Genomic DNA, 40683 nt, shown 5'->3' with positions numbered 1-40683 from the left:
TGAGCGCTCGCACGATGTCTTGGGCCACGGATGGCTTCTCGGCAATGACCAGGGTTTTCATCTCTACAATCGGCTTTCACGCGCGCTTGCGCGCACACACATGGGTACGCACACACACGCGCGCACCTGCATGAAACAACCTTACCAAAAATTCCGGCCGTGAAGAAAACCGCAGGTTTCGCCAAAAGCCCCCGCCAGACGCAGCCGCGCCCTTCTTCCGTGGCCCGGAATGCCGTCGCCAGCAGCCGCCGCATCCAGACGCGCCGCTCGGGCGTGCACGGCAAGGGCGTGTACGCGGTGGTGGACCTGGCCGAAGGCGAGTCACTGATTGAATATGTGGGCGAGGTCATCAGCTGGGACGAGGCGCTGCGCCGCCACCCGCACGACCCGAACGACCCGCACCACACCTTCTATTTCCACATCGACGAAGGCCATGTGATCGACGCCAAGTTCGGTGGCAACTCGTCGCGCTGGATCAACCACAGCTGCGCGCCCAACTGCGAGGCCGAGGTGGACGAGGGCCGCGTGTTCATCCGCGCCAAGCGCAACATCACCGCCGGCGAAGAGCTGTTCTACGACTACGGCCTGGTGATCGACGAGCCCTACACCCCCAAACTCAAGGCCGAGTACCCCTGCTGGTGCGGCGCGCCCAAGTGCCGCGGCACGCTGCTGGCGCCGAAGCGGGCAGGCCGCGCTTCGAAACTCGGCTAGACATGGCATCCCCCCGCAGCGCCTTTGGCGCTACCCCCAGGGGGCAACGCGTGCGGCCTGGCAAAGCCAGTTCCGCCGCGTTCTGGGCTGAAGGCACTTCACCACATGTCTGATCTGTTGGCCCACGTCGAGTCTGTCTGGCAATCGGTGGTGACCGATCTGCCGGGTTTCACCATCGAGGTGTTGCCGAGCATCGACTCCACGAGCAGCGAGCTCATGCGCCGCGCGCGTGCCGGGCTTCTGGAGCCGGTGCTGCTGGCCGCCGACGAGCAGACCGCCGGGCGCGGGCGCCTGGGCAAGGGCTGGCACAGCAAGGCCAGCCAGTCGCTGACGTTTTCACTGGCCCTGCCGCTGGCGCCGGCCGACTGGTCGGGGCTTTCGCTGGCCGTGGGCGTGAGTCTGGCGGAAAGCCTGCACCCCGAGGTGCGCCTGAAATGGCCCAACGACCTGTGGCTGCACGAACGCAAGCTCGGCGGGATTCTTGTGGAGACCGCGGGCACCGGCGACAGCTCGAGCGCCCAGCGCACGGTGGTCGTGGGCGTCGGCATCAACATCGCGCGACCCGAGGCCGCGGCGGTGAACGCGCTGACCGGCGCACAGCCCGCGCTGCCGCCCGTGGCGCCCGCGGGTCTGGCCGAGGTGCTGGTGGGCATCACGGCGGGCGAGGTGCTGGCGCGGGTCGCGCCGGCCCTGGTGCGCGATGTGCAGCGTTTCGAGCGCGAGGGTTTTGCGCCGTTTGCCGAGCGCTTTGCCGCGCGCGATGCGCTCCAGGGCCGGTCCGTTCGCCTGTCCGACGGCGTCGAGGGCACGGCCCATGGCGTGACGCCTCAAGGTGCCCTGAGGGTGATGACACCGCAGGGCCTGCGCGAAGTCACCAGCGCCGAAGTGAGTGTGCGGCCATGCTGAGAACGGTGGCGGTTCTGCTGGTGTTCGCCAATCTGGTCTATTTCGCCTGGGCGCAGGGCCATCTTGCGGCGCTGGGACTGGTGCCTCAGGAACAGCGTGAACCCGAGCGCCTGCAGGGACAGGTTCAACCAGACATGCTGCGCCTGCTCAACGGGCCGCGCGCGGCACCCTCGCCGGACCCGGCGCGGACGGCAGTGTCCAGCCCGGACGAGGCAGGCGCCGGCGCCGAGGCATCCGCCACACCAGCGGAACCTGCCGCGACGCCCACCACCGAAGCCCCAACACCGGCCGTGCCGGTCCAGGCGCAGGCCCCCGTGCCCCGGGAGCCTGAGACCACGGCCTGCTGGCAGGCCGGCGGCTTCACCGAGGCCCAGACCGAAGCGCTGCGCAACGCCCTGGGCCAGCTCGACCTGCCCCGCAGCTGGCAGTTCAGCGAAGCCCGCAGTGGCGGGCGCTGGATCGTCTACATGGGCCGCTACGACAACCAGGAGCAGGTGGAACGCAAGAAGACCGAGCTGCGTGGGCTGAAGGTCTCCTTCCGCGAGTTGTCCACGGCCGGTCTGGGCCCCGGCTTGGCGCTGGGTACCTACTCCAGCGAAGCCGCGGCCGAGAAGGCCCTGGCCGACATCGTCCGGACCGGGGTGCGCACGGCCCGGGTGGCGCAGGAACGCGCCGAATCGAGCAGCTTCACGCTGCGCCTGCCCCGCATCACCCCCACGCAGCGCAACGCCTTGGCCGGGCTGGGCACCCTGCTCGCAGGCAAGCCGCTCAAACGCTGCAACTGAGCCGCTGCGCCTCGAACCAGTCCAGGGCGTCGTTCCACAACGGAAGGGCTCGGGGGCGGAAGTAGCCCATGTGACCGATGGCCCCCAGGCCGGCGCGGCGCGGGTCGATGCTCACGGCGCGCACCGCGGTGTTGCGGTAGCCGGCCATGAAGGCATCGCGCGAGGCCGGCGGCGCCCAGGCGTCGTCGAGCGCGTTGACCGCCACGATGGGAAAGCGCACGTCGCCGAAACGCTCGGTGACGGCCTGCATGCGCGGGTCATCGAAGAAATAGCGCGGGTAGTTGCACCACCGGCGCCACTGGCGGTACACGTCCAGCGGCAGGTCCTCGCCCATGCCCAGCCGGCTCCAGGGCAGGTAGCCGGCCGCGCGCGTCCACACCGGCCCGAGCACGCGCCACATGAAGAGCACGCGCAGGCGCTCCAGCGGCGGCATCCAGCCGTGCCAGCCGGCGCCGGTGGCGAAGGTGTAGGCGCCGTCCACCGCGCCGGGGTCGGGCAGCAGCCCCAGCGCATGGCCGCCGTAGGAGTGGCCGACCAGGTACAGCGGCATGCCGTCCTGGCGCATGGCCTCGACACCGGCGGCCAGATCGAGCCGGCCCCAGTCAAGGTAGTCCATGCGGAAACCCTTGAGCGTGGCCGGGGCCGACTGGCCGATGCCTCGGTAGTCCAGGGTGAGCACGTCGAAGCCGCGTTGCGCCGCGTGCTCGGCGAAGCGCCGGTAGAAGCCCTGGGGCACGCCGGTGGCACCGCCCACCACCAGGTGCGCGCGCGGCGGCGTGGCGCTTCTGAAACGGTGGGCCACCAGCGGGTAGCCATCGGCCGCGCCCAGGCTCAGGCGTTCGCCGGCGACGGGTGCCGCCGGGGTATCCGGATCGACAGAGGGGTGCATGGGATCAGACTCCTTCAGGATGGGCGACCGCGCCGGGCGGGCGCGCCGACAGCAGGGCCAGCAGGCTCGTCGTGGCCTGCTGGATCGGTTCGCTGCTCTGCGCCACGCGGGCCTGCAGCAGGCCGCCTTCGTAGGCGGCCACGATGAGGGCGGCCAGGCCCTGCGCCTGGACGCGTGGCTCGCCCGCCAGCTCCAGCGCCTGAGCGATGCGCTCGCGCACCCGGGTGAACGCCCGGGCCAGCGCTTCGCGCAGCGCGGCGTCCTGGGCGGTGCTCTCCAGCGCCACCGTGGCCAGCGGGCAGCCGGACTCGAAACCGCTGTCCTGCAGCCGGGCGGTGGCGCCGGCAAGCCAGCGGCGCAGGGCGTCGAGCGGGTCGGGTGTGGCGGCCAGCAGGGCGTCGAGCCCGCGCAGCATGCGGTCCACCACCGTGTCGATCGCCGCGATCGCGAGCTCGGTCTTGCCGCCGGGGAAGTGGTGGTAGAGCACCCCCTTGGGCGCCCCGGCCTGCTGCAGCAACTCGGTCAGACCGACGCCATGCAGGCCACGGCGGCGCAGCGCGTCGGTCATGGCGGCGATGAGGCGTTCGCGGGTGCCTGGGGTGGAAACTTCGGACATGGGATGAATCTATAGACCGGTCGGTCTAGTGTCAAGCACCCGGCTGTCACCTGGGTTCACGGGCCCCGATGAACACGCACTGCCCAACAAAAAAGCGCCCGAAGGCGCTTCTTTGTGGAGCGGATGGGTTGATCAACCCGCCACGACGCGCGCCATCTCCAGGCACTTGTTGGAGTAGCCCCACTCGTTGTCGTACCAGGCCACCACCTTGACGAAGGTGCTGTCCAGCGCGATGCCGGCGTCGGCGTCGAACACGCTGGTGCAGGTCTCGCCACGGAAGTCGGTGGCCACGACCTTGTCGGTGGTGTAACCCAGCACGCCCTTCAGCGCGCCTTCGCTCTGGGCCTTCATCTCGGCGCAGATCTCGGCGTAGCTGGCTTCCTTGCTCAGTTCCACCGTCAGGTCGACCACCGACACGTCGGAGGTCGGCACGCGGAAGCTCATGCCCGTGAGCTTCTTGTTCAGCTCGGGGATCACCACGCCCACGGCCTTGGCGGCGCCGGTGCTGCTGGGGATGATGTTTTCCAGGATGCCACGGCCACCGCGCCAGTCTTTGTTCGACGGGCCGTCCACGGTCTTCTGCGTGGCGGTGGCGGCGTGCACGGTCGTCATCAGGCCGCGCTTGATGCCCCACTTGTCGTTCAGCACCTTGGCCACGGGAGCCAGGCAGTTGGTGGTGCAGCTGGCGTTGGAGATGATGGCCTGGCCGGCGTAGGTCTTGTGGTTCACGCCGTAGACGAACATGGGCGTGTCGTCTTTGGAGGGCGCAGACAGGATGACCTTCTTGGCGCCGGCGTCCAGGTGTTTCTGGGCCGTGACCTTGTCGAGGAACAGGCCGGTGGATTCGATCACCACGTCGGCGCCGACGTCGGCCCACTTCAGATTCGCGGGGTCGCGCTCTTGCGTCAGGCGGATGGTCTTGCCGTTGACGACGATGTTGCCGCCCTCGACCTTGACCGTGCCCTTGAAGCGGCCGTGCACGCTGTCGTACTGGAGCATGTAGGCCAGGTAGTCGGGTTCGAGCAGGTCGTTGATGGCGACGACTTCGATGTCCGAGAAGTTCTGGATGGCACTGCGCAACACGTTGCGCCCGATGCGGCCAAAGCCGTTGATACCGATCTTGATGGTCATGTCCGTCTACTCCTTCAGTTGGAAAAGTTGCAAGTCAGGGAAAACAGTTCAGCGCGAGAGGTGGCCACCCCAGGGGCACCGCCGGGCCGGCTTTGCCGGACGGCCAGTGCGCCTTGCAGGCCGCAGCCTCGCCATAGTCGAGGCTTCTTCGGGCCGTCCAAGCCTGCGCAGGCAGGCTCGGAGCCGCTGCCCTCAGCCCCCTTGAGGGGGTAGCGCGAAGCGCTGCGGGGGTGGGTCACTTCGTCAACACGGTGCGCACCGTGTCGGCCACGTTCTGGGCAGTGAAACCGAAGTGCTCGAACAGCACCGGCGCCGGGGCCGACTCGCCGTAGGTGTCCAGACCCACGACCGCGGCAACGCCGTATTTCCACCAGCCGTCGGTGGAGCCCATTTCCACCGCGATGCGCGGCAGGCCCGCCGGCAGCACCGAGGCCTTGTAGGCGGCGTCCTGGCGATCAAACGTGGTGGTGCTGGGCATGGAGACCACGCGCACCGCGATGTTGTAGGCGCGGGCCAGCAGGTCCTGCGCCTTGAGCGCCAGTTGCACTTCGGAACCGGTGGCGATGATCACCGCCTGGGCCTTTTTCTTCAGGCCCACTTCGCTGGGTTCGGCCAGCACATAGGCGCCGCGGCTGATGTCGCCGAGCTCGTGCTTGGGCGCGTAAGGCAGGTTCTGGCGGCTCAGCAGCAGCGCGGTCGGCTTGTTGCTGTTCTGCAGGGCCACGGCCCAGGCCACGGCGGTTTCGGCCGTGTCGCCCGGACGCCAGACGTCCAGGTTGGGGATTAGGCGCAGGCTGGCGGCGTGTTCGACCGACTGGTGGGTCGGACCGTCTTCGCCCAGGCCGATGGAGTCGTGCGTGAACACGTGGATCACGCGCTGCTTCATCAGCGCGGCCATGCGGATGGCGTTGCGGCTGTAGTCGCTGAAGGTGAGGAAGGTGCCGCCATAGGGAATGAAACCACCGTGCAGGGCGACGCCGTTCATGATCGCGGCCATGCCGAATTCGCGCACGCCGTAGTTGATGTGGCGGCCGCCCTGGCCTTGTTCGTTCTTGACCACATTGCCGGCCAGATCGAAACGCAGGTTGGGGGTGGACTTGGTGTTGGTCAGGTTGGAGCCCGTCAGATCGGCACTGCCGCCCAGCAGCTCGGGCAGGGCCGCGGTGAAGGCTTCCAGCGCGATCTGGCTGGCCTTGCGGCTGGCCACGGTCTCGGCCTTGGTGTGGGCCGCGAGCACCGCGTCCACGGCGACCTGGTGGAACTGCTTGGGCAGCTCGCCTTTCATGCGACGCACGAACTCTTTGGCCAGCGCGGGGAAGGCGGCCTTGTAGGCGGCGAACTGGTCGTTCCAGGCGGCTTCCGCGGCCTTGCCGGCGGCCTTGGCGTCCCAGGCGGCGTACACGTCTTTCGGGATCACGAACGGGGCGTGGTTCCAGCCCAGGGCTTCGCGGGTGAGCTTGATTTCTTCGGCGCCCAGCGGCTCGCCGTGGGCCTTGGCGGTGTTGGCGCGGTTCGGGCTGCCCTTGCCGATGCTGGTCTTGCAGCAGATCAGGGTGGGCTTGTCGGCGCTGTTCTTGGCGGCGGCGATGGCGGCGCTCACGGCGTCGGCGTCGTGGCCGTCGACGGCGCGGATCACGTTCCAGCCGCAGGCTTCAAAACGCTTGGGGGTGTCGTCGATGAACCAGGGCGCGACCTGGCCGTCGATGGAGATGCCGTTGTCGTCGTACAGGGCGACCAGCTTGTTGAGCTTCCAGGCGCCGGCCAGGGCCACGGCCTCGTGGCTGATGCCTTCCATCAGGCAGCCGTCGCCCAGGAACACGTAGGTGTGGTGGTCGACGATGGCATGGCCTTCGCGGTTGAATTCGCTGGCCAGCAGCTTCTCGGCCAGCGCCATGCCCACCGCGTTGGTGAGGCCCTGGCCCAGCGGGCCGGTGGTGGTTTCCACGCCGGGCGTGTGGCCGACTTCGGGGTGGCCGGCGGTCTTGCTGCCGAGCTGGCGGAAGTTCTTGAGTTCGCCGATCGGCAGCTTGTAGCCCGTGAGGTGCAGCAGCGCGTAGATCAGCATGGAGCCGTGGCCGTTGGACAGCACGAAGCGGTCGCGGTTGGCCCACTGCGGGTTCGTCGGGTTGTGGCGCAGGTGCCGGCCCCACAGGGCGACCGCCATGTCGGCCATGCCCATGGGCGCGCCGGGGTGGCCGGAGTTGGCGGCCTGCACCGCGTCCATGGCGAGCGCGCGGATCGCGTTGGCCTGGGTCTGGGGCGTGACGGAAGGTGCGGTGGGGGTGCTGACGGCGTCGGACATGGGGAGGATGTGGAGTGGGGGGCGGGGGGTGGGTCGCGGAGGCGAAGCCCCTGATTTTATCGGCCCCGCGCAACACAGGGCCCCAGCCCGCTGCGCCGCGGGCGGCCACGGTCCCATAATCTTGTCGACAGAGCCTACCGAACGCACCGACCATGAGCCTCTCCCACCGTGCCCCCACGCCCGCCATGATCCTGGCCGCCGGCCGGGGCATGCGCATGCGCCCGCTCACCGACACCACCCCCAAGCCCTTGCTGGTGGTTCAGGGCCGCCCGCTGATGCTGTGGTCGATGGACGCCCTGGCGCGCGGGGGCTTTCACCACATGGTGGTCAACACCGCCTGGCTGGGCGAACAGATCGAGGCGCACTTCACCACCTGGCCGCATCGGCCCGAAGGCGCCACATTGACGTTCTCTCACGAGGGGCAGGACTTCGGCTACGCGCTGGAGACCGCAGGCGGCATCTCGCGCGCCCTGCCGCTGCTGGGCGAGGTGTTCTGGGTGCTGGCCGGCGACGTGTACGCGCCTGCGTTTGAGTTCACCCAGGCCAGCGTGGACCGCTTTGTTGCCAGCGGCCAGCTGGCCCACCTCTGGCTGGTGCCCAACCCCTCGCACAACCCCGAGGGCGACTTCGGCCTGAGCGAGGACGGGCTGGCGCTGAACGAGGCCCCGGTGAAGTTCACTTACAGCACCATCGGTCTCTACCACCGCGCCCTGTTCGAGCCGCCCTGGTGCGAAACCATCCCCGGCAACCCGCAGGGCACGGCCGCGCCGCTGGCGCCGCTGTTGCGCGCGGCGATGGACGCGGGGCGCGTGAGCGCGGAGCTGTACACCGGCCCCTGGACCGATGTGGGCACGCCCGAGCGGCTGCAGGAACTGGGCTGAAGAAGCGGAGCCCCCGCGCCGCCTGCGGTGTCATCCCCCCAAAGGAGGGCGATGCGAGTGACCCGGCGAAGCCGGTTCCACCGCATCCTGGGTTGGACTGTGCCCCGGACAGTGGTGCTGCGGGGTCGTTGCAAAACACGGAGAATGGTCCCATGGACGCACACACCACCCACACCCTCTACGCCCAACGCCGCGCCCGCCTGGCCGCGCTGCTTGGCCCCGGCGGCATCGCCATCGTGCCGACCGCGCCCGAGCAGCAGCGCAACCGCGACAGCGACTTCCTGTTCCGGCACGACAGCTACTTCTATTACCTGACCGGTTTCACCGAGCCCAACGCCTGGCTGGTGGTCACCGCCGAGGGCGAGAGCACGCTGTTCTGCAACCCGAAGGACGCCGAGCGCGAGGTCTGGGACGGCATCCGACTCGGGCCGGCCGCGGCGCCCGAGGTGCTGGGTGTGCAGGCCGCGCTGTCGGTGACCGAACTGGACCAGCGTCTGCCCAAGCTGCTGGAAAACCGCAGCGTGGTCTGGTACCCGTTTGCCACGCACCAGGGGCTGGACAGCCGCATCAACGGCTGGCTGCAGCCGGTGCGCGCCCGCGTGCGCTATGGCGCGCTCTGCCCCGAGCAGCAGCGCGACCTGTGCGGCCCGCTGGACGAGATGCGCCTGATCAAGGACGCCCACGAGCAGGACACCATGCGCCGCGCCGCGCAGATCAGCGCGCGCGCCCACATCCGCGCCATGCAGCGCTGCGCGGCCATGCTACGCGCCGGGCAGGACGTGCGCGAGTACCACCTGGACGCCGAACTGCTGCACGAATTCCGCCAGCAGGGCTCGCAGTACCCGGCCTACGGCAGCATCGTCGCGGCCGGGGCCAACGCCTGCGTGCTGCACTACCGTGCCGACGCCGCACCCATCCGCAGCGGCGAGCTGGTGCTGATCGACGCCGGTTGTGAACTCGACGGCTATGCGAGTGACATCACCCGCACCTTCCCCGCCAACGGCACGTTCACCGGCCCGCAGCGCACGCTCTACGACCTGGTGCTCGCCTCGCAGGACGCGGCCGTGGCCGCCACCAAAGCGGGGGCGCGCTTCACCGACCCGCACGAGGCCACGGTGGCCGTGCTCGCGCAGGGCCTGCTCGACGTCGGCCTGCTCGACAAGAACAAGGTCGGCAGCGCACAGGACGTGATCGCCCACCGCAGCTACTTCCCGTTCTACATGCACCGCACCGGCCACTGGCTGGGCATGGACGTGCACGACTGCGGCAGCTACGTGGAGCCGAGCGAGGTGGGCACGGTGAACGAACGCAAGGACCCGCTGAGCGGCGAAACCATCAAGGACCGCCCGAGCCGCATCCTGCGCCCGGGCATGGTGCTCACCATCGAGCCCGGCCTGTACGTGCGCCCGGGCGAGGGCGTGCCCGAAGCGTTCTGGAACATCGGCATCCGCATCGAAGACGACGCCGTCGTCACCGAGACCGGCTGCGAACTCATCAGCCGCGGCGTGCCGGTGAACGCCGACGAGATCGAAGCGCTGATGCGCGGCTGAAGCCTTGCGGGTCCTGAGCGTCAACACCGGCCGCGCGCAGCCCCTGCGCGTGGGCCCACGCAGCTTTCTCTCGGCCATCGGCAAAGCGCCGGTGAACGGCCCGGTGGCGGTCGGGCCACTCGGCCTGCACGGCGACGAGCAGGCCGACCCCACGGTGCACGGCGGGCTGGACAAGGCGGTCTACGCCTACCCGGTCGAGCACCTGCCGTTCTGGCAGGGCCAACGGCGCGAAGCGGGCGTGACCCTGTTCGACGACCCCCTGCCGCCCGGCTTCATGGGCGAGAACTTGAGCATCCAGGGCCTGCTGGAACACGAGGTGTGGATCGGCGACGAGCTGCGCTTTCCCGGCTGCGCGCTGCGCGTCACCGCACCGCGCGAGCCCTGCTACAAGTTCAACGCCGTCATGGAGCTGCCGGCGGCGGGCCGGCTGATGATGGCGCAGCTGTGCTCGGGCTTCTACCTCGCGGTGGTTCGGCCCGGGGCCATCGAGGCCGGCCAGCCGTTCACCCTCGTGCCCGGCACGCGCGGCCTGCGGGTGAGCGAGGCCTTCGCCGCCAAGCGGTTCAAGCACCAGCGCTGACGCGCGGTCCCTGCGGTCAGAATGGCGGGATGAACAGCCCCGTCCAGCCCCTTCGCGTGCTCTGCCTCACCATGAACCCGGCGGTCGATCTCGCGACCGAGACCGAGCGCGTCGTGCCCACGCACAAGCTGCGCTGCGGCGACACGCTGCACGACGCGGGCGGTGGCGGCATCAACGTGGCGCGCGTGCTCACCCGCCTGGGCGGCCAGTGCACGGCGCTCTGTCCCACCGGCGGCTCCTCGGGCCAGTGGCTGGAGCGGCGCATGCGCGACGAGGGCCTGAGCGGCGTGTTCCTGCCCATCGCCGACGAGACGCGCGTGAGCTTCACCGTGCACGAGCACAGCACCGGCGCCGAATACCGTTTCGTCATGCCCGGCCCGCACCTGACGGACCGCGAATGGCAGGCCTGCCTGGACCACCTGGCGCGGCTGCCCGGTTTCCCCGAGCTGCTGGTCGCCAGCGGCAGCCTGCCGCCGGGCGTGCCCACCGACTTCTACGCGCGGCTCGCCCGCCTGTGCCGCGCCAAGGGTGCGCGCATGGTGCTCGACACCTCCGGCCCGGCGCTCACCGCCGCCCTGGCCGAAGGCGTCTACCTGTTCAAACCCAACCTCAAGGAACTGACCGAACTGGCGGGCCGTCCGCTGGACACGCCCGCGCAATGGCAGGCCGCCGCGCGCCAGCTGGTGCTGGACGGCCAGGCCGAGGTGGTGGCGCTCACGCTGGGCCACCTGGGGGCGCTGCTGGTCACGCGCGAGGCGATGTGGAGCGCGCCGCCGCTGGACATCCCGGTGGCCAGCGCGGTGGGCGCGGGCGACAGCTTCGTGGGCGGCCTGGTCTGGGGGCTGCAGCAGGGCCTGCCGCTGGAACAGGCCTTCACCTGGGGCATCGCCGCCGGCTCCGCCGCGCTGCTCTCGGCCGGCACCGGGCTCAGCAACCGGGACGACATCCGGCGCCTGCAGCCGCTGGTGCAGATCACGCCGGTGGCGTGACGTCGGGCGCCGCGGCGCAGCCGCTCAAGACCCGCTCCATCGCCGAGCGGCTGGGCGTCTCCACGAACAGGCAGGGCTTGCCATGGCGCTTGCAGTGTTCCTTCACGCGCCAGTAGGCGTTGTGGCTGATGCAGCCCACCTGGCAGATCACCAGGTCGGCCGATTGCAGCATCGGCCCGAGCTGCCCGGCCTTGTCTTCCTCGCCGCCGTCGTGGTGCAGGAAGCGCGCGCCCTTGTCTTCGATCAGCTCGCGGTAGACCGGGATCACGCGGGTGCGCCCGCCCACGCACAGCACCGAGCGGTCGTGGATGACCCAGCCCGCGTCTGACGGCACCGGCGGTGGTGCGCCGCTGGCCAGCGCCGGTGTCGCGGCCGTGGGCGCCGACCACTCCGGCGTGGCGGGGCTGGCATCGTTCATGCGGCTCAGGGCGCGGCGCAGTTGCTGGTTGTGTTCGATCAGTTGCCGGTTGTCGTCGGCCAGGCGCTGGCGCAGCGGCAGGTCGGGCGTCTGCCGCTGCAGGGCTTCGCACTGCGCCTGGGTCTGTGCCTGGGCGGTGTGCGCCCGGATCAGTTCGCCCCGCAGGCGCACCCGCTCCGCGTCGTGCTGCGCCTTGAGCTGCGCGAGCTCCAGCGCGGCGGCCTGCAGGCGCTGCTGGGCCAGCGCCAGTTCGTCACCCAGTGTCTGGTTGTCCTGCACCAGCGCGTGCAGGCGGCTCAGGTCCACCCGCGCGGCCATGCCCACCTGGTGCTGCAGCATGTGCACCTGCCCCAGCACGGCAAATTCCAGCTCGGGGGTGCAGCGCGCGTGCGTCAGCACCGCCCAGAACACGCCCGCCCAGTCCATGCCCATGCAACTCTGGTCCCACCACTGCGCCAGGGCTTCGGTGGTTTTCAGCTTCAGCGACTTCAGCACGAACAGCCCATGGCGGTCGTCGAGCTCGCGCTGCACCAGCTCGGCCAGCGGGGTGCGCCGGCGGCACTCGCTCACCACCGCGATGTGGGTTTCGTATTCGCTGAGCCCCGCCACGTCCAGGCCCGCCTTGCGCGCCAGCTTCTGCAACTCGGGCAGGCGCAGGCAGACGCCGGTGACCGGGCAGGGCGCGTGGCCGCCGAGCTCCCAGAGCTTGCGGCGCGCGGAGCCCTGTCGCGCGGGCGCGGCGGCACCGGCGGGGGCGGGCGACGGGCCACCGTCTCGCAGGGCATAGCGGCTCACGAGCGCGCCCGCGTCCGCAGGGGCTTCAAAGGGCTTCTTGTGCACACACATGGCCGGCCTCAGTGAACGGCACGCGCCGTGGCGTTCATCACCAGACAGCCCGCGCGCAGCGCGCCCTCGATCACCGGGTCGGGGCCGTGCGCGGCCCAGTGCTGCACCAGCGCCGCGTGGGTGTCGTGGCTGTACCGGACGGCGGCCTTGCGCCAGGCGCTGGCGCCCGGTGGACCGAGCATCAGACGGACCAGCGCGGTGTGGGCGTCGGCGAGCGTGGCCGCCGCCAGGGCCAGCTGGCCCTGGTCCGCCTGCAGGCCCGAGAGGCACAGCGTGCTGCTCACCAGCGCGCACAGGCACGCGTCTTCGTTGTCGGCGCACCCGGTGTCCACCCGATCGAACGCCAGCCCCAGCGCCTCGCGGTACCAGCCCGTCGCGCGCGACACCTGGCCCAGGCACTGCGCCCGGGTCGCCTGGTGCATGGCCCGGGTCCACCCGGGCAAGGCCGCGAGCGGCACAAACGGCCCACCCAGACCGGTATCGACGCATGGCTGTGGCATGAGGACGCTCCCTGCAAGTGAAACACTGGCCGATTGCCAGTATTTAAATGATAACCATTCTCGTTTGTAGTGCAAGCGGGTTTTCGCGGCCAGACGCCCGCCTGGCTTGATCAAGGTCAACGCATACCCCTCAGAAAGCGTCCGGACCATGTCTTTCAGGGCATCCGGCCGCGGCGGATCAGCGAATCCAGGAAAGGTTCTCAATCTCATTGAGAATTGTTATCATTACGTTACAGCCAGCCACCGACAGGGCTTGCGCGCGCCCGCCCAACCGTGGCGCGCCGCACGCCATCCCCCGTCCAGAGCCAGCCAACCCCTTCCTTCGCTGCGAAGACACGTTGCTGCCTCTGGACCATGCCCCCGCACACCCACAGCCCGAACGTCGCCCTGGCAGCGCTGGCCCCACCCGCGTTCACGCCCGGTCTCCACCGGACAACCCCCATGACCCACCCCGTTCGCCACCACCCCGTCGCCTTCGCCGCCGCGCTGCTCGCCAGCGGCCTCTTCCACGCCCTCCCGGCCCAGGCCCAGTCGGCGCCCGCCGAGACCGCAGCGCCGGCCAACGCCAACACCGAGGCGCCCGAGCTGGCCACCGTCGTCATCAAGACCAAGCGTGCCCATCGCGTGTCCAAGGGAGCCACCAACCTCCCCATGGAGGTCAAGGACACGCCGCAGTCCATCAGCACGATCGAGCAGGAGGACATGAACGACTTCGGCACCACCGGCAGCAACGACGCCCTGAAGATGGGCACCGGTATCAACGTTGAGGTGTACGAAACCAACCGGGTCGCGCTGAACGCCCGGGGCTTCGAGATCCAGTCCACGCAAATCGACGGCCTGGGCATGACCAACGACTGGGGCGTGGTCACGGGGCAGCAGGACACCTTTCTCTTCGACAAGATCGAGCTGATCCGGGGTGCCAACGGCCTGCTCACCGGCGTCGGCAACGCCTCGGGCACCGTCAACTACGTGCGCAAGCGGCCCACCAACAAGGACGGCGGCCAGCTCCAGCTCAGCACCGGCTCCCACGGTCTCAAGCGCGGAGCGCTCGACCACAACAAGGTGCTGACGCAGGACGGGAAATGGGCAGGCCGGGTGGTCGTGGTGCAGGAAGACAAAGACTCGTACCTGCGCGCGCTCGCCGACCAACGCACCAGCCTCTACGGCGTGATCGATGGTCAGATCGGCGACCACGGCATGCTGACCGTCGGCCTGACCCATCTGAAAAACAAGCAGAAGTCGCCGATGTGGGGTTCGCTGACGCTCAACCGCGTGGACGGCAGCCAGGCGGAATTCGATGTGTCGTCGTCCACCTCGCAAGACTGGACCTACTGGAACACCGAATCCACCAGCGCGTTTGTCGAATACACCCACAGCCTGGGTGCCGCATGGGAAGCCAAGCTCACCTACAACAAGCGCCGGGGTGAAGAGCAGACCCGCCTGCTGTACGCCTACTCGTTCAGCGGTGCGCTCAACACCGACAACACCGGCCTGGTGGGCTGGCCCTACCGCAGCGTCACGACCAACGACAACGACCTGCTGGACGCCAATGTCAGTGGCGAGTTCAGCGCTTTCGGCCGTGAACACAGCCTGATCGCCGGCGTCAGCCACTCCACGCAGGCCCACGACACCGACACCTACAGCGTGCCCGACGCCAGCATGTTGCAAGCGCTGCCCGCCTTCCCCTACGGCGGCAACGTCTACGCTGAGCCGGCCTGGGGTGCCCGCGCACCCGCCACCGGCAGCGAGCAGAAGCTGACCCGCTTCTACGGCTCCACGCGCCTGGCACTGACCGACTCGCTCAAAGCCATCGCCGGCGTGAACGTCGTCAAGCTCGACCGCGAAGGCAACTCCCAGTACGGCGCCATCGTCTCGTCCACCGACTACCCGACCATCGACAAGACCAGCCCCTACCTCGGCTTCACCTACGACTTCGCGCCCCACCTGCTCGGTTACGCGTCGTACTCGGAAATCTTCCAGTACCAGGACCAGGTGGACGTGACCGGCACCTACCTGGACCCGATGAAGGGCGTCAACCACGAAATCGGCGTCAAAGCCGAGTGGCTCGACAACAGGCTGCTGACCACCTTCGCCATCTTCGGGGCGCAGCAGAAGGGCATCTCCACCTATGTGGGCATGACCGCCTCGGGCCAGTACTACTACGCGCCGCAAGACGTGAAGTCCAGAGGCTTTGAGGTGGAAGTGGCGGGTCGCATCGGCCAGGACGCCAGGCTCACGCTCGGACTGACCCAGCTGGAACTGACCGGGCCCGACGGCCAGGACATCTTCGAGTGGGTGCCACGCACCACGGTCAACCTGCGCTACGACACCAGGCTCGCTGCCATGCCCAAGCTGAAGCTGGGCGTGGCGGGCCGCTGGCAGTCCGACGTGGAGAAGAGCGGCGGCGCGAAACAGGGTGCCTATGTCGTGGCCAACGCGTTCACCTCGTACGAACTGAGCGACAAGGCCACCCTGCGCCTGAACGTCAACAACCTGTTCGACAAGAAGTACCTCGGCGGTCTGGCCTATGGCGCCATCTACGGCGCACCGCGCAACGCCGCGCTGACGCTGGAATACAAGCTGTAAACCCCCAGGAGCCCGCCCATGAAAAGCACCTCCCTTCGCTGGCCCCAGGTCACGGCCCGCGTGCTGGCCGGCGTCTTCGGCGCCTACGCCTTCACCTGGGGTTTCGCGGCGGCGGGCGTCGCCGCGCTCGTGGGCCTCGGGGTCGAGTACCACGACGCCGAGATGGGCGTGCTCATGCTCGCCTTCCTGCTGTTCCTCGGCCTGTTCCTCTGGTCGTTCGCGGCCGCCAGCATCGCCCGCGTGTGGGTGGTGCTGGCCGGGGGCGCGGCGTTGCAGTTCACCGCGGCCTGGGCGATCCAGCGCGCCATCCTCGCCTGACATGAAGCCCCCCGCAGCGCTTCGCGCCACCCCCCAAGGGGCGGCATTGGCCGTCCGGCAAAGGCGGACCGGTGGTGCCCCGGGCTGGACCGTTGCGCGCGTTGCATGTGGCGCTCCGACGCCATGAAAAACTGAAAGGACACACCATGTTCCACAACTTCCGCCAGTCCATGACCTGGCTGCACACCTGGTTCGGCCTGGTGATCGGCTTCGTGCTCATCGTGGTGTTCTTCTTCGGCTCGCTCTCGGTGTTCGACCGCGAGTTCGACCGCTGGGCGATCCCGCAGACGCGCTTCGACCCGCAGCCCATGCCGTCGTTCGACCGGGTGCTGCTGCCGGCCCTGAAACAGATCGAACCCGACGCGGCCGACTACGCCGCCAACATGCCGCTGCTGCACGACACGGCCCTGGGGCCGATGACGCCGCGCCTCGCACTGCCGGCCGACGAGTACTGGGCCTACACCACGCACCGCGACCCGGTGCTGAGCATGGGCGTGGGCTTCGGCGTGCCGCAGGCCAAAGACCCGGACGGCCACAACCACATCCACGGCAATGCCACCATCGACCCGCGCAGCGGCGCCTTCGTGCGCGCCGACCAGCTCAAGATCGGCAGCGAGTGGTTCTACCCCATGCACTACAGCCTGAACTGGCAGTGGAAGAACCTGGGCATCTTCATCGTCGGCCTGGCCGCGCTGGTGATGCTGGCCGCGCTGGTCTCGGGCGTGGTGATGCACCGCAAGGTCTTCCGCGAGTTCTTCACCTTCCGGCCGAAGAAACACACCCAGCGCAGCGCGCTCGACCTGCACAACCTCACCGGTGTGGTGGCGCTGCCGTTCCACTTCTTCTTCGCCTTCACCGCGCTGGTGATCTTCGCGTCGGCCTACTTCCTGCCGGTCTCGCAGTTCCAGCTCAAGGGCCTGCACGACCAGCACGAGGTGATGGAGGCGCAGGAAACCGGCCTGCCCCACAAAGCCGCCGGCGTGCCCGCGCCCATCGCGTCGGTGGACGCCATGGTGCGGGAGGCCAAACGCCGCTGGGCCGCGCGCGACATGGCCGGCGAGGTCGGTTTTCTCATGGTGCACCACGTGGGCGACGCCAACGGCTACGTGAGCCTGTACCGCGCGGGCAGCGACCGCGTGGCCCTGGTGGGCGAGGGCATCCACTTCAAGGCCAGCACCGGCGAGCTGCTGCATGAAGACCCGCCGCGCACCCCCGTGGCCAACGTCAACGAGTTCCTCACCGGCCTGCACCTGCAGCACTTCGAACACTGGTTCCTGCGCTGGCTCTACGTGCTGGGCGGGCTGCTGGGCGCCGTGTGCATCGCCACCGGTTTCGTCTTCTTCGTCGAGAAGCGCAAGAAGCAGCACGCCAGGGCCGGCACGCAGGGCAGCCGCGTGGTCGATGCGCTGGCCGTGACCACCATGACGGGCATGCTCATCGCCGCCATCGGCATGCTGGTGGTCAACCGGCTGCTGCCGGCCGACCTGAGCGGCAAGGGCGACTGGGAAAAATGGGCCTTCTGGGGGTTCTGGGTGCTGGCCATGGCGCACGCCTTCGTGCGCAGCGCGCCGGTGGCGCAGGGCCGCATGAACCCGGCCTGGCGCGAACAGTGCTGGGCCATCGCGGCGCTGGCCGTGGCGGCCGTGGGCCTGAACTGGGCGACCACCGGCGACCACCTGATCAAGACCGTGTTCACCGAGACCTACTGGGCCGTGGCGGGCGTGGACCTGAGCCTGCTGGCCAGCGCGGGCATTGCCCTGTGGGCGGCCCGCCAGCTGGCCCAGCGGGCGCAAACCACCGTGCAAGCGGACGCCGCGGCCCACGAAACGCCGGGCGAGGTGGCCCATGTCTGAGGCGCTCTGGCTGATCGCCGCCGCCGCGCTGAGCTTCAGCGGCATGGCCTGGCTTGCCCTGGCCATGGAGGTGCACTGGGGCCAGGTGATGCACCAGCACGCCGAAGACGCCGCGCGCGCACGGGGCTGGTTGCGCCGGCTGGGCGCGACGGCCCTGCCGCTGTCGCTGCTGGCCTGCCTGATGGCCGACCGGCCGTCCATGGCCGCGCTGGTGTGGATCATGCTGCAGGCCGGCAGCGCCGTGGCGGTCGCCATGGTGCTGAGCCGGCGGGCGCACTGGCTGCGACCCTGGTGCCTGGCCCCGGCCACGGCACCTTCGGGTGGTTGACGGCGCCGGCGGCACGGGCCGCCACCGTACCGACGCGCAAGGCATCACGTCCCACCGTTGATCCACATCAACAGATTCGACATTTCATAAACTAGAATCGTTCTCATTTACTTTCAACGAGGAATTACCATGCAACTGCGAGCCCTGACCCTGGCGATCGCCGCCCTGACCGCCAGCACCGCGCTGACCACCCTGTCGGCCCACGCCCAGACCGCCACACCCGCCGCCGCGGTGGCCGCCAGCGCCGTGGACCACAAGGCCGTGGCCCTTCAATACGCCGCCCTGGTGCACGCCACCTACGCCGACACCCTGGCAAGCGCCAAGGACATGCAGGCCGCCATCGCCGCCTTCGTGGCCGCGCCGTCGGCCGAAGGCCTGGAGAAAGCCCGCAAGGCCTGGCTGGGCGCGCGCGAGTTCTACGGCCAGACCGAGGCCTTCCGTTTCTACGGCGGCCCGATCGACGACGACAAGGGCCCTGAGGGCCAGATCAACGCCTGGCCGCTGGACGAGGCCTATGTGGACTATGTGCAGGGCAAAGCCAAGGCCGGCATCGTGAACAACACGAAGTTCAAGATCACCAAAGCGGCGCTGATCAAGGCCAACGAGCGCGGCGGTGAAGAGAACATCAGCGCCGGCTGGCACGCGGTCGAGTTCCTGCTGTGGGGCCAGGACCTGAGCGAGACCGGCCCGGGCAACCGCTCGTTCGAGGACTACGTCAAAGGCAAGGGCGAAAACGCCGAGCGCCGCGCCCAGTACCTGACCGTGGCCACCGAGCTGCTGGTCGAGGACCTGGCCGCCATGGTCAAGGCCTGGGAACCGAACGCGAAGAACTACCGCGCGAAATTCGAAAAGGGCGGCAAGGAGTCGGTGCGCAAGATCATCGTCGGCCTGGGCTCGCTCTCGCGCGGCGAACTCTCGGGTGAGCGCATGGAAGTGGCGCTGAACTCGCAGGACCAGGAAGACGAACACTCGTGCTTCTCCGACAACACGCACCGCGACGTGGTGAACAACGCCAAGGGCATCCAGAACGTGTGGCTGGGCCAGTTCAAGCGCCTGGACGGCAGCACCCTGCAAGGTCCCGGCGTGCGCGACCTGGTGGCCGCCAAGAACCCGGCCCTGGCCGAGAAGACCACCGCCCAGCTGGCCGCGTCGGTCGCGGGTGCCGAGGCCATTCCGGCCCCGTTCGACCGCGCCATCGCCAAGGGCTCGGCCGGCCGCCCGGCCATCGAGAAGACGGTCGCCAGCCTGGTGGCGCAGTCCAAGCTGCTGGTCGAATCGGCCTCGGCGGTGGGCATTGCACGGCTCACTCTCGTTGAGCCTTGAGATAGGCCCACCCCCGCGCCGCGCCCAAGGGCGCGTCACCCCCTCAAGGGGGCAGCGCGAGTGGCCCGGCGAAGCCGGTTCCACCGCGCTCTGGTCAGTTCCCCCTCCGCTGCTGCGTGTTTGTTTCAACCTGTTTTCCACCATGTCACCCTTTCCCAAAGCCACGCGGTTCACGCTAGCCATGGGGGCCGTCGCCATCGGCGCGGCGGCGTTCGCCCTGCACGGGCGCGTCAGCGCCGACATCGACCCCGATCCGCTGGGTGAGAAGACCGCGGGCAATGCCACGGTCTACGCCACCGGCAAGAACGCGTTTTCCTTCCCGCTGGCCAACCTCGACGACGCCGAGCGCACGCGCTTTGCCATCGGCAACTCCTTCTTCAAGCGCAACTGGGTCGAGGCACCCGCCTCGACCACCGCGCGCGACGGCCTGGGCCCGCACTTCATCGCACGCTCCTGCGCGGGTTGCCACGTGATGGACGGGCGCGGTGCGCCGCCGGACTGGAACAAGACGCTCGGCCCCGAACCCGACAACACCGTGGCCCTGCTGTTTCGCCTCTCGGTGCCCGGCACGCCCGCGCCGCACGACGGCGTGGTGCCCGAGCCGACCTACGGCGACCAGTTCAACAACGCCGGCATCCAGGGCGTGAAGCCCGAAGGCACGGTGCGCATCCGCAGCACGCCGGTTCGCGGGCGCTTTGCCGACGGCACGCGCTACACGCTGCGCCAGCCGGTCTACACGTTCACCGACCTCGGCTACGGCCCCATGGCCAAGGACGTGATGGTGAGCCCGCGCATCGCGCCGCACATGGCAGGGCTGGGCCTGATCGAGGCGATCCCTGAAAGTGAAATCCTTCGCAACGCCAGCGACCAGGCCGCCGCACCCGGAGCTATCAAGGGCCAGCCCAACCGCGTGTGGGACGCCTTCGCGCAGAAAGAAGTCATAGGCCGCTTCGGCTGGAAGGCCAACACCGGCAGCATCGCGCACCAGAGCGCGGGCGCCTTCAACGGCGACATGGGCATCACCAGCAGCGTCAACTGGCGCGAGGCCTGCACACCCGCGCAGACCGACTGCCGGGCCGCGCCGCACGGCGGCGGCAAGCGCAGCGGCCGCGACGGGCTGATGCCCTCTTCGCAGGCCACCGCGCAGGTGCCCGAGATCGACGACGAGACACTCGGCCACGTGGTCTTCTACACCTCGACCCTGGCGCCGGCCGCCCGGCGCCAACCCGACGATCCGCAGGTGCTGCGCGGTCAGGCGCTGTTTGCGCAGGCGCAGTGCGCCACCTGCCACCGCCCGAGCTACGTGACGGCCGACACGCCCTTCCCGCGCCTGACCAGCCCCAGGGTGAGCGGCCTGCGCATCTGGCCCTACACCGACCTGCTGCTGCACGACATGGGCCCGCAGCTGGCCGACGGACGGCCCGATTTCCGCGCCAGCGGCAACCAGTGGAAGACGCCGCCGCTCTGGGGCGTGGGCCTGTTCAAGGACGTGAATGGCCACCAGCGCCTGCTGCACGACGGCCGCGCCAACGGCGTGCTCGAGGCCGTGCTCTGGCACGGCGGCGAAGCGCAGGGCGCCAAGGAGCAGGTGCTCAAGTTCTCGAAGCGCGACCGCGACGCGCTGGTCAAGTTCGTGGAGTCGCTCTGATGAAGCCCACCCCCCTGGCCATCGCCCTCGCGACCGGCCTGCTGCTGGCCACAGTGTCCGCACACGCCCAGAGCCCCCGCGCGCCGGCCGCCGCACCGCAGACGATGCAGACACCGGTGCTGGCCATGCCTTACTACACCGGCGAGCAGGCGCTGCAGGGCGTCTACACGCACCACCTGCCGCCGCTGGCGCAGGCCTTCGTGACCGACGCCGAGGGACTCGCCGCCACCAGCGAGCGGCATTGCAGCGGCCAGGCTTCGCTGGCCGAGCTGCGCACGGCCTGGCAACAGGCGCTGCTGCGCTGGCAGGCGCTCTCCAGCCCGGCGGTGGGGCCGCTGGTGGCGCGCCGTTCGCAACGGCAGATCGATTTCTGGCCCACCCGGCCAAAGCTGCTGCAACAAGCGCTGGCCCGCGCACCGCAGACCCTGGCCGACATGGACCGCGTGGGCACGCCCGCCAAGGGCTTCCCGGCGCTGGAGCAACTGCTGGCGCAGGACGCCGCGTTGACGCCCGCCCAGTGCCGCTTTGCCACCCTGGCAGCGCAGGCCATCGCCGTCGAGGCGCGTGAGCTGCAGACCGCGCTCGACGCGCTCGCCCGCAAGGACTGGAGCGAATCGCCTGAAGACACCGGCACCGCCTTCGCCGAGTGGATCAACCAGTGGCTGGGTGGCCTGGAGCGACTGCGCTGGGCGCACATCGAGAAGCCGCTGCAAAGCCACCGCACCGCCGGTCGGCGCGGCGAGGTCGACTTCCCCCGGCACACGCGCGAGACCAACCTGGCCGACTGGCGCGCCCAGTGGCAGAGCCTGCGCGCACAGGCGCGCCTGACACCCGCGCAGCTGGCCCAGCCGCCCCAGCCCGGGGAGTCGCTGGTGCCCATCGAGGCGCTGCTGATGGGCAAGGGACAGCTGGCCCTGGCCCAGCGCTGGGCGCAGGCATTGGACGCGGTGAACGCGGGCATGGACGCGCTCAAGCCCCAGGCCAGCGCGCGTGAACTGCTGGCCCTGACCCAGCGCATGAAGGCCGTGACGGTGCTGTACCAGAACGAGGTGGCGGCGGCGCTGGACGTGCCGCTGGGCTTCTCGGATGCCGATGGGGATTGAGGCTCCCCCCCGCGCCGCCTGCGACGTCACCCCCCCAGGGGGGCAACACCAGCGGCCCGGCGAAGCCGGTTCCGCGGTGTTCCCGGGTGGGGGCATTGCTCGCCGGCTGCCGGATTTGCTGGAGGGCGGTTTCGCTGCGCTTCCGCCTGAGGGCATTTCTCACCCGTCCGTGGCCCTTCCGGAATCGCCCTCGTCTCTTGCCGTCCTTTCTCGTCGTCAGTGGATGCTGCTTGCTGCGGGCAGCGGCCTGCTGCCTGGCGCATGGGCGGCGCCTCCAAGACCTTCCGGATCGACCACCTTGCTGGCGGCCTGGCAGACGCCGGACGAGCACCGGGTCGGACTGGTGGAGGTGGCGGCGCGGCAGTGGTCGGTGCAGCGGTCGCTGCCGGTGCCCACGCGCGCCCACGGCCTGCTGGTGGAGCGGGGCGCCAGTGTGCTGGCGGTGGCGCGCCGTCCTGGCGACTGGATGCTGCGCTGGCACCCGACAAGCGGCAAGACCCAGTGGCACTGGGCAGCGGACGACCGCCGCTTCAACGGCCACGTGCTCGCCAGCGCCGATGGTCGCCAGCTCTGGACCACCGAAACCGACCTCGACACCGCGTTGGGCTGCCTGGGCCTGCGCGATCCGAAGAGCCTGGAAAAGACCGCCGAGTGGTCCACCCACGGCATGGACCCGCACACGCTGCTGGCGTTGCCCCAGGCCGTGGGCGACTACCCGGCCGGCACGCTGGTGGTGGCCAACGGCGGCATCCCCACCCTGCCCGAGACCGGCCGCGCCAAGCGCGCGCTGGGCCGCATGGACGCGTCGCTGGTGGCCCTGAACCCGCAGACCGGCGCGCTGCTCGGCCAATGGCGGCTCGACGACCCCTGGCTCAGCATCCGGCACCTCGCCTGGGACCCGGTGACACGCACCGTGGGCATCGCGCTGCAGGCCGAACACCCGGACAAGGCCACCCAGGCCGCCGCGCCGGTGCTGGCGGTGTGGGACGGGCAGGGCCTGCGCGCCGCGACGCGGCAGCCCGCGCTGGCCGGCTACGGCGGCGACATCTGCGCCCGCCCCGGCGGCGGGTTTGTGGTGAGCTGCCCGCGCGCCGATGCGCTCGCCCTGTTCGGCGCCGACGCAGACTGGTCTGGCAGCCTTTCGCACAAGACGGCCTATGCCCTGGCCGCGTCCGCCACGGCCACCCCCTGGTGGGCCAGCGGCGACGAGGGCGTGCTCGTGGTGGGCGAGGGCAGCCCGCCCACGCGCGTGGCCCCCGCCTCGCCCCAGGCGCCGCCGCGCCTGCAGTTCGACAACCATTGGCAACGCTGGACCGCCTGAGCGGCTGAGCCCGCGAGCGTCGCCAGGGTGTTCAGCGAGGCGCCGGATCGCTCGCGCCCAGCGCGTGTGCTTCATCCACCGGGCGCTCGCAGGCCTGGCCGCTGCGGCGGCACTGGCCATCGGCCTCCAGCCAGGGGTGCGCGTGGCCCACGCAGCCGGTCTGGCAGATCACGGCCTGCGCCGCGCGCAGGGTCGGGTCGAACGCGTGGCTGTCGCGCGCCGGTGGCCGCGCGCGTCGCACCATGGCGCCCGCGCCCAGGCCCCAGAACACCCCGGTGCGCAGCACCACCAGCTCGGCGCGCAGGCGCAGGTTCTGCGCCTCCAGCTCGCGGGTGCGCTCGCGCTCGGTCCGCTGCGCCTCGCCCACGCGCCGCTGCAGGCCGCCCAGCTGGCGCAGCAGCGCACCGTGCTCGCGCAGGAGTTCGCGCACCGCGGTGCTGTCGTGTCGGACCACCAGGCCCGCGAGCGACAGCGGATGTTCGGGGGACGGGGACATGTTCATGGTGTGGACTCCCTGGGGTGGTGGCAAAGAAGGATCAACGGCGGCACCCCGCCGGGGCGCGCTTCACGCGCCGTCCTCCAGCGGGTCGCCGTCCAGCAGCATCTGGCCAGCCGGGTGGTGTTGGGGCAGGCCCCAGTCGACGCAGTGCAGCACATGGCCATCGATGTCGTGGAACGCAAATTCCCAGGCGCCCCAGGGCTGGAGCCGCGGGCCTTCGGCGTCCAGCCGGCCGGCGTGCAGCGGCTGCGAGCCGGCGATGTCGGTGCGCACGCCGCGCAAGCTGGCGCTGCGCAGGCTGGCGTGCAGCGCATGGATGCGGGTGACCGCCACGCTGTGGTGCCCCGGCGCAAAGCCCTTGTCGCGGGGATCGGCGTGTTCCCAGCGGCCGGGCCGGGCACCGCAAGCCCAGAGCTGGAGCAGCAAGGGCCCGTGCACCACGACCGCCAGCACGCCCGGGATGTGCTGCCGGCACGCGAAGCCCAGCACGCCGGTGTAGTCGGCCACGGCGCGCGGCAGGTCGGGTGTGCGCAGCACCAGGCTCATGGACACACCTTCTCGCTGCGGGCTGACTCGGGATGGCCCGGCACGGCGTCAGCGGCGGGCTGCGCGGCGGTCCGGGGCATCCCCGCATCCGCAGGCGCAGCCCTCCGCCGCGAACGCCATCCAGCGCTTGCCGGCCCCGAGCCACGCGGGCGCGCGACCGAGGGCCTTTTCGGCTCGGATCTGCACCAGGCGCTCGCGCACGGAGAGGGTGACCCCATGGGGCTCATGGGCGGGGTTCGGTGTCATGGGAGCGGGTCCGGCAGGCGGCCCACCGGCGGGAACCCCGGCGTGTTCTGGCCGATGTGCCAGCACACGCCGGACGGGTCGATGAGCACGAACTCGGTGATGCCCCAGGGCTGCTCCACCACCGGCGTGAGGCGCACGCCATAGCGCCCGACCAGGTCCTGCGCCTCCACGTGGGCGCGCCAGGCGGCGACGTCCGGCACCAGCACGTGCATGACCAGGTTGTCGGCCAGCGCCGGCTCGTGGAAATCCTGCAGCAGGAAGGCGCAGCCATCGACACTGAAACAGGCGACACCGCCACCTTCGGAGCGCTGGGTGAACCCCAGGTCGGTGAAGAAGCGCTTGGACAGCTCAAAGTCCTTGGCCGGCACGAAGGCCTTGATCTCGGTGGCCCGCAAGGCGCGGGCGGTGCTCACGGCAGGACCTTCGCCCTGCGAGCGTGCTTGGGAGCGGTCCGGCGCGGCGCTCATTGCACGTGGTCCGGTGCGGCGTGCCACAACGGCGAAGGTTGGCGTTCCGACCCCGCCGCGGGCGCGGCCTCGGCGGCCGGCTGCCAGCGCGCGCGCAGGTTGAGCAGCAGGGTCCGCATCGGCGGCGAGACGTGGGGGTGCTCGGACAGGAAGAACAGGTTGGACAGCAGCTTGCGGGCCATGAGGCCGCGGTGCGGGCACTCGGTGGCGGACTGGGCGTACCCCGTCATCAGCGCCAGCGTGCCCGCCGTCAGGGCCTCCACGCTGGGCAAGGTGTGCGCTTCATCGTCCATTGCGCAGGCTTCACAGGCGGTGTCGTGCATAGGTTTCTCCGTGAGGTGCAGGGTGGGTTCAGGCCATTGTATGCGAATGATTCGCATTTGAAAAGTCATTGAAGTGCACCATGCCAAAGGGCCGGAGAATGAGGACAATCGAGCGCTGTCTTCCCCTCCACACACAGAAAAGGACGCTCCATGAAAGGCGATCAAACGGCCATCGGCCACCTGCAGGCCCAGCTCAAGAACGAGCTGACCGCCATCAACCAGTACTTTGTGCACTACCGCATGCTCAAGCATTGGGGCCTGGACAAGCTGGCCAAGAAGGAATATTCGGAGTCCATCGGCGAGATGAAGCACGCCGACTGGCTGATGGACCGCATCTTCATGCTCGACGGCCTGCCCAACCTGCAGGACCTGGGCAAGCTCAACATCGGGGAAAACGTGCCGGAGATGCTCACCAGCGACCTCACGCTGGAGCGCGGCGCGCAGGCCACGATCAAGGACGGCGTGGCGTACTGCGAATCGGCGCGCGACTTCGTCTCACGCGACCTGCTGATGAAGATCCTGGACGACACGGAAGAGCACATCGACTTCCTGGAGACCCAGCTGGAACTGATCGAGAAGGTCGGCCTGCCCAATTACCTGCAAAGCCAGATGGGCGAGCCGAGCTGACCTTTCGTCGGCCCAAGACCGTGTGGGCCGTGCGGGTTTGCGTTGAGACGAATGAGATCAATTATCATTCGTGCACTCAATCTCCCGACCACCCGCACCATGATCGTCTGTGTCTGCCGCCGAGTGAACGACAAAACCATCGCCCAGGCCGCGCGCTGCGGCATGAGCTTTGACGACATCCAGATCGACATGGGCGTAGCCACCCAGTGCGGCCAGTGCGAGTCCAGCGCCCGCGCGGTGTGGATGCAGTGCCGCCCGTCCCAGCCGACGGCCCACCTCAGCCGGCAGCCACCCGTCGAGCACCCGGCGCACGCGCCAGCCTGACGGTTTTCATCGTCCATGCCCCCGAAGGCCGCCCACGAGGCGGCCTTTTGCTGTGGAAAACCGAGGTTGCCAGATCGGGATTCCTGTCGAGAATGTCAAAAGCAGACAGACCCAGCTTCAGCAAAACCCTTCGGGGTTTTTCAGGACACGGATTTAGAATGCGCAACCGTCTTTCACATTACAGAATGACCCGACCGGAGACAAACGCATGAGCAACGACAACGTCCAGGACACCAAACGCGCCGAACTGCGCCGCGCCGCCCTCGAATACCACGAGTTTCCGACCCCCGGCAAGGTGGCGATCGCCGCCACCAAGCAGCTGACCAACCAGCGCGACCTGGCGCTGGCCTACTCGCCCGGCGTGGCGGCCCCCTGCGAAGAAATCGTCGCCGACCCCAACAACGCCTTCAAGTACACCAGCCGCGGCAACCTCGTGGCCGTCATCACCAACGGCACCGCTGTGCTCGGCCTGGGCGACATCGGCCCGCTCGCGGCCAAGCCGGTGATGGAAGGCAAGGGCGTGCTGTTCAAGAAGTTCTCGGGCATCGACGTCTTCGACATCGAGATCAACGAGAAGGACCCGGACAAGCTGGTCGACATCATCGCGTCGCTGGAGCCCACCTTCGGCGGCATCAACCTCGAAGACATCAAGGCGCCCGACTGCTTCTACGTCGAGCGAAAGCTGCGCGAGCGCATGAAGATCCCGGTCTTCCACGACGACCAGCACGGCACCGCCATCGTCGTGGGTGCGGCCCTGATGAACGGCCTGAAGGTGGTGGGCAAAGACCCGAAGCAGATCAAGCTCGTGACCTCGGGCGCCGGCGCCGCCGCCCTGGCCTGCCTGGGCCTGCTGGTCAAGCTCGGCATCCCGCGCGAAAACATCTGGGTGACCGACCTGGCCGGTGTGGTCTATGAGGGCCGCACCGAGCTGATGGACGAAGACAAGATCGTCTTCGCCCAGAAGACCGACCAGCGCACGCTCTCCGAGGCCATTGCCGGTGCTGACGTGTTCCTCGGCCTCTCGGCCGGCGGCGTGCTGAAGAAAGACATGGTCGCCAAGATGGCGGCGAACCCGCTGATCTTTGCGCTGGCCAACCCGAATCCTGAGATCACCCCCGAAGACGTGAAGGCCGTGCGCGACGACGCCATCATGGCCACCGGCCGCACCGACTACCCGAACCAGGTCAACAACGTCCTGTGCTTCCCGTACATCTTCCGCGGCGCGCTGGACGCCGGCGCTTCGACCATCACCGACGAGATGGAGATCGCCGCGGTGCACGCCATCGCCGAGCTGGCGCAGGCCGAGCAGAGCGAGGTGGTGGCCGCCGCCTACGCGGGCGAGAAACTGGCCTTCGGCCCCGAGTACCTGATCCCCAAGCCGTTCGACCCGCGCCTGATGATGAAGATTGCGCCGGCCGTGGCCCAGGCCGCCGCCGACAGCGGCGTGGCCCTGCGCCCGATCACCGACATGGAGGCCTACAAGCAGCGCCTGCAGAGCTTCGTGTTCGCCTCGGGCACGATCATGAAGCCGATCTACGCGGCGGCCAAGACGGCGCTGAAGAAGCGCGTGGCCTACGCCGAGGGCGAAGAAGAGCGCGTGCTGCGCGCTTGCCAGATCGTGGTCGACGAAGGCCTGGCCCGCCCGACGCTGATCGGCCGTCCGGCCATCATCGCCGAGCGCATCGAGAAGTTCGGCCTGCGCCTGAAGGAAGAGCTGGACTACGACGTGGTCAACGTCGAGCAGGACCACCGCTACCGCGATCTCTGGCAGACCTACCACCAGCTCATGGAACGCCGCGGCGTGACCGAGCAGTTGGCCAAGATCGAGATGCGCCGCCGCCTCACGCTGATCAGCTCCATGCTGCTGCGCCGGGGCGACGTGGACGGCGTGATCTGCGGCACCTGGGGCAACACCGCGCTGCACCTGGACTACATCGACCAGGTGATCGGCAAGCGCGAGGGCGCGAACTGCTACGCGGCCATGAACGCGCTCATGCTGCCAGGCCGCCAGGTGTTCCTGGTCGACACCCACATCAACTACGACCCCACCGCCCAGCAACTGGCGGAGATCACCAAGATGGCCGCGCGCAAGATGTTACGGTTCGGCATCACGCCCAAGGTGGCGCTGCTCTCGCACTCCAACTTCGGCTCCAGCAACCAGCCCAGCGCGATCAAGATGCGCGAGACGCTGGCCATCCTGCAAACGAATGCACCATGGCTGGAGGTGGACGGCGAGATGCACGGCGATGTGGCGCTGGACGCCGAGGCACGACAGACGATCATGCCGCGCTCAGCCCTCAAGGGCGACGCCAACCTGCTGGTCTGCCCCAACATCGACGCGGCCAACATCGCCTACAACCTGCTCAAGACGGCCTCCGGCGGGGGCATCGCCATCGGCCCGATGCTGCTGGGTGTGGCCAAGCCCGTGCACATTCTCACGGCCAGCGCCACCGTGCGCCGCATCGTCAACATGACGGCGCTGACCGTGGCCGAAGCCAACGTGGCCCGATAAGCCCCTGAGAAAAAGCAAGCACTAACTTTTTCACACAAAATCCCCCACCTTCCCTGCCTAAATATTCAGCATCGGCTTGCTTTTCTGTAAGGCATCAGGCACACTACGCAGCTTGAATTTCAGGGTTAACCCACCCCGAAACGGCTGTCTGTAGTGACTTTGCCGGACTTTGATGGTGGGTGACGGCATCAGAGAAACAGGGAATGTGATGGGTCTGCAACCGATCCTGGCCAAGAAATGGCGCGCCAGTCTGGTGGGTGGACGGGTGCTGACGGTGGCACTGCTGATCACGCTCGGCACTGTCCTGGTGCAGGCCAGGGCCCCATCTTCCTCCCTGCTTCCTGGTTCTTCGGTGGCCTCTGTGGCCCTGTCGGGTTTGCCGTTGCAAGGCCAGGAAGTGATGGAACAGATCCGCCAAGGTGGTCCTTTCCGTTATGAAAAAGACGGAACGGTTTTCGGCAACCGAGAGCGACTGTTACCCAGCCAGAAGCGGGGTTATTACAGAGAGTACACCGTGCCGTCCCCGGGGCTGAGCCATCGGGGAGCGAGGCGAATTGTGTGTGGAGGGCAAAAGCCCCGTGCACCGGATGCGTGTTTTTACACCGAGGACCACTACAGCAGCTTTCGGCTGATCGTGCAGTGACCCCGGGTGAAACAAATGGATTTTTAACTTTGACCTTTGAAAGAGACGCGGAGATGGACACGCCACTTCGTAACGTACGCACCAACATCGTCCAGTCGATTCGCGCCTATGGCGTGAAAGAACTGCAGGCCGCAGCCGACCAGCTGGGCCACCACTTCCTGTACGCCAACCTGGCCAAAGCCCAGAGCAAGCAGGACGTGCTCGAACTGATCGCGGCCCAGTACACCCTGCCTTCGCACTTCGGCAAAAACTTTGACGCGCTCTACGACTGCATGACCGATCTGGTCCACAAGTCGGGGCCGCAGACCGGGTTCATCGTCGTGCTGGAGCACATCCCGGCGCACGCCAAGTTCGACAAGGAAGCGCGCGAGCAGTTGCTCGACATCTTCCGTGACACGGCCGACTACTGGAGCGATCGCAAGATCCCGTTCCGCTGCTTCTATTCGTTCTCTGTGGCCCGCGCGCCCAAGGGTGAAGAACCGATCGAGGTGGAAAACGAAGAGCCGATGCCGACCGACAAGCTGCTCGACGTGAGCCCCATGGCACTGCGCATGAGCAGCCCGTTCAACGCCGGGTACTGGCTGGCTGCTGCTTGATTGACCGCGCCTGACGGCGTCTCGTGTCACCCTGACTGGGATGCGGCCATGCAAAGCCGGTTCCGCGGTGTTTTGGGCGAAAAAAAGCCGCTGTATCTCAGCGGCTTTTTTCACGCCTGCGCTTTTGTTACTGAACGGCTTGCGCGAGCGCCACGTACTCGTGCACCGGCACTTCTTCGGCACGGCGCTGCAAGTCGAAGGTGCCTGCAAATTCGCGCGCTTCCAGCCACTTGCCCAGCGTGTTGCGAAGAATCTTGCGACGCTGGCTGAAGGCGGTCTGCACCAGTTCGCCGTACAGCTTGAGGTCTATGGCCGGCGGCTCGGCCAGAGGGACCATGCGCACGATGGCGCTGTCCACGCGTGGCGGCGGGTCAAAGCTCTCGGGCGGCACGAAGAGCACGTTGGCCATCGCGTAGCGCCACTGCAGCATGACCGAGAGGCGGCTGTAATCGCCCGTCGCGGGCGCTGCCACCATGCGATCGATCACCTCCTTCTGCAGCATGAAATGCTGGTCCTGGACCACATGCACATGGTCCAGCAGGTGAAAAAGAATGGGGGTGGAAATGTTGTACGGCAGGTTGCCGACCACCCGGATCTTTGCGCCGCCCATGCTCGCGGCCAAGGCGGAGAAGTCCACCTTGAGCACATCGGACTCGATCACGCTCAACTGCGGATGCGCACGCAGGCGCAGCGCCAGGTCACGGTCCAGTTCGATCACCGTCAAACGCCCCAGGCGCTCGACCAGCGGCTGCGTCAGCGCAGCCAGGCCCGGGCCGATTTCGACCATGGCATCGCCTGGCAAGGGTGCAATGGCCTCAACGATCCCGTCGATCACGGCGGCGTCGGTCAAGAAATGCTGACCGAACCGCTTGCGCGCAACGTGCTTCATGCGCCGAACCGCAGAAAAATGCTCACAGCTGGGGTGCTTCGCGCTGCTCGACGAAAGCGCGCCCGCGAACGTCCTCGCTCCAGGCCCTCAGCGCCTCTTCCGATTTCTGCTCACGCACCAGGTCGCGCGCAAGGTCACGCTGTTCACGCTCGCTGAGCTCGGTCTGACGCCGTTCGTCCAGCCGTATCAGGTGCACACCGAAACGGGACACCACAGGCTGCGACATCTCCCCGGGACGCAAGGCATTCATGGCTTGCTCGAATTCGGGCACGAACTGACCGGGGCTGACCCAACCCAGGTCACCACCTTCGCGTGCCGAGCCGTCCTGGCTGTGCTGGCGGGCCAAGGTTTCAAAAGTCGCCTGACCACTGGCGATCTGTTGCCGGTACTGCGCCAGGCGGGCCACGGCATCGGCCTGGCTGAGCTGAGGCCCGGGGCGCAGGAGGATGTGCCGCGCGCGGCTTTGTGTGACGGTGAAATCGGGCGCAGTCGACTGACGCCGTTCGATCACCTTCAGCACGTGAAATCCCGCAGCGCTGCGCAAGGGACCTGCGACCCCTCCGGTGGGCAACGACCGCGTCGCTTCCACAAAGAGTTCCGGCAACCGGCCGACCGGCCGCAAGCCCATCTGACCGCCGCTGGCGGCCTCGGGCGATTCGGAATGCTCACGGGCCTGCACCGCCAAATCCGCACCCGCACGCAAGCGGTCTGCGACCCCCTGGGCACGCACCTGCAACTCGCTGACGCGTGCGGCACTAGCCCCCTCGGGCACCTGGATCAGCACGTGGCCCAGATTGATTTCCTGGGCCTCCGGGTTGGTGCTCTGGCGCTCCCGGATGAAGCTGTCGATGTCGGCTTCGCTCACGCGCACACGCGCTTCCACCTCGCGTTCACGCAAACGCTGCAACAACACCTGGTTGCGCAACTCGTTGCGCAGGCGGTTGAGATCCAGCCCTTCCGACACCACGCGCCGACGAAACGCCTCCAGATCCAGCTGGTTTTGCGCCGCAATGGCCTGTTCGGCCTGCAGCAAGGTCGCCTCGTCCACGCGCATGCCCAATTCACTGGCCTGTTGCAGCTGCGCACGTTCAACCACCAGCTGCTCAAGGACTTGCGGCAACAGCTGTTCGCGGGGCGGCAGCGCCTGACCTTGTGAGGCCAGCTGTTGCTCCACGCGCAGCAGGCGCTGCCGCACATCGAAATTGGTCACGGGCTCGGAGTTGACCAGCACCACGATGTAGTCCACGGTGCCGGTCGCCGGCGCGGCCGCCGTGGCAGGGCGCTGCGGCTGGGCAGACGGACGCAAGGCCTGCGCTTCCGCCAGAGTGCCCACCCCCAGTTGCAGGCCCACGGCCACGACGATGGACAGGCCGCCCCAGCGGCGGCTCACTCGGTGATCAGTCATATTGCTCGAAACGGTTGGGCTGGACGACCTCTTCGCGCAGGTACTGGTACTTGGGCACGTTGGCCTGGATGCTCTGCAACGAGCTGGCACCCACTCGGGAGAAACCATTGAACTCCAGCTGGAACAGGATGCGCTGGTCGTTGGTGGTGGAGCTGAGCTGCAAACGCTCCAGCACCACGCGGCCCAGCCAGCACCCGGCGTCGTATTCGAAACCCGCAATCAGATCGATCATCTTGCGATCAGGCAGGCTGTAGTTCATGCGGCCCACGCTGTACCACTGGCCGGGGCCCAGCGCTCGGCCGGGGATGGCCTCGGGCGACTTGCCCCACAGGCCCGACAAAGGCCACTGCCAGCCCAGATCGATCTGCTCGCTGGTGCCACGCTGGATGCGGTAGGCGGCACTGAGCACTTTGAACGGCCCCGGCGTGTAGCGACCACCGATGGTGCTGCGCTTCGATTCGCGGCTCTTGGTGTTGTACTGGACGTTGGTGTCCAGCGACCACAGCGGATCCCACTGGATGCGGGCCGCCACCAGCGTGTCGCTCAGGCGCTCGGTGACGGGCTTGCCACCGGGCAGGGTCACATTCTGGTCCGCCAGCAGCGCCCGCTGGGCCACACCCAGACGGACGACCTCGGCGCCGGTGCCCACGTCCAGCAGACGGGAACTCACACCCAGGGTCACCGCGCGGGTGTCGCTGATGCGGTCGTTGCCACTGAACGCGTTCTCGGCAAACATGCTCGACAGGTTGAAGTCGCGCGCACCGGAATCGTAGTTGGGCAGCTTGCTCTGGTCGCGGAACGGCGTCCAGGTGGCGAAGGCACGGGGCTCCAGGGTCTGGATGTAGTCGGTGCCGAAGAAGTGGGCGGGGCGTTCGAACACCAGCCCGCTGTCGATGCTCAGCGTGGGCACGTTGCGCGAGGCGGACACGTTGGAGCCCGTGGTGTTGTCGTTGCGGTACTGGGCCATGTGCAGGCGCGCCGCGGGCTCCACGTACCAGCCAGGTGCCTGGAAACGGCGGGCCAGATTGGCCACCACCAGCGACCGGTCGCCACCCGTTTTCTGCTGCGTCGAAGACGACAGCACCGAGCGCTGAAATCGCGTGACGTTGGTGTTCAGCGACATGTCCCAGCCGGGCGTGCCCAGCAGTGTCTGGTTGACCTGCTGGTAGCTGAACCCCATCGAAGGCAAGCGGTCAAACGGCGGCCTGATCGGTGCGTTCACGTCCTGAAGTGTCTGGTAGCGGTACATGCCGCCACTGACCGTCCATGGCCCCTTGCTCCAGCCCAGCGCCACATCGTTGTACAGCAGGCGCGAGGTCAGCGAGGTGATCGTGCGCGGGAAGTCGCGCCAGTAGTTGTCGTCACTCACCTTGTTGAGGTTCACGCGCAGACCCAGCGAGCTGCCGCCGCCCAGCGATGGAATCAGCGACTGGCCATGCTGAAAGGAGTAGGCCCAGCGGTCCGTGTCGCGCAGCTGGTCCGACGGCATGTAGGAAGCGCGCAGGCGTCCCGTGTAGCGCGGCTGCAGGTAACGGAACTCGCCCGAGAGGTCCAGCCCCCGTTTGGTCATCACCGTCGGCGTGACCGTGGCGTCGTAGTTGGGCGCGATGTTGAAGTAATAGGGCGTTGACAGCTCAACACCACTCTGCGTGCTCACGCTGATGCTGGGCGGCAGCGCGCCCGTCTTGCGTTGGTCCGAGAGCGGGAAACTGAGAATGGGCGCCGCGAGAATCGGCACCCCCATGAACTCGATCACACCCGACTTGGCGATGCCGACGTCCTCGACCTTGTCGAGTTCGATGCTGGAGGCGCGCACGAGCCAGTCGGGCATCCAGGCGGCGCCCGGCTGGCGCGGACAGGTCGAGTAGCGACCATCGTGCACCAGCATCTTGTCTTCGCCCAGAAAGTCAATGCGGCGGGCATCGCCCTTGGCTTCGTTCTTCAGCAGCGAGTAGTCGGGCTGGTTGAAATAGCCCTGGTAGGTGTTAACGTTGATCTGCAGGTCGGGGCCGGTCACGCGGTCGCCGTTGCGGTTGAGCAGCACGTTGCCGGTGGCCTTGGTGTCACCCGTGCGCTTGTCGTGCTCGATGCGGTCGGCCTTGATCACGGTGTCGTGCCGGCGCAGCTCGGCGCCACCTTCAAACACCGAGGTGGCGTCCATCTCGCCTTCGATGTTCTCGCCCCAGCCAAAGACCGGCAGGTCCTTGCGCACTTCGTTCGGCACCTGCTGCAGCAGCGAAGTGCCCTGCTTGAGCTTGATCCCGGGCGCATCTGCCATGGCGGCAGCGTCGGCCTGGGCCCAGACCGGGACAACGCCCGCCCCCAGCGCGAGCACCGCCATGGCGCCCTGAACGGCACGCGACAGGGACGTGGGCTCGAAGGAGGCGCGTCGGGTGGCTCGAATGCGGTGGGCATCACGCAGGGCGCGCGAAGAGATGTTCGGTAGGGAAGAAGCAGGTTTCAAGGCGGTGTATGGCAAAACGGCCGTCTCTCAATGCTGGTGACACACAGCCCGACCGCACGGTAACGGAGGAGCCACAGACTGCGCGCGGAGGAATCCCGCCGACAGTGGATTTGTAGAATCTCCGGTCATTATCCTATGCCTGTCACCCGGCACGCCACCTCGCGTCCGCGCGCACCAACCACCCCGCTCCATGACCCCATCCTCACCCGCCGTCGCCTGGACCGATCCGCAGCGCGAAGCCGATTTCAACGCTTGGCTGGGGGGCATCGCGGGCGCCCAGGGTCTGGTGCCCGCCACCCTGCGACCGGCCTCGGCCGACGCCAGCTTTCGCCGTTACCTGCGCGTGGACACGGTGGACGGCGCCAGCCGCATCGTCATGGACGCGCCACCGGACAAGGAAAACTGCCAACCCTTCGTGCACGTGGCCGGGCTGATGCGGGACGCCGGCCTGCTGGTGCCGCGGGTCCTGGCCTGGGACGAACCCCAGGGCTTCATGCTGCTGCCCGACCTGGGCACGCAGACCATGATGGAGCAGATCCAGCCGGACAACCCCGCGGCCAACCACGCGCGCTACCTGCAGGCGCTGGACACGCTGCTGGCCTGGCAGCTGGCCTCCCAACCCGGCGTGCTGCCGGCCTACGACGAACCGCTGTTGCGCCGCGAGCTGCAGCTCTTCCCCGACTGGTACCTCGCGCAGCACCGCCAGACCACGCTGCAAGGCAAGGACGCCGACACGCTGGGCAAGGCCTTCGACAGCATCGTCAAACGTTGCCTCGCCGCACCCAGCGTCTATGTGCACCGCGACTTCATGCCACGCAACCTCATGATCCCGGCCCAGCCCGGCAGCACGCCCGAGCAGCAGCTCGGTGTGCTCGACTTCCAGGACGCGGTGTACGGCCCCATCACCTACGACGTGGCCAGCCTCATGCGCGACGCCTTCCTCACCTGGGAAGAGGATTTCGTCATCGACATCACCATCCGTTACTGGGAAAAGGCGCGCAAGGCCGGGCTGATGGACTTTGAGGACTGGCACAGCGACTTCGGCGCCTTCTACCGCGCGGTGGAATGGATGGGCCTGCAGCGGCACCTGAAGGTGGCCGGCATCTTCGCGCGCCTCACGCTGCGCGACGGCAAGCCCCGCTACCTGGCCGACGCGCCGCGCTTCATCGACTACATCCGCCACACCACGCACCGCTACCGCGAACTCGGGCCTTTCCTGCAACTGATCGACAAGGTCGAAGGCTTCGAGGCGGCTTCGGGCTACGCCTTCGGCCGCGTCTGAGCGCCACCCGATGCCGCGCTTTCACTGCCCCGTCCCACTGACCATTGGCGCCGAGCTGGAGCTGCCCGCTGCGGCCGCCCGGCACGTCCAGGTGCTGCGCCTGCAGCCCGGCGGGGTGATCACGCTGTTCAACGGCGCCGGCGGCGAACACAGCGCCACCATCCTGCGCATGGGTCGCTCCGATGTGGCGGTGCGGGTGGACCACCACCAGCCGCTGGAGCGCGAAGCCGGCCGCCGCGTGCACCTGGCGCTGGGCATGCCGGCCAACGACCGCATGGACTGGCTGGTGGAGAAGGCCGCCGAACTCGGCGTGGCCAGCGTGCAGCCGCTGCACACCGCGCACAGCGTGTTGCGCCTCACGGGCGAACGCGCCACCAAGAAGCAGGGTCACTGGCAGCAGGTGGCCGTGGCCGCGTGCGAGCAGTGCGGCGGCAACCGCGTGCCCGAGGTGCTGCCCGTGCGCGACCTCGCCGCCTGGCTCGGTCTGTCGAACGATGTCGCGCCGCTGCGCTGCGTGCTGTCGCTCGCCGAAGGTTCACAACCGCTGACCGAGGTGCTGGCGGCGGTGTCCGCCGATGCGCCGGTGTGTTTCCTCAGCGGCCCCGAAGGCGGCTTGTCGCCCGCCGAGGATGCGCAGGCCAGGACCGCGGGCTTCGTGCCCGTGACGCTGGGACCGCGTGTGCTGCGCGCCGAAACCGCCGCCTTGCTCGCGCTGGCGCTGGCCGTGTCGGTTCATGCGGATTCGCCTTCAAAGCGATAGCTGCGTTGCTTCGCCTCGTTCGCACTTGAGTGCGCAACCCGCATCGGCATTTCATGGCGACCAAGCAGCGCTCCGGAGCGTGAAGCGATGCCGCCCAGGGCACCGCCGGGCCGGCTTTGCCGGACGGCCTGTGCCGCCCCCTTGAGGGGGTCGCGCGCAGCGCGGCGGGGGTGTTCCCCTTCAATACATCGGCCGGCCCTCGTTCAGGCGGATCCAGCCTTTGACGATGCGGTAGATGAACCAGACCAGGTTCGCGAACAGCACCGCAAAGCCGACCAAGACCACCAGACTCAGCACCCCGAGCACGCTCCACAGCAGCCCGAACCAGAAGGTGCGGATCTGCCAGCGGAAATGGCTCTCCAGCCAGGTGCCCGCCACGTCCTCGCGCTTGACGTAGTTCATGACGATGGCCACCAGGATCGTCACGCCCACCAGGATGGACGACGCGTACAGCGCGTAGATCACCGTGGTGAGGGTCTTGTTGGCTTCGTCGCTGGCGGGTGCGTTCATGTCGGCTCCGGGCTGGGGTCGTGGGGCGTGGCGCAGCGCAAGGGCTTTGACGCGGCTTCAGGACTATAGCCAATGGCCTCCCGGGTCGCCCAATGTATAAACACCAGCTTATGAATAAAAACCTCTGGCTGCTGGCCGCCGCGCAAGGCCTCTTCCTGACCAACAACGTGGTCTTCATCGCGATCAACGGGCTGGTGGGCCTGTCGCTCGCGCCGCTGGGCTGGATGGCGACGTTGCCGGTGATGGGCTATGTGGTGGGCGGCGCGCTGTCCACGCCGCTGGTGGCGCGCTCGCAAAGTGCGTTCGGTCGCCAGGGCTCGTTCCAGATCGGGCTGCTGGTGGCGTTTGCCTCCGCCTTGCTGTGCTTCTGGGCCGCGCACGACAAGAACTTCTGGCTGCTGGTGGCGGCCACGGTGATCGCGGGCTACTACAGCGCCAACGGCCAGCTCTACCGCTTCGCGGCGGCCGAACTGGCGGCACCCGACTTCCGCGAAAAAGCGGTGTCGCTGGTGCTGGCCGGCGGCCTGGTGGGCGCGGTGCTGGGGCCCAACCTGGCCAGCCGCACGCGCAACCTGCTGGAGGTGCCGTTCGCCGGCGCCTACCTCTCGCTCGCGGTGGTGGCGCTGGTGTCGATGGGCATCATGGCCTTCCTGAAGTTCCCGCCGCTGCCACCGAAAAAAGCGAACGCCGACCCGGGACGGCCGCTCTCGGTGATCGTGCGCCAGCCCATCTTCATCGTCGCGACCCTCGGCGCCGCGCTGGGGTATGGCGTGATGAACCTGCTGATGGCGGCCACGCCGCTGGCCATGCAGGTGTGCGGTTTCGCGTTCGACGACGCGGCCCTGGTGCTGGAGTGGCACGTGATCGGCATGTTCGCGCCGGGCTTCTTCACCGGCCACCTGATCAAGCGCTTCGGCGTGCTCACCATCATGGGTGTGGGCGTGGTGCTGAACGCGCTGTGCATCGCGATCGCGCTCACCGGCGTGGAGCTGCAGCAGTTCCTGGTGGCGTTGTTCCTGCTCGGCGTGGGCTGGAACTTCCTCTTCACCGGCGGCACCACACTGTCGCTGCAAGCCTACAGGCCTGAGGAAAAAGACCGCGCACAGGCCGCCATCAACTTTTTTGTTTTTGCCACCATGGCGGTCACTTCGTTCGCCTCCGGTGCCCTGGTCACCACCCAGGGCTGGGCCCTGCTCAACGTGGGTTCGCTGGTGCCTGTGGCGCTCACCGGCGCGGCTTTGCTGTGGCTTGCGTGGGTCCGGCGCCAAGCCCACAATCCGGCCTGAACCGGCGCCGCCGTGGCGCCGGGCACCGCAACCTCACACGGGAGAAATCACATGGGTCTTTTGGATTCGGTACTGGGCGCAGCCCTGGGTGGCCAGCAAGGCGGTCAGGCGCAGGGCGGCGCGGGCGGCATCGACCCGCAGATGCTCATGGGCATCGTCGGCGCGCTGATGAACAACGCCGGCGGCCTCTCGGGCATCCTGGGCAAGCTGCAACAAGGTGGCCTGGGTGACGCCGCAGCCTCGTGGGTGGGCACGGGCGCGAACCAGCCGGTGTCGGCGGACGCCCTGGGCGGTGCCTTGGGCCCCGACCTGATGGGCATGATCGCCAAGCAGCTGGGCGGCAACCAGCAACAGGCCGCCGGCACCATGGCCGACCTGCTGCCCGGCCTGATCGACCAGCTCACGCCGCAAGGCCAGGTGCCCGCCGACAACGGCATGGGCGCGCTGGGTTCGCTGCTCGGCGGCGGACAACAGGGCGGCAACGGCCTGGACGCGGGTGACCTGATCGGCATGCTGGGCGGCATGCTCGGCAAGCGCTGAACAGGCGGGGCCGTGCGGCCCGCGCGGGCGCGGCACTTTGAACCCCGTCAAGGAAACAGCCGCTGTGCGATGTGTTCGCACAGCGGCTTTTTTGCTTGAAGGCGGCCCCTGATCACTTGTTCCCGTCGCGGCCCCTGCACAGGGGGACGCGCGAAACGCGGCGGGGTGTGTCAGTCCAACGTGTTCAGCCAGGCCTTCAGCGTGGCGTAGGCGGTGGACGGATCGGCCTCGTTGAAGATTTCGTGGAACTGACCGTCGAGGCGCCGGCTGCTCACCCACTGCGGCGGCGCCACGGCGGCAAAGGCCCGGCTGCCCTCGGGGCGCACCAGAAGATCAGCCCCCGCGTACATCAACAGGGTCGGCACGGTCCAGCTCGGCGCGGCGGCCACCACACGCGGGCCGTTGCTGTCGATGAAGTGCGCGAGCCGCGCGGAGATGCGGTTGTGCACCAGGCGGTCGTTCTGGTAGGCCTGCACCACGGCCGGGTCGTGCGAGATGGCGTTGGGGTCCAGCCCGTTGGGCAGCGTGAGGTTCGGCGCCCAGCGGTAGAGCAGGCGGGTGAGCGCCCGCTGGAACCGCGTCATGCCCGTGTCGAGCGCCGGTGACGACAGCACCAGGCCGTCCACGGGCGCGATCTGGCGCTGCACAAAGGTGGCCGCCACCAGCCCGCCCATGCTGTGCCCCAGCAAGATCAACGGACAGGCCCAGGGCTGTGCGATGTGGCGGCGCGTGTCGTCCACCACCTCCGCCAGGTCGTCGAGCAGCGCATCGTCGTCCGGCAACACACCGTGATCGCCGCCCGACTCGCCGTGTCCGCGCTGGTCGTAGGCCCTGACCGAACAGCCCCAGCCGTTCAGGCGCTGGGCCAGCTCGTCGTAGCGCCAGGCGTGTTCCCCCAGGCCGTGCACGATCAGGATCACCGCGCGCGGGCGCTGCCGACTGGGCAGGGGCCAGTCGTAGGTCGCGACATTGAGGCCGTCGCGCAAGGTGAATGGGGACTGGGTCGAATCAATCATGCGGTGACGGGCGACAGCCAGCGTTTCAGGGCCATGGCGGTGTCACGGCATCCGCGCCATCACCTGCGCCACCGACGCGGTCAGGCGGCGTGCGTAGTCCAGGTGCAGGAACTCGTTCGGGCCGTGCGCGTTGCTCTTGGGGCCGAGCACGCCGCAGACCATCA

The 40683-nt window shown here is 68.4% G+C and carries 38 protein-coding genes and 1 pseudogene; 24 read left to right on the top strand and 15 right to left on the bottom strand.

Features of this window, described 5'->3' with window-relative positions:
• The first annotated feature begins 219 nt into the window (after window positions 1-219).
• The 3 genes from IV088_RS12120 to IV088_RS12110 all read left to right on the top strand — a co-directional run bounded on the left by IV088_RS12120 (window position 220) and on the right by IV088_RS12110 (window position 2402).
• Window positions 220-711 carry an SET domain-containing protein-lysine N-methyltransferase gene (locus tag IV088_RS12120; RefSeq protein WP_291102176.1) on the top strand — a complete coding sequence of 164 codons (492 nt, stop codon included), beginning with the start codon at window positions 220-222 and terminating at the stop codon, window positions 709-711.
• A gap of 105 nt (window positions 712-816) precedes the next feature.
• Window positions 817-1617: a biotin--[acetyl-CoA-carboxylase] ligase gene (locus tag IV088_RS12115; RefSeq protein WP_291102170.1), complete on the top strand. Its 801-nt coding sequence runs from the start codon at window positions 817-819 to the stop codon at window positions 1615-1617.
• Window positions 1611-2402 carry an SPOR domain-containing protein gene (locus IV088_RS12110; protein ID WP_291102168.1) on the top strand — a complete coding sequence of 264 codons (792 nt, stop codon included), beginning with the start codon at window positions 1611-1613 and terminating at the stop codon, window positions 2400-2402. The genes IV088_RS12115 and IV088_RS12110 overlap by 7 nt, the downstream gene beginning before the upstream one ends.
• On the opposite strand, the gene IV088_RS12105 is transcribed toward IV088_RS12110, so the two are convergent.
• The 4 genes from IV088_RS12105 to tkt form a co-directional block, all read right to left on the bottom strand.
• Entirely contained in the window at window positions 2386-3291 is a 906-nt protein-coding gene (locus IV088_RS12105; protein WP_291102166.1) for an alpha/beta fold hydrolase, read from the bottom strand. The genes IV088_RS12110 and IV088_RS12105 overlap by 17 nt on opposite strands.
• Before the next feature lie 4 nt (window positions 3292-3295).
• Window positions 3296-3907 carry a TetR/AcrR family transcriptional regulator gene (locus IV088_RS12100; protein WP_291102164.1) on the bottom strand — a complete coding sequence of 204 codons (612 nt, stop codon included), beginning with the start codon at window positions 3905-3907 and terminating at the stop codon, window positions 3296-3298.
• Between the two features lie 132 nt (window positions 3908-4039).
• Window positions 4040-5038 carry a type I glyceraldehyde-3-phosphate dehydrogenase gene (gene gap, locus IV088_RS12095; protein ID WP_291102162.1) on the bottom strand — a complete coding sequence of 333 codons (999 nt, stop codon included), beginning with the start codon at window positions 5036-5038 and terminating at the stop codon, window positions 4040-4042.
• A 235-nt stretch (window positions 5039-5273) separates the two neighbouring features.
• Entirely contained in the window at window positions 5274-7340 is a 2067-nt protein-coding gene (gene tkt / locus IV088_RS12090; protein WP_291102160.1) for a transketolase, read from the bottom strand.
• A gap of 185 nt (window positions 7341-7525) precedes the next feature.
• Here tkt and IV088_RS12085 point away from each other — a divergent pair, with 185 nt between their 5' ends.
• The 4 genes from IV088_RS12085 to IV088_RS12070 all read left to right on the top strand — a co-directional run bounded on the left by IV088_RS12085 (window position 7526) and on the right by IV088_RS12070 (window position 11340).
• On the top strand, window positions 7526-8221 hold the full coding sequence (locus tag IV088_RS12085; protein WP_291102174.1) for a nucleotidyltransferase family protein: 696 nt from the start codon (window positions 7526-7528) through the stop codon (window positions 8219-8221).
• Between the two features lie 152 nt (window positions 8222-8373).
• The gene (locus IV088_RS12080; RefSeq protein ID WP_291102158.1) at window positions 8374-9771 is read left to right on the top strand and encodes an aminopeptidase P N-terminal domain-containing protein; all 1398 of its coding nucleotides are present in this window, start codon (window positions 8374-8376) and stop codon (window positions 9769-9771) included.
• A gap of 4 nt (window positions 9772-9775) precedes the next feature.
• On the top strand, window positions 9776-10351 hold the full coding sequence (locus IV088_RS12075) for an MOSC domain-containing protein (RefSeq protein WP_291102156.1): 576 nt from the start codon (window positions 9776-9778) through the stop codon (window positions 10349-10351).
• A 29-nt stretch (window positions 10352-10380) separates the two neighbouring features.
• The gene (locus IV088_RS12070; protein WP_291102154.1) at window positions 10381-11340 is read left to right on the top strand and encodes a 1-phosphofructokinase family hexose kinase; all 960 of its coding nucleotides are present in this window, start codon (window positions 10381-10383) and stop codon (window positions 11338-11340) included.
• Here the strand turns inward: IV088_RS12070 and IV088_RS12065 are convergent.
• Both IV088_RS12065 and IV088_RS12060 read right to left on the bottom strand, forming a co-directional pair.
• Window positions 11324-12604, bottom strand: coding sequence for a DUF2325 domain-containing protein (locus IV088_RS12065; protein ID WP_291102152.1), 1281 nt, complete (start codon window positions 12602-12604; stop codon window positions 11324-11326). The two genes, IV088_RS12070 and IV088_RS12065, sit on opposite strands and share 17 nt — an antisense overlap.
• Window positions 12605-12612: 8 nt before the next feature.
• On the bottom strand, window positions 12613-13104 hold the full coding sequence (locus tag IV088_RS12060; RefSeq protein WP_291102132.1) for a hypothetical protein: 492 nt from the start codon (window positions 13102-13104) through the stop codon (window positions 12613-12615).
• 441 nt (window positions 13105-13545) lie between these two features.
• On the opposite strand from IV088_RS12060, the gene IV088_RS12055 reads away from it, so the two are divergent.
• The 8 genes from IV088_RS12055 to IV088_RS12020 all read left to right on the top strand — a co-directional run bounded on the left by IV088_RS12055 (window position 13546) and on the right by IV088_RS12020 (window position 23584).
• Window positions 13546-15690, top strand: a complete 2145-nt coding sequence (locus IV088_RS12055) for a TonB-dependent siderophore receptor (RefSeq protein WP_291102130.1) — start codon at window positions 13546-13548, stop codon at window positions 15688-15690.
• Window positions 15691-15708: 18 nt separating this feature from the next.
• Complete coding sequence (locus IV088_RS12050; RefSeq protein ID WP_291102129.1) at window positions 15709-16008, top strand: iron uptake protein; 300 nt, start codon at window positions 15709-15711, stop codon at window positions 16006-16008.
• A 146-nt stretch (window positions 16009-16154) separates the two neighbouring features.
• The gene (locus IV088_RS12045; protein WP_291102128.1) at window positions 16155-17861 is read left to right on the top strand and encodes a PepSY domain-containing protein; all 1707 of its coding nucleotides are present in this window, start codon (window positions 16155-16157) and stop codon (window positions 17859-17861) included.
• The gene (locus IV088_RS12040; RefSeq protein ID WP_291102127.1) at window positions 17854-18189 is read left to right on the top strand and encodes a DUF3325 domain-containing protein; all 336 of its coding nucleotides are present in this window, start codon (window positions 17854-17856) and stop codon (window positions 18187-18189) included. Before IV088_RS12045 ends, IV088_RS12040 begins: the two co-directional genes overlap by 8 nt.
• 129 nt (window positions 18190-18318) lie before the next feature.
• Window positions 18319-19512: an imelysin family protein gene (locus tag IV088_RS12035; protein WP_291102126.1), complete on the top strand. Its 1194-nt coding sequence runs from the start codon at window positions 18319-18321 to the stop codon at window positions 19510-19512.
• 181 nt (window positions 19513-19693) lie between these two features.
• The gene (locus IV088_RS12030) at window positions 19694-21160 is read left to right on the top strand and encodes a di-heme oxidoredictase family protein (protein ID WP_291102172.1); all 1467 of its coding nucleotides are present in this window, start codon (window positions 19694-19696) and stop codon (window positions 21158-21160) included.
• Window positions 21160-22263: an imelysin family protein gene (locus IV088_RS12025; RefSeq protein ID WP_291102125.1), complete on the top strand. Its 1104-nt coding sequence runs from the start codon at window positions 21160-21162 to the stop codon at window positions 22261-22263. The genes IV088_RS12030 and IV088_RS12025 overlap by 1 nt, the downstream gene beginning before the upstream one ends.
• Window positions 22264-22486: 223 nt before the next feature.
• Window positions 22487-23584, top strand: coding sequence for a DUF1513 domain-containing protein (locus tag IV088_RS12020; RefSeq protein WP_291102124.1), 1098 nt, complete (start codon window positions 22487-22489; stop codon window positions 23582-23584).
• 31 nt (window positions 23585-23615) lie between these two features.
• Here the strand turns inward: IV088_RS12020 and IV088_RS12015 are convergent, their stop codons facing one another.
• From IV088_RS12015 to IV088_RS12000, 4 genes are all read right to left on the bottom strand, one after another.
• A complete protein-coding gene (locus tag IV088_RS12015) occupies window positions 23616-24086 on the bottom strand; it encodes a hypothetical protein (RefSeq protein ID WP_291102123.1) in 471 nt (156 codons plus the stop codon).
• A gap of 63 nt (window positions 24087-24149) precedes the next feature.
• Window positions 24150-24629, bottom strand: a complete 480-nt coding sequence (locus tag IV088_RS12010) for a hypothetical protein (protein WP_291102122.1) — start codon at window positions 24627-24629, stop codon at window positions 24150-24152.
• 242 nt (window positions 24630-24871) lie between these two features.
• Window positions 24872-25288 carry a glyoxalase gene (locus tag IV088_RS12005; RefSeq protein WP_291102121.1) on the bottom strand — a complete coding sequence of 139 codons (417 nt, stop codon included), beginning with the start codon at window positions 25286-25288 and terminating at the stop codon, window positions 24872-24874.
• Between the two features lie 50 nt (window positions 25289-25338).
• Window positions 25339-25665 carry a hypothetical protein gene (locus tag IV088_RS12000; RefSeq protein WP_291102119.1) on the bottom strand — a complete coding sequence of 109 codons (327 nt, stop codon included), beginning with the start codon at window positions 25663-25665 and terminating at the stop codon, window positions 25339-25341.
• Between the two features lie 150 nt (window positions 25666-25815).
• Between IV088_RS12000 and bfr the strand changes: the two genes are divergently transcribed.
• From bfr to IV088_RS11975, 5 genes and pseudogenes are all read left to right on the top strand, one after another.
• Window positions 25816-26292 carry a bacterioferritin gene (gene bfr, locus IV088_RS11995; RefSeq protein WP_291102117.1) on the top strand — a complete coding sequence of 159 codons (477 nt, stop codon included), beginning with the start codon at window positions 25816-25818 and terminating at the stop codon, window positions 26290-26292.
• Between the two features lie 99 nt (window positions 26293-26391).
• The gene (locus tag IV088_RS11990; RefSeq protein ID WP_291102116.1) at window positions 26392-26616 is read left to right on the top strand and encodes a (2Fe-2S)-binding protein; all 225 of its coding nucleotides are present in this window, start codon (window positions 26392-26394) and stop codon (window positions 26614-26616) included.
• Between the two features lie 208 nt (window positions 26617-26824).
• A complete protein-coding gene (locus IV088_RS11985) occupies window positions 26825-29128 on the top strand; it encodes an NADP-dependent malic enzyme (RefSeq protein WP_291102113.1) in 2304 nt (767 codons plus the stop codon).
• Between the two features lie 175 nt (window positions 29129-29303).
• Entirely contained in the window at window positions 29304-29771 is a 468-nt protein-coding gene (locus IV088_RS11980) for a ribonuclease (RefSeq protein ID WP_291102111.1), read from the top strand.
• Between the two features lie 53 nt (window positions 29772-29824).
• Window positions 29825-30220 (top strand): annotated as a pseudogene (locus tag IV088_RS11975) (barstar family protein); the annotation flags it as partial.
• Window positions 30221-30494: 274 nt separating this feature from the next.
• Here IV088_RS11975 and rsmA read toward each other — a convergent pair.
• Genes rsmA through IV088_RS11960 form a run of 3 tightly spaced genes read right to left on the bottom strand, consistent with a single transcriptional unit; the run spans window position 30495 to window position 35125 of the window.
• Window positions 30495-31256: a 16S rRNA (adenine(1518)-N(6)/adenine(1519)-N(6))-dimethyltransferase RsmA gene (gene rsmA, locus IV088_RS11970; RefSeq protein ID WP_291102105.1), complete on the bottom strand. Its 762-nt coding sequence runs from the start codon at window positions 31254-31256 to the stop codon at window positions 30495-30497.
• A 22-nt stretch (window positions 31257-31278) separates the two neighbouring features.
• Complete coding sequence (locus IV088_RS11965; RefSeq protein ID WP_291102103.1) at window positions 31279-32661, bottom strand: peptidylprolyl isomerase; 1383 nt, start codon at window positions 32659-32661, stop codon at window positions 31279-31281.
• Window positions 32654-35125: an LPS assembly protein LptD gene (locus tag IV088_RS11960; protein WP_291102101.1), complete on the bottom strand. Its 2472-nt coding sequence runs from the start codon at window positions 35123-35125 to the stop codon at window positions 32654-32656. The genes IV088_RS11965 and IV088_RS11960 overlap by 8 nt, the downstream gene beginning before the upstream one ends.
• A gap of 190 nt (window positions 35126-35315) precedes the next feature.
• Between IV088_RS11960 and IV088_RS11955 the strand changes: the two genes are divergently transcribed.
• A complete protein-coding gene (locus IV088_RS11955) occupies window positions 35316-36407 on the top strand; it encodes a phosphotransferase (RefSeq protein WP_291102099.1) in 1092 nt (363 codons plus the stop codon).
• Between the two features lie 10 nt (window positions 36408-36417).
• Window positions 36418-37167: a 16S rRNA (uracil(1498)-N(3))-methyltransferase gene (locus IV088_RS11950; RefSeq protein WP_291102097.1), complete on the top strand. Its 750-nt coding sequence runs from the start codon at window positions 36418-36420 to the stop codon at window positions 37165-37167.
• A gap of 180 nt (window positions 37168-37347) precedes the next feature.
• Here IV088_RS11950 and IV088_RS11945 read toward each other — a convergent pair whose 3' ends face one another.
• Window positions 37348-37677, bottom strand: coding sequence for a hypothetical protein (locus IV088_RS11945; RefSeq protein WP_291102095.1), 330 nt, complete (start codon window positions 37675-37677; stop codon window positions 37348-37350).
• Window positions 37678-37787: 110 nt separating this feature from the next.
• Here IV088_RS11945 and IV088_RS11940 point away from each other — a divergent pair, with 110 nt between their 5' ends.
• Entirely contained in the window at window positions 37788-38963 is a 1176-nt protein-coding gene (locus IV088_RS11940) for an MFS transporter (RefSeq protein WP_291102093.1), read from the top strand.
• Between the two features lie 51 nt (window positions 38964-39014).
• Window positions 39015-39503, top strand: coding sequence for a YidB family protein (locus IV088_RS11935; RefSeq protein ID WP_291102091.1), 489 nt, complete (start codon window positions 39015-39017; stop codon window positions 39501-39503).
• A gap of 170 nt (window positions 39504-39673) precedes the next feature.
• Here IV088_RS11935 and IV088_RS11930 read toward each other — a convergent pair whose 3' ends face one another.
• Window positions 39674-40519, bottom strand: coding sequence for an alpha/beta hydrolase (locus tag IV088_RS11930; protein ID WP_291102089.1), 846 nt, complete (start codon window positions 40517-40519; stop codon window positions 39674-39676).
• Window positions 40520-40683 lie beyond the last annotated feature (164 nt).

Origin of the sequence: Hydrogenophaga sp., assembly GCF_018780075.1 — a bacterium.
In the GTDB taxonomy this organism is placed as follows: domain Bacteria; phylum Pseudomonadota; class Gammaproteobacteria; order Burkholderiales; family Burkholderiaceae_C; genus Hydrogenophaga.
The sequence above is the reverse complement of the archived record's forward strand: the minus strand, read 5'-3'. Positions and strand labels throughout refer to the sequence as shown.

Coding starts and splice junctions, on each gene's coding strand:
- IV088_RS12115 (WP_291102170.1), top strand. CDS start 817: ATGTCTGATCTGTTGGCCCACGTCGAGTCTGTCTGGCAATCGGTGGTG.
- IV088_RS12110 (WP_291102168.1), top strand. CDS start 1,611: ATGCTGAGAACGGTGGCGGTTCTGCTGGTGTTCGCCAATCTGGTCTAT.
- IV088_RS12105 (WP_291102166.1), bottom strand. CDS start 3,291: ATGCACCCCTCTGTCGATCCGGATACCCCGGCGGCACCCGTCGCCGGC.
- IV088_RS12100 (WP_291102164.1), bottom strand. CDS start 3,907: ATGTCCGAAGTTTCCACCCCAGGCACCCGCGAACGCCTCATCGCCGCC.
- gap (WP_291102162.1), bottom strand. CDS start 5,038: ATGACCATCAAGATCGGTATCAACGGCTTTGGCCGCATCGGGCGCAAC.
- tkt (WP_291102160.1), bottom strand. CDS start 7,340: ATGTCCGACGCCGTCAGCACCCCCACCGCACCTTCCGTCACGCCCCAG.
- IV088_RS12085 (WP_291102174.1), top strand. CDS start 7,526: ATGATCCTGGCCGCCGGCCGGGGCATGCGCATGCGCCCGCTCACCGAC.
- IV088_RS12080 (WP_291102158.1), top strand. CDS start 8,374: ATGGACGCACACACCACCCACACCCTCTACGCCCAACGCCGCGCCCGC.
- IV088_RS12070 (WP_291102154.1), top strand. CDS start 10,381: ATGAACAGCCCCGTCCAGCCCCTTCGCGTGCTCTGCCTCACCATGAAC.
- IV088_RS12065 (WP_291102152.1), bottom strand. CDS start 12,604: ATGTGTGTGCACAAGAAGCCCTTTGAAGCCCCTGCGGACGCGGGCGCG.
- IV088_RS12060 (WP_291102132.1), bottom strand. CDS start 13,104: ATGCCACAGCCATGCGTCGATACCGGTCTGGGTGGGCCGTTTGTGCCG.
- IV088_RS12055 (WP_291102130.1), top strand. CDS start 13,546: ATGACCCACCCCGTTCGCCACCACCCCGTCGCCTTCGCCGCCGCGCTG.
- IV088_RS12050 (WP_291102129.1), top strand. CDS start 15,709: ATGAAAAGCACCTCCCTTCGCTGGCCCCAGGTCACGGCCCGCGTGCTG.
- IV088_RS12045 (WP_291102128.1), top strand. CDS start 16,155: ATGTTCCACAACTTCCGCCAGTCCATGACCTGGCTGCACACCTGGTTC.
- IV088_RS12040 (WP_291102127.1), top strand. CDS start 17,854: ATGTCTGAGGCGCTCTGGCTGATCGCCGCCGCCGCGCTGAGCTTCAGC.
- IV088_RS12035 (WP_291102126.1), top strand. CDS start 18,319: ATGCAACTGCGAGCCCTGACCCTGGCGATCGCCGCCCTGACCGCCAGC.
- IV088_RS12030 (WP_291102172.1), top strand. CDS start 19,694: ATGGGGGCCGTCGCCATCGGCGCGGCGGCGTTCGCCCTGCACGGGCGC.
- IV088_RS12025 (WP_291102125.1), top strand. CDS start 21,160: ATGAAGCCCACCCCCCTGGCCATCGCCCTCGCGACCGGCCTGCTGCTG.
- IV088_RS12020 (WP_291102124.1), top strand. CDS start 22,487: ATGCTGCTTGCTGCGGGCAGCGGCCTGCTGCCTGGCGCATGGGCGGCG.
- IV088_RS12015 (WP_291102123.1), bottom strand. CDS start 24,086: ATGAACATGTCCCCGTCCCCCGAACATCCGCTGTCGCTCGCGGGCCTG.
- IV088_RS12010 (WP_291102122.1), bottom strand. CDS start 24,629: ATGAGCCTGGTGCTGCGCACACCCGACCTGCCGCGCGCCGTGGCCGAC.
- IV088_RS12000 (WP_291102119.1), bottom strand. CDS start 25,665: ATGCACGACACCGCCTGTGAAGCCTGCGCAATGGACGATGAAGCGCAC.
- bfr (WP_291102117.1), top strand. CDS start 25,816: ATGAAAGGCGATCAAACGGCCATCGGCCACCTGCAGGCCCAGCTCAAG.
- IV088_RS11990 (WP_291102116.1), top strand. CDS start 26,392: ATGATCGTCTGTGTCTGCCGCCGAGTGAACGACAAAACCATCGCCCAG.
- IV088_RS11985 (WP_291102113.1), top strand. CDS start 26,825: ATGAGCAACGACAACGTCCAGGACACCAAACGCGCCGAACTGCGCCGC.
- rsmA (WP_291102105.1), bottom strand. CDS start 31,256: ATGAAGCACGTTGCGCGCAAGCGGTTCGGTCAGCATTTCTTGACCGAC.
- IV088_RS11965 (WP_291102103.1), bottom strand. CDS start 32,661: ATGACTGATCACCGAGTGAGCCGCCGCTGGGGCGGCCTGTCCATCGTC.
- IV088_RS11955 (WP_291102099.1), top strand. CDS start 35,316: ATGACCCCATCCTCACCCGCCGTCGCCTGGACCGATCCGCAGCGCGAA.
- IV088_RS11950 (WP_291102097.1), top strand. CDS start 36,418: ATGCCGCGCTTTCACTGCCCCGTCCCACTGACCATTGGCGCCGAGCTG.
- IV088_RS11945 (WP_291102095.1), bottom strand. CDS start 37,677: ATGAACGCACCCGCCAGCGACGAAGCCAACAAGACCCTCACCACGGTG.
- IV088_RS11940 (WP_291102093.1), top strand. CDS start 37,788: ATGAATAAAAACCTCTGGCTGCTGGCCGCCGCGCAAGGCCTCTTCCTG.
- IV088_RS11935 (WP_291102091.1), top strand. CDS start 39,015: ATGGGTCTTTTGGATTCGGTACTGGGCGCAGCCCTGGGTGGCCAGCAA.
- IV088_RS11930 (WP_291102089.1), bottom strand. CDS start 40,519: ATGATTGATTCGACCCAGTCCCCATTCACCTTGCGCGACGGCCTCAAT.